At 63.5% G+C, this 57,671-nt stretch carries 45 protein-coding genes and 1 riboswitch (1 of these 46 only partly in view); of the genes, 16 read left to right on the plus strand and 29 right to left on the minus strand.

All coding sequences use genetic code 11. The annotated features are described in order from the left end of the window. Window positions 1-55: 55 nt before the first annotated feature. Window positions 56-1,435 (plus strand): ATP-dependent RNA helicase DbpA, encoded by a 1,380-nt coding sequence (gene dbpA, locus KCX70_RS20105; protein WP_212618606.1) that lies wholly within the window; start codon window positions 56-58, stop codon window positions 1,433-1,435. A 212-nt stretch (window positions 1,436-1,647) separates the two neighbouring features. Here the strand turns inward: dbpA and KCX70_RS20110 are convergent, their stop codons facing one another. Further along, the gene (locus KCX70_RS20110; protein WP_102846899.1) at window positions 1,648-3,126 is read right to left on the minus strand and encodes a PhoX family protein; all 1,479 of its coding nucleotides are present in this window, start codon (window positions 3,124-3,126) and stop codon (window positions 1,648-1,650) included. Window positions 3,127-3,315: 189 nt separating this feature from the next. Between KCX70_RS20110 and yccS the strand changes: the two genes are divergently transcribed. Further along, window positions 3,316-5,502 (plus strand): YccS family putative transporter, encoded by a 2,187-nt coding sequence (gene yccS / locus KCX70_RS20115; RefSeq protein ID WP_212618607.1) that lies wholly within the window; start codon window positions 3,316-3,318, stop codon window positions 5,500-5,502. A 92-nt stretch (window positions 5,503-5,594) separates the two neighbouring features. Next, on the plus strand, window positions 5,595-6,779 hold the full coding sequence (locus tag KCX70_RS20120) for an NAD(P)/FAD-dependent oxidoreductase (RefSeq protein ID WP_212618608.1): 1,185 nt from the start codon (window positions 5,595-5,597) through the stop codon (window positions 6,777-6,779). Window positions 6,780-6,816: 37 nt separating this feature from the next. Here the strand turns inward: KCX70_RS20120 and KCX70_RS20125 are convergent, their stop codons facing one another. From KCX70_RS20125 to KCX70_RS20150, 6 genes are all read right to left on the minus strand, one after another. Next, on the minus strand, window positions 6,817-7,005 hold the full coding sequence (locus KCX70_RS20125) for a hypothetical protein (RefSeq protein ID WP_212618609.1): 189 nt from the start codon (window positions 7,003-7,005) through the stop codon (window positions 6,817-6,819). A 61-nt stretch (window positions 7,006-7,066) separates the two neighbouring features. Beyond that, window positions 7,067-7,435 carry a hypothetical protein gene (locus tag KCX70_RS20130; protein ID WP_212618610.1) on the minus strand — a complete coding sequence of 123 codons (369 nt, stop codon included), beginning with the start codon at window positions 7,433-7,435 and terminating at the stop codon, window positions 7,067-7,069. 130 nt (window positions 7,436-7,565) lie between these two features. Beyond that, window positions 7,566-9,803 (minus strand): putative bifunctional diguanylate cyclase/phosphodiesterase, encoded by a 2,238-nt coding sequence (locus KCX70_RS20135; protein ID WP_212618611.1) that lies wholly within the window; start codon window positions 9,801-9,803, stop codon window positions 7,566-7,568. 807 nt (window positions 9,804-10,610) lie between these two features. After that, window positions 10,611-11,084 (minus strand): hemerythrin domain-containing protein, encoded by a 474-nt coding sequence (locus KCX70_RS20140; RefSeq protein ID WP_102852431.1) that lies wholly within the window; start codon window positions 11,082-11,084, stop codon window positions 10,611-10,613. A 125-nt stretch (window positions 11,085-11,209) separates the two neighbouring features. Further along, entirely contained in the window at window positions 11,210-11,488 is a 279-nt protein-coding gene (locus KCX70_RS20145; RefSeq protein ID WP_021205983.1) for a DUF3509 domain-containing protein, read from the minus strand. A 199-nt stretch (window positions 11,489-11,687) separates the two neighbouring features. After that, window positions 11,688-12,308 carry a class I SAM-dependent methyltransferase gene (locus tag KCX70_RS20150; RefSeq protein ID WP_102852432.1) on the minus strand — a complete coding sequence of 207 codons (621 nt, stop codon included), beginning with the start codon at window positions 12,306-12,308 and terminating at the stop codon, window positions 11,688-11,690. Between the two features lie 218 nt (window positions 12,309-12,526). Between KCX70_RS20150 and KCX70_RS20155 the strand changes: the two genes are divergently transcribed. Then, on the plus strand, window positions 12,527-12,904 hold the full coding sequence (locus KCX70_RS20155; RefSeq protein WP_212618612.1) for a response regulator: 378 nt from the start codon (window positions 12,527-12,529) through the stop codon (window positions 12,902-12,904). A gap of 80 nt (window positions 12,905-12,984) precedes the next feature. On the opposite strand, the gene fba is transcribed toward KCX70_RS20155, so the two are convergent. From fba to KCX70_RS20190, 7 genes are all read right to left on the minus strand, one after another. After that, a complete protein-coding gene (fba, locus tag KCX70_RS20160; protein WP_212618613.1) occupies window positions 12,985-14,049 on the minus strand; it encodes a class II fructose-bisphosphate aldolase in 1,065 nt (354 codons plus the stop codon). A gap of 163 nt (window positions 14,050-14,212) precedes the next feature. Continuing rightward, on the minus strand, window positions 14,213-14,545 hold the full coding sequence (locus tag KCX70_RS20165) for an MliC family protein (protein WP_021205987.1): 333 nt from the start codon (window positions 14,543-14,545) through the stop codon (window positions 14,213-14,215). A gap of 27 nt (window positions 14,546-14,572) precedes the next feature. Continuing rightward, the gene (locus KCX70_RS20170) at window positions 14,573-14,767 is read right to left on the minus strand and encodes a hypothetical protein (protein ID WP_021205988.1); all 195 of its coding nucleotides are present in this window, start codon (window positions 14,765-14,767) and stop codon (window positions 14,573-14,575) included. Window positions 14,768-14,877: 110 nt separating this feature from the next. After that, entirely contained in the window at window positions 14,878-16,038 is a 1,161-nt protein-coding gene (locus KCX70_RS20175; RefSeq protein ID WP_102846891.1) for a phosphoglycerate kinase, read from the minus strand. A gap of 60 nt (window positions 16,039-16,098) precedes the next feature. Further along, window positions 16,099-17,151, minus strand: a complete 1,053-nt coding sequence (gene epd / locus KCX70_RS20180; RefSeq protein ID WP_212618614.1) for an erythrose-4-phosphate dehydrogenase — start codon at window positions 17,149-17,151, stop codon at window positions 16,099-16,101. 110 nt (window positions 17,152-17,261) lie between these two features. Next, window positions 17,262-19,259: a transketolase gene (gene tkt / locus KCX70_RS20185; RefSeq protein WP_102846889.1), complete on the minus strand. Its 1,998-nt coding sequence runs from the start codon at window positions 19,257-19,259 to the stop codon at window positions 17,262-17,264. A gap of 105 nt (window positions 19,260-19,364) precedes the next feature. Beyond that, entirely contained in the window at window positions 19,365-20,285 is a 921-nt protein-coding gene (locus KCX70_RS20190; RefSeq protein WP_272876422.1) for a LysR substrate-binding domain-containing protein, read from the minus strand. 164 nt (window positions 20,286-20,449) lie between these two features. Between KCX70_RS20190 and KCX70_RS20195 the strand changes: the two genes are divergently transcribed. The 4 genes from KCX70_RS20195 (at window position 20,450) to metK (ending at window position 24,230) form a co-directional block, all read left to right on the plus strand. Further along, the gene (locus tag KCX70_RS20195; protein ID WP_212618616.1) at window positions 20,450-21,346 is read left to right on the plus strand and encodes a TauD/TfdA family dioxygenase; all 897 of its coding nucleotides are present in this window, start codon (window positions 20,450-20,452) and stop codon (window positions 21,344-21,346) included. Beyond that, entirely contained in the window at window positions 21,343-21,945 is a 603-nt protein-coding gene (locus tag KCX70_RS20200; protein WP_212618617.1) for a LysE family translocator, read from the plus strand. Before KCX70_RS20195 ends, KCX70_RS20200 begins: the two co-directional genes overlap by 4 nt. Window positions 21,946-22,023: 78 nt before the next feature. Continuing rightward, window positions 22,024-23,025, plus strand: coding sequence for an ArsR/SmtB family transcription factor (locus KCX70_RS20205; RefSeq protein WP_102852440.1), 1,002 nt, complete (start codon window positions 22,024-22,026; stop codon window positions 23,023-23,025). 14 nt (window positions 23,026-23,039) lie between these two features. Further along, the gene (gene metK / locus KCX70_RS20210; protein ID WP_102852441.1) at window positions 23,040-24,230 is read left to right on the plus strand and encodes a methionine adenosyltransferase; all 1,191 of its coding nucleotides are present in this window, start codon (window positions 23,040-23,042) and stop codon (window positions 24,228-24,230) included. Window positions 24,231-24,359: 129 nt separating this feature from the next. On the opposite strand, the gene KCX70_RS20215 is transcribed toward metK, so the two are convergent. The 3 genes from KCX70_RS20215 to KCX70_RS20225 all read right to left on the minus strand — a co-directional run bounded on the left by KCX70_RS20215 (window position 24,360) and on the right by KCX70_RS20225 (window position 26,682). Next, window positions 24,360-24,929 carry a DUF2780 domain-containing protein gene (locus tag KCX70_RS20215; RefSeq protein WP_212618618.1) on the minus strand — a complete coding sequence of 190 codons (570 nt, stop codon included), beginning with the start codon at window positions 24,927-24,929 and terminating at the stop codon, window positions 24,360-24,362. 65 nt (window positions 24,930-24,994) lie between these two features. Continuing rightward, a complete protein-coding gene (locus KCX70_RS20220) occupies window positions 24,995-25,756 on the minus strand; it encodes an ABC transporter permease (protein WP_102846884.1) in 762 nt (253 codons plus the stop codon). Further along, complete coding sequence (locus KCX70_RS20225) at window positions 25,753-26,682, minus strand: ABC transporter ATP-binding protein (RefSeq protein ID WP_021205999.1); 930 nt, start codon at window positions 26,680-26,682, stop codon at window positions 25,753-25,755. The genes KCX70_RS20220 and KCX70_RS20225 overlap by 4 nt, the downstream gene beginning before the upstream one ends. A 361-nt stretch (window positions 26,683-27,043) precedes the next feature. Here KCX70_RS20225 and ligB point away from each other — a divergent pair, with 361 nt between their 5' ends. Next, complete coding sequence (gene ligB, locus KCX70_RS20230) at window positions 27,044-28,714, plus strand: NAD-dependent DNA ligase LigB (protein ID WP_212618619.1); 1,671 nt, start codon at window positions 27,044-27,046, stop codon at window positions 28,712-28,714. 59 nt (window positions 28,715-28,773) lie between these two features. Next, the gene (locus KCX70_RS20235) at window positions 28,774-29,151 is read left to right on the plus strand and encodes a DUF1090 family protein (RefSeq protein WP_212618620.1); all 378 of its coding nucleotides are present in this window, start codon (window positions 28,774-28,776) and stop codon (window positions 29,149-29,151) included. A gap of 21 nt (window positions 29,152-29,172) precedes the next feature. Here KCX70_RS20235 and KCX70_RS20240 read toward each other — a convergent pair whose 3' ends face one another. Continuing rightward, on the minus strand, window positions 29,173-29,619 hold the full coding sequence (locus tag KCX70_RS20240) for a c-type cytochrome (protein WP_021206002.1): 447 nt from the start codon (window positions 29,617-29,619) through the stop codon (window positions 29,173-29,175). Window positions 29,620-29,689: 70 nt separating this feature from the next. Continuing rightward, window positions 29,690-30,124: a hypothetical protein gene (locus tag KCX70_RS20245; RefSeq protein WP_021206003.1), complete on the minus strand. Its 435-nt coding sequence runs from the start codon at window positions 30,122-30,124 to the stop codon at window positions 29,690-29,692. 252 nt (window positions 30,125-30,376) lie between these two features. Between KCX70_RS20245 and KCX70_RS20250 the strand changes: the two genes are divergently transcribed. From KCX70_RS20250 to KCX70_RS20265, 4 genes are all read left to right on the plus strand, one after another. After that, complete coding sequence (locus KCX70_RS20250; protein WP_212618621.1) at window positions 30,377-31,627, plus strand: cation:proton antiporter; 1,251 nt, start codon at window positions 30,377-30,379, stop codon at window positions 31,625-31,627. A 90-nt stretch (window positions 31,628-31,717) separates the two neighbouring features. Next, window positions 31,718-31,810: riboswitch (S-adenosyl-L-homocysteine riboswitch) on the plus strand. Window positions 31,811-31,833: 23 nt separating this feature from the next. After that, complete coding sequence (gene ahcY, locus KCX70_RS20255; protein WP_102846881.1) at window positions 31,834-33,243, plus strand: adenosylhomocysteinase; 1,410 nt, start codon at window positions 31,834-31,836, stop codon at window positions 33,241-33,243. A 137-nt stretch (window positions 33,244-33,380) separates the two neighbouring features. Then, a complete protein-coding gene (metF, locus tag KCX70_RS20260; protein WP_212618622.1) occupies window positions 33,381-34,235 on the plus strand; it encodes a methylenetetrahydrofolate reductase [NAD(P)H] in 855 nt (284 codons plus the stop codon). Window positions 34,236-34,469: 234 nt separating this feature from the next. Continuing rightward, window positions 34,470-36,284 (plus strand): DEAD/DEAH box helicase, encoded by a 1,815-nt coding sequence (locus KCX70_RS20265; protein ID WP_021206007.1) that lies wholly within the window; start codon window positions 34,470-34,472, stop codon window positions 36,282-36,284. Window positions 36,285-36,383: 99 nt separating this feature from the next. Here the strand turns inward: KCX70_RS20265 and adeC are convergent, their stop codons facing one another. The 5 genes from adeC to KCX70_RS20290 form a co-directional block, all read right to left on the minus strand. Then, on the minus strand, window positions 36,384-37,811 hold the full coding sequence (adeC, locus tag KCX70_RS20270) for an AdeC/AdeK/OprM family multidrug efflux complex outer membrane factor (protein ID WP_212618623.1): 1,428 nt from the start codon (window positions 37,809-37,811) through the stop codon (window positions 36,384-36,386). Then, window positions 37,808-40,942: an efflux RND transporter permease subunit gene (locus KCX70_RS20275; protein ID WP_021206009.1), complete on the minus strand. Its 3,135-nt coding sequence runs from the start codon at window positions 40,940-40,942 to the stop codon at window positions 37,808-37,810. Before KCX70_RS20275 ends, adeC begins: the two co-directional genes overlap by 4 nt. Window positions 40,943-40,948: 6 nt before the next feature. Beyond that, window positions 40,949-42,133 carry an efflux RND transporter periplasmic adaptor subunit gene (locus tag KCX70_RS20280; RefSeq protein ID WP_212618624.1) on the minus strand — a complete coding sequence of 395 codons (1,185 nt, stop codon included), beginning with the start codon at window positions 42,131-42,133 and terminating at the stop codon, window positions 40,949-40,951. 232 nt (window positions 42,134-42,365) lie between these two features. Beyond that, window positions 42,366-42,941, minus strand: a complete 576-nt coding sequence (locus KCX70_RS20285) for a YceI family protein (RefSeq protein ID WP_102846876.1) — start codon at window positions 42,939-42,941, stop codon at window positions 42,366-42,368. A gap of 23 nt (window positions 42,942-42,964) precedes the next feature. Then, window positions 42,965-43,519 carry a cytochrome b gene (locus KCX70_RS20290; RefSeq protein WP_212618625.1) on the minus strand — a complete coding sequence of 185 codons (555 nt, stop codon included), beginning with the start codon at window positions 43,517-43,519 and terminating at the stop codon, window positions 42,965-42,967. Window positions 43,520-43,682: 163 nt separating this feature from the next. Here KCX70_RS20290 and KCX70_RS20295 point away from each other — a divergent pair, with 163 nt between their 5' ends. Continuing rightward, window positions 43,683-45,089 (plus strand): adenosylmethionine--8-amino-7-oxononanoate transaminase, encoded by a 1,407-nt coding sequence (locus KCX70_RS20295; RefSeq protein WP_212618626.1) that lies wholly within the window; start codon window positions 43,683-43,685, stop codon window positions 45,087-45,089. 81 nt (window positions 45,090-45,170) lie between these two features. Further along, a complete protein-coding gene (locus KCX70_RS20300; protein WP_212618627.1) occupies window positions 45,171-45,899 on the plus strand; it encodes a 16S rRNA (uracil(1498)-N(3))-methyltransferase in 729 nt (242 codons plus the stop codon). Between the two features lie 49 nt (window positions 45,900-45,948). Here the strand turns inward: KCX70_RS20300 and KCX70_RS20305 are convergent, their stop codons facing one another. The 5 genes in view from KCX70_RS20305 to KCX70_RS20325 are tightly spaced (at most 57 nt apart) and all read right to left on the minus strand, a layout consistent with a single transcriptional unit that may run on beyond the window. Next, window positions 45,949-46,419, minus strand: coding sequence for a chemotaxis protein CheW (locus KCX70_RS20305; protein ID WP_021206015.1), 471 nt, complete (start codon window positions 46,417-46,419; stop codon window positions 45,949-45,951). Beyond that, window positions 46,416-47,468 (minus strand): chemotaxis protein CheB, encoded by a 1,053-nt coding sequence (locus KCX70_RS20310; RefSeq protein WP_212618628.1) that lies wholly within the window; start codon window positions 47,466-47,468, stop codon window positions 46,416-46,418. Before KCX70_RS20310 ends, KCX70_RS20305 begins: the two co-directional genes overlap by 4 nt. After that, a complete protein-coding gene (locus KCX70_RS20315) occupies window positions 47,461-54,696 on the minus strand; it encodes an Hpt domain-containing protein (protein WP_212620397.1) in 7,236 nt (2,411 codons plus the stop codon). Before KCX70_RS20315 ends, KCX70_RS20310 begins: the two co-directional genes overlap by 8 nt. Before the next feature lie 11 nt (window positions 54,697-54,707). After that, window positions 54,708-55,577 carry a protein-glutamate O-methyltransferase gene (locus KCX70_RS20320; RefSeq protein WP_212618629.1) on the minus strand — a complete coding sequence of 290 codons (870 nt, stop codon included), beginning with the start codon at window positions 55,575-55,577 and terminating at the stop codon, window positions 54,708-54,710. A gap of 57 nt (window positions 55,578-55,634) precedes the next feature. Then, window positions 55,635-57,671 carry the 3' portion of a methyl-accepting chemotaxis protein gene (locus tag KCX70_RS20325; RefSeq protein WP_021206019.1) on the minus strand. It continues 12 nt past the right edge of the window, so 2,037 of the gene's 2,049 nt are visible here — the last part of the coding sequence; its start codon lies off the right edge, out of view — the gene reads right to left on this strand; its stop codon occupies window positions 55,635-55,637.

Raw genomic sequence — 57,671 nt, forward strand, 5'->3', positions numbered from 1 at the left:
ACGACCCCGTCAGCCTGTTAGACTGCGCGCCATTTCCCCCTTGCAGATGATTACCGTGCCCAGTTCAGCCTTCGCCACCCTGCCCCTCAGCGCCGCGACGCTGGCCAACCTCGACGCGCTCGGCTACACCGAGATGACGCCGATCCAGGCCCAGAGCCTGCCCGTGATGCTCAAGGGCAAGGACCTCATCGCACAGGCCAAGACCGGTAGCGGCAAGACCGCAGCCTTCGGCATCGCCCTGCTCGAACGGCTCAATCCGCGCTATTTCGGCTGTCAGGCGCTGGTGCTCTGCCCGACCCGCGAGCTGGCCGATCAGGTCGCCAAGGAGCTGCGCCGGCTGGCGCGTTCGGCCGACAACATCAAGATTCTCACCCTTTGCGGCGGCGTCTCCATCGGCCCGCAAATCGGCTCGCTGGAGCACGGCGCGCATGTCATCGTCGGCACGCCCGGACGCATCCAGGAGCACTTGAAAAAGGGCTCGCTGAAACTCGATGGCCTCAACACGCTGGTGCTCGATGAAGCCGACCGAATGCTCGACATGGGCTTTTACGACGCCATCGCCGAAATCATCGGCCAGACCCCGAGCAAGCGCCAGACGCTATTGTTCTCGGCGACCTACCCTGCCGGCATCAAGCAGCTTTCAGCGACCTTCATGCGCGACCCACAACAGGTCATGGCCGAGGCGCTGCATGACGACACGCAGATCGAACAGCGCTTCTACGAGATCGATTCGGAGGATCGCATGGAAGCCGTGGTTCGCATCCTCGCCAGCTTCCGCCCCGAAACCTGTGTCGCCTTCTGCTTCACCAAACAGCAATGCCAGGAATTGGTCGATCGGCTGAGCGCCCAAGGCATCTCCGCCATGGCACTCAATGGCGACCTGGAACAGCGCGACCGCGACCAAGTCCTGGCGATGTTCGCCAATCGCAGCCTGTCCGTCCTGGTTGCCACCGATGTCGCCGCGCGCGGCCTGGATATCGATGCGCTGGACATGGTGATCAACGTCGAGCTGGCGCGTGATTCGGAGATACATATTCACCGCGTCGGACGTACCGGACGCGCTGGTAAGAAAGGCATCGCCATCAGCCTGGTCGCTCCCGCCGAAGCCCATCGTGCCCGGGCCATCGAGGAGCGCCAGAAGGCGCCACTCAACTGGCAGCCGCTGAGCGAGCTGAAAGCGCAGCCCGGCGGGGCACTGCAACCGCCGATGGTCACCCTCTGCATCGGCGCCGGACGCAAGGACAAGTTGCGCCCCGGCGACATTCTCGGGGCGCTGACCGGCGATGCGGGGATTCCGGGCAGCCAGGTCGGCAAGATCGCGATCTTCGACTTCCAAGCCTTCGTCGCGGTCGAGCGCGGTGTCGCCAAACAGGCGCTCAATCGCCTGAACGCCGGAAAGATCAAGGGGCGGTCGTTGAAGGTGAGACAGCTATAAGCTGGAAGCCGACGCCGAAAACCCGCGCATGCGCGGGTTCTATAGCGACGCCGTCACCAGGTTGGAGGCCTTTGCGGCGGATTCGATGGGTTTCACCCATCCCACGAAAACCAACCTGCCGTAGGATGGGTGCAACCCATCGATCATCCTAATCGCCAAGGACTGCGGCCGGGCGCCGGGCGCGTCCAGCCTCCAGCCTCCAGCCGCTTCTCTTACAACGACCCGCGGGCCCACGGACCCCAGATGGCGAAGGTAATGCCCGGGGTCTGGATGTTGACGAAGAGGAAGTGCCCGCTCGGGTCGAAACAGGCGCCGCAGAACTCGCGGTTGCGGTAATCGCCGCCGGACACGCGCTTGCCGGCCGCCGCGGCCTGGACATCATCGAACACCACGTTGTTCTTCGCGAAGATATAGGCCTCGCCGGCAGTCGTCAGACCCAGCAGGCGCTCACCGAAGCCGTACGTATCCTGCACGCCGCCACCGTCCTCGCAGAGCAACAGGCCACCGCGCGGGCTGACGGTGATGTTGTCCGGGTTGTTGGCGATCTCGGCATCGGTGGAGGCGAAGATGCAGGTCAGCCGATCGGTCGCCAGGTCATGCATCCAGACCGCGCCGCGACCGTAGCCCGCACGCCCCTGGGCGTCTGTGCCGGCGCTGGTGTCGACGATGAACAGTTTGCCTTCGCTGTACCAGATGCCCTCGCCACGGCTCATGCTCAGGCCCCCGGCCTGACGCGCCTGGGCAAAGGGACCACTGCCTTCGGGCTGCGGATCGAGATCCGGATTCGGCACTTCAACCCATTCCAGCTGATAGCTGTCGCCCTGGTTCGGCGCGTGCAGGTCGACCAGCGCACGGTTGCGCACCCGTGCCGCCTGGAGAATCCCGCCCACGGCAAGCGAGCCCGGCTGCTGGCTGGCGTCGGTGGGGATGTAACGGTAGTAGCCGGCGCGGTTACGCGCATCTTCGGTCAGGTAGACGTAGCTGTTGCGCGGGTCCACGGCAACCGCTTCATGGGCGAAGCGACCCATCTGCACGATTGGCTGGCCGGTGGTGAGCGCCGGGTCGGCGGTCACTTCGAAGACGTAACCGTGGGCACGGCCGCCGACGTCGCGGTAGTCGGCGGTGGTCTCCTCACAGGACAGCCAGGTACCCCACGGCGTCACGCCGCCGGCGCAGTTGGTGCGCGTACCACCCAGGCTCGGCACGGTGCGCACCGGCTGGTCGATACCGCGGGAGACGTACAGGTTGGTGGTGCCACCGGCTGGCCGCTGACCGTTGGCCAGGGTGACGTCGTCATAGATGCCACCAGCCTCGATCAGGCTGCCGGTACCGACTTCGTGGTTGCGCACCAGCACGATTTCAGGGCCATTCGGACCGCGACGCACATCGATAACGCCCATGCCATCGTGAGAGGTGGGCACCGGCTGGCCGTTTTCCATCAGGTCACCAGTCCAGGAAAAGCTCTTGTACTGGAAGCCGTCAGGCAGCTGCAGCAGTTCCAGTCCGGTGCTCAGATCCTTGGTTGGACGCAGCGGGCCGTAGCTGCTGCGCACCAGGCCGGCGCCACGTCCTTGGGCATTGCGTGCCGCGAACGCTTGCAACGTGCCGAGAAAGGGAGTGGTGGCGACCACCGCGGCGATGGCACCGCCTTTGAGCAGGTTGCGGCGGCTGGCGTCGTGTTCACGGTTCATGCGTTGTCCTCTGTTATCGGAATGGGAGGGGCGCATGAATGAAGCCAGCCAAATACGGCAGAACGATGACCACGAGATGGCGTTCCGCTAATACGCGACGGAAGGTCGGTATAAGCTTTGCAAAAGCGATCGGTGACGCCAGCCCGCCTCGCACGTCCAATCTCCTCAATCACCAGGTCCGAGCCTACTATGCGTTCACCCTCGCTCAGCCATTCCCTGCGCCGCCTCTGGGCCCTGGAGAAATTCGGCTACAGCCTGCGCGTGCTGATCGCGCTGGCTGGCAGCATGGGCTTGAGCTGGTACCTCGGGGAGCCGAGGATGGCCATCCCGTTGTTCCTCGGCGTGATCGCCAGTGCTCTGGCGGAAACCGACGACAGCTGGCTCGGCCGGCTCACGGCTTTGCTGGTCACGCTGCTGTGCTTCAGCGTGGCCGCCGCTTCGGTGCAACTGCTGTTTCCCTACCCCCTGCTGTTCGTTGCCGGCATGGCCGCGGCGGCGTTTGCACTGGTCATGCTCGGCGCGCTGGGCGAGCGCTACGCCGCGATCGCCCAGGCCACGCTGATCCTCTCCATTTACAGCATGATCGCCGCCGACCAGCGTGCCGCCGACGCCGTGCAACCCTGGCGCGACCCGCTGCTGCTACTTGCCGGGGCGGCCTGCTACGGCTTGCTGTCAGTGCTCTGGAATGCACTGTTCGCGCACCAGCCGGTGCAGCAGAGCCTGGCCAGGCTGTACCGTGAGCTGGGGAGATACTTCAAGCTCAAGGCCTCGTTGTTCGAGCCGGTGCGCCAGCTCGATGTGGAGGACCGTCGGCTGCAACTGGCGCAGCAGAACGGACGCGTGGTCAGCGCCCTGAACGCCACCAAGGAAACCTTGCTGCATCGCCTCGGCAATGGCCGGCCAGGCGCCAAGATCAGCCACTACCTCAAGCTCTACTTCCTCGCTCAGGATCTGCACGAGCGCGTCAGCTCCTCGCACTACCCCTACCAGGCACTGGCCGAGGCGTTCTTCCACAGCGATGTGCTGTTTCGCTGCGCCCGGCTGCTGCGTTTGCAGGGCACCGCCTGCGCCGAGCTGGCCAGTGCCATCCAGCTGCGCCAGCCGTTTCGCTACCACGACGACAACGCCCAGGCACTGGCCGACCTGGAGTCGTCGCTGGCGCACCTGCGTCTGCAGAGCAATCCTGCCTGGCGCGGACTGTTGCGCTCGCTACGCGCGCTGTCGAACAACCTGGCGACCATGCAGCGCCAGCTCGCCAGCGCGAGCAACCCGGATGCGCTGGCCGGCGAGCAGGACAGCAGCTTGCTGGACCGCGACCCGCAGTCGATCCGCGACGCGCTCGCACGCATCCGCCTGCAACTGACGCCGACCTCCTTGCTGTTCCGCCACGCATTGCGCATGAGCCTGGCGTTGGTATGCGGTTACGCGGTGCTACACGCGATCCATCCGGAACAGGGTTACTGGGTGCTGCTGACCACGGTGTTCGTTTGCCAGCCGAACTATGGCGCCACACGCATCAAGCTGGTGCAGCGGGTGACCGGCACCGTGCTTGGCCTGGTGGCCGGCTGGGCGCTGTTCGACCTGTTTCCCAGCCAGCAGATTCAGGCGCTGTTCGCGGTGGTCGCCGGCGTGGTGTTCTTCGCCACCCGTAGCAACCGCTACACGCTGGCCACCGCGGCGATCACGCTGCTGGTGCTGTTCTGTTTCAATCAGGTCGGCGACGGTTACGGGCTGATCTGGCCGCGGCTGATCGACACCCTGCTCGGCAGCCTGATTGCCGCTGCCGCGGTCTTCCTGGTATTGCCGGACTGGCAGGGCCGCCGCCTCAACCTGATGGTCGCCAACACCCTCAGCCGCAGCGCGGACTATCTGCGCCAGATCATGGCCCAGTACGAAAGCGGCAAGCGTGACGACCTCGCCTACCGCCTGGCCCGGCGCAACGCGCATAACGCCGACGCCGCGCTGTCGACCACCTTGTCCAACATGCTGCTCGAACCCGGTCACTTTCGAAAGGACGCCGAAACCGGCTTTCGCTTCCTGATCCTCTCGCACACCTTGCTCAACTACCTCTCGGGCCTGGGCGCGCACCGCGAGGGCCTGCCGGACGATGCTCGCGATGAACTGCTGGAGCATGCCGCACAACGATTGGCCAGCAGCCTCGACGAACTGGCGATGGCCCTGCAGCGCGGCCAGCCAGTGGCCGTCTACAGTGAAGACGAACAGGCCTTGGCCCAGCAATTGGAACAGACATCCGAAGACATGGACGACGCTCACCGCCTGGTGCAGACCCAGCTGGCGCTGATCTGCCGTCAACTGGCCCCGCTGCGCAGCATGGCCAGCCACCTGATCCGCCAGTTGCCCGCCCCGCCGAACTAATCCGCGCGCCGCCCAATGGCTGCGAACAGCGCTGCAGCCGCTGAGCCGGCGGAGTACCATGCCGCCTTTTCCAGAGCTGACCGAGGTGCGTGGTGTTGCAAACGGATGTGGTGATAATCGGTGCCGGCGCCGCCGGGCTGATGTGCGCGTTCACGGCAGCGACACGCGGCCGTCGCGTGCTGTTGCTCGACCACACCAACAAAGCCGGCAAGAAGATCCTCATGTCCGGTGGCGGGCGCTGCAATTTCACCAACCTGTACACCGAGCCGGCGAACTTCGTCTCCGGCAACCCGCACTTCTGCAAATCGGCGCTGGCCCGTTACACCCAGTGGGACTTCATCGAGATGGTCGTTCGCCATGGCGTGCCCTATCACGAGAAGAAGCTGGGCCAGTTGTTCTGTGACCATAAATCCAGCGACATCCTCGGCATGCTGCTCGACGAATGCCGGCAGGCCGGCGTCGACATGCGCCTGGACACCGCCGTGCAGAGCATCGAAAAGACCGACGGTGGTTATCGACTGCAAAGCAGTCTCGGCGAGATCAGCTGCCAGTCGCTGGTGATCGCCACGGGGGGCTTGTCGATCCCGACCCTCGGTGCCAGCGGCTTCGGCTATCAGGTTGCGCGTCAGTTCGGGCATCAGGTTCTGCCGACGCGCGCCGGCCTGGTACCGTTCACCATTACCGAGCCGCAGCTCAAGGGGATGTGCGAGGCACTGTCCGGCACATCGGTCGAAGACTGCCTGGTGAGCTGCAACGGCCAGAGCTTTCGCGAAAACATTCTGTTCACCCACCGTGGCCTGTCGGGCCCGGCGATTCTCCAGGTCTCCTCTTACTGGCAGCCCGGCGATACGGTTGAAATCAACCTGCTGCCGCACCTCGATCTACCCCAGTGGCTGGACGAGCAACGGCTCGAACGGCCCAACACCGAACTCAAGACGCTTCTCGGGGAACTGTTCACCCGCAAGATGGCGGGACTGCTCGCCGAGCACTGGTTCGTCTCCAGGCCGTTGAAGCAATACAGTCAGGCGGAGCTGAACGAGGTGGCACAGCGGCTCGGCAGCTGGCAGCTGGTACCCGCCGGCACCGAAGGTTACCGCACCGCGGAAGTGACGCTGGGCGGCGTCGACACGCGTGAGGTGTCGTCCAAGACCATGGAATCGCAGAAGGCCGCCGGCCTTTATTTCATCGGTGAAGTGCTCGACGTCACCGGACACCTGGGTGGCTTCAATTTCCAGTGGGCCTGGGCGTCGGGCTACGCGGCAGCCCAGTACGTCTGACGCCGCGTGGCGGTGACCGGCCCGGACGGGCGCGGTGTCACTCGTTGGCCATATTCGAGGGGGGCGAGACTTCGCGCGGCCCGGCCGGGTCGGTCGCGGTGTTTTGATATTCCTGCTGATTCCGGCTGTTGTTGTCCATGGCCGAGCGCTCGTCATCCGGCGAGCAGGCACCGAGCAGCAGCGAAAACGGCACGGCGACCAGGGCTACGATGCATCTGGATTTCATGCGGGTCTCCTGATGGAGGGGGAGCCCGACGCATGGACGCGGCTCCCCGATGAGACAGTGCCTACTGCGACGCGCCAGACGCGTTGCCGGTGGTATTGGGCGCGGTGCCAGCGCCGGACTCGGTGCCCAGACCGCTGCCGTTGTCGGCCGGTGCCGTGTTCATGTCACCCGTGGCGCCGGTGCCCATGCCGGTACCCGTGCCCGTCTCGACGCCCGCACCGGTACCGGTGCCCGTGGTGCCAGCGCCAGTGCCGGTGCCAGTCCCCGTACCGGTGTCGGCTGGTGGCGTAGTGGCTGGTGGCGTAGTGGCTGGTGGCGTCGCCGGTTGCTCGGTGGCTGGCGGCGGCGCCTGCTCACGGTCTGGCTCGTCGGGGCCGCAGCCCGCCAGCAACAGGCCCAGGATGGGGGCGGAAAGATATACGAGTCGCATGGGTCACCTCCTTCAGAAAAGAACCGGCGGACCGCCGGTGACCGCTTGAATGATCAATAGTCAGAGAAGTGGACCCCGGCTGTCGCCAAGAGTGCCTGGCCCGCCCTGGCCGGGCGCCGGACGGCTCGATTCAGTGAGCCAGCGCCGTGCGCTCGGGGCTGGAATGCGGGAGCAGCCGCCAGAGCCCCTCGAAACGCTGCTCACCGCTGAATAGGTCCTGCAACTCGGCGGCAGGCCGCGGGGCGCTGAACCAGAATCCCTGGGCATTTTCGCAGTGTTGCTGGATAAGGAATTGCAGCTGTTCGGGACGCTCGACGCCTTCGGCGACCACCGCCAGGCCGAGGCTGTGGCCAAGGCCGATGATTGCCCGGCTGATGGCCACCGAGTCGGGGTCTTCCGGTGCGGCGGCGATGAAGCTGCGGTCCACCTTGAGAATATCCAGCGGGAAGCGCTTCAAATAGCCGAGCGAGCAATAGCCGGTACCGAAATCATCCAGCGCCAGCCGCACACCGAGCGCTGCGATCTCGTGCAGGCTGCGCAGCACCAGCTCGCTGTCGTGCATCAGCAGCGTCTCGGTTATCTCCAGGACCAGGCTGGCGGGAGGCAGTCCGGTTTCACCCAGCACCAGCTCCAGCAGTGCGGTAAAGCCAGGCTCCTGCAGCTGGCGAATCGACAGGTTCACCGTGCAGTAAAGCCGCGACTGCCCGGCCTGCTGCCAGGCTCGCACCTGCCGGCATGCCTCGCGCAGTACCCACTCACCGACACGGACGATCTCGCCGGACTCCTCCAGCACCGGGATGAACTCGTTCGGTGCCACCAGCGCGTCATGCTGATGCCAGCGCAGCAACGCCTCGACGCCCGCCATGTAGGGCCGCCCTCGGTCGATCCGGCAGATCGGTTGAAAGTGCAGGACGAATTCATCACGCGTCAGCGCCTGCGCCAACGCGCTTTCCAGTTCCAGCTGGCGTGCCGCGGTGGTGTGCAGGCTTTCGCAGAACAGCGCGAACTGGTTCTTGCCGGCAGCCTTGGCGCGGTACAACGCCAGATCCGCCGCCTGCAGCGCATCCAGCGGCTGCCCGTCACGGTGCAGCGGCGCGATACCAATGCTGGCACTGACCGTCAGAGTGCGCTCGCCGAGCTGCAGCGGCTGACGCAAGGCGTCCAGCATCCGCTGCGCCACCCGTTCGGCGTCGGCTTCGCAGGCCAGATCACCGAGCAGCGCGACGAACTCGTCGCCACCGAAGCGCGCCAGATGATCACCAGGCCGCAGGCAGCGCGCCAACCGTCGTGCAACCTCGACCAGCACCAGATCGCCAACGCTGTGACCGAGGCTGTCGTTGATCAACTTGAAGCGATCAAGATCGATGAACAGCAGCGCCGAGGCGCGGCCATGGTTACGCCGCTGGGTTTCATGGAGCAACTCGTCGAGATGCAAGCGGTTGACAAGGCCGGTCAGCGAATCGTGCCGGGCAGCATGGCGCAGGCGGGCCTCTGCGGCCTTGCGCGCACTGATATCCGTCTGCGAGCCCGCCATGCGCAGGGCGCCCTGCTCGCAGCGCTCGACCACCCCGCGCACCAGCACCCAGAGGTACTCGCCGAGGCGGGTCCGGATCCGGTATTCATGCGCCAACGACGGGCTGCCGCCCTTGAGGTGCGCACTGATCGCCTCGCGCAGCCCCGGCAAATCGTCCGGATGCACCCGCTCGAACCAGTCACGGCTGCAGAAGCTCGGCTCGGCCTGCATCCCCAGCATGGCGGTCCAGCGCTCGGAGAGATGCAGACGATCGTGTTCGATGTCCCATTCCCAGATACCGTCCTCGGAACCACGCAGCGCACGCGCCAGGCGGGCCTCGCTATCCTCCAGCGCTTGCCGCTGGGCCGCGCTGTAGGTATCGATCGCCAGGGTCATATCGAAGAAGACGATCTTCAGCAGGCTGTCATATGTGGCGCAGCGCTCACTGTCACCCAACAGCAGCCCGAGCATTTCGGAGAGGTACAACCGATAGGCGCCCAGGTACCACTCCAAGCCAACGCCCACTCGCTGGTGCACGAGGCCGACCAGCAGGCGGTCCTTCACGTAATCGCGGTCGTATGGACCGTTCCACAGGCGCCGGTAATAGTCGAGCTGACTGTGCTTGAGACGAACGACGCCGGCCGGGTCGTCGAGAATGGCAGTCGGCGGGCCGAAGTGACCCAGGTGCTCGTAAAGCCGATCGATGAAACAGCGATGCGCAGCGTCGACGTCGGCTGCCGCGTGATTCAGACGCTGCGCGTCGGCGGACCGCCACTGCAGGAAACGTTTACGGGTGCGAATCTCCCCGATGCCCAACCCGACCCGCTGCAACAGCACCTTCAACTCGTCTTCCATTCCCGCCCCTGTCCGACTATGCCCGTATTTGCCGTTTCCTCGTCGGCAGGAAAATCAGGCAAGCGACATCAACCTTGATGCCGTAAGGCCATCAGGTTCGCAGTGCTTTGCGGGGCGAACATTGATGCAGGTCAGCGAAGCCGACGAGCCAGGCGGGCGTAGAAGGAGCCGCACCTCATGACAACCGAGCAGCGACGAAGGCAAGCCGTGGTAGAACGTATTAAGCCGCGCCTCGATGAGCACAAACCTCTGTAGGAGCAAGCTCTGCTTGCGATCCGCAGCAACGCGGAGCCCCGGGTCGCGACCAGAGGCCGCTCCTACATGAACCGCAGAAGCCACCTAGAACCCATTAAGCCGCGCTTCGATGAGCACAAGCCCTGTAGGAGCAAGCTCTGCTTGCGATCCGCACCCGCGCGGAGCCCCGGGTCGCGACCAGAGGCCGCTCCTACATGAACTGCAGAAGCTACCTAGAACCCATTAAGCCGCGCTTCGATGAGCACAAACCCCTGTAGGAGCAAGCTCTGCTTGCGATCCGCAGCCGCGCGGTGGCATCGGTCGCGACCAGAAGTCGCTCCTACATGAACCGCAGAAGCCACCTGGAACCCATCAGCCGCGCCTCGATGAGCACAAACCCCTGTAGGAGCAAGCTCTGCTTGCGATCCGCAGCCACGCGGAGCCCCGGGTCGCGACCAGAGGCCGCTCCTACATGAACAGCAGAAGCTACCTAGAACCCATCAGCCGCGCCTCGATGAGCACAACCCCTGTAGGAGCCCGTCCCACACGAGCAATCCGCCCGCTTGGTCCGTCTCAGGCGGCCTGGCTGGCCAGGAATTCCTTCTTCAGACGCTCCTTCAGCTCGGCCATCTGCTGGCCCATTTCCTCCAGTCGTGCCTGGTCGAACAGTTCACGCGCCTTGGGAAACATTTCCGACTCCTCTTCCTCGATGTGGTGTTCGAGCAGCTCCTTGCAGACTTTCGCGCGCCCGGAAAACTGGACACTCGCAGGATCGGTCGATTTGAGATCAGGCAACACCAGCGAATCCACGGCGCGGTGCTCCTCCTTGGCCTCGTGGAACATCTTCAGCTCTTCCTTGCCGCCGGCTTCCTTGAAGGCAGGGTAGAGAATCTGTTCTTCCAGCTGGGTATGGATGGAAACTTCCATTTCGAGTTTCTGCAGCAGCTCGGCACGGGTCTTGACGGCACGTTCGGTGCTCTCGGTCATACGCGTCAGGATGTCCTTCACTTTTTCGTGGTCGTCGATCAGCAGGTCGATGGCGTTCATAGGGTTTCCTCATCGCTTATCAGGTTTGCGAAGCACGCCAGCTCTGATGGCCGGTCGGATCGCCTGCGCTCGAGCGCAGCGGTATACAAGCGGCCGAACCGCAGGAGCGCGGTTCGGCCACATGTTCAGGCGTATTCGTAGGTCGGCAGGCCGGTGCGGCTCTGGCTCTGCAAGCGAGCGATGGCAGGCGACATGCCAGCCTCCAACGCCAGGTCGCGGCGTATCGAGCTGATGACCCATTCCAGCTGAATATTGGTCTGGGTCTGCCCCTTGGAAAGGGCACGCTTGATGATGTCGCGATCATCGTTACGCAGCGTCAGTAGCAACCCACCATCCGGACGCGGGCAGGTGAGCACTTCGAACTCGGGGAACGCGGCAGAGAGAACTTTTTCAGCGGCAATCATTATTGTGTACTCCAGTTATGGTCCAGCCCCATAGCCAGAGCAGCGTTCGTGCCAACCGCGGCAGATCAACAAACCAAGTAATTTCAGTGACTTGCGTCACATAATAGCGTTTTGCACGCATGCAAAACGCATGACCCGCGGGGATACGGCATGCATTCTGCTGTGTCAGATAGCCGATTACAGAAGGCTATGAACCGCGCTAGGCCTTGCGCCAGACGCTCGCGAGCCAGGGTTGCTGCTCGCGCGGCAGGCCTGCGGGCCGGTAATAGTGCTCGAGTTCGATGAAGCCCGCCGACAGCAGCAGCTCGCGCCAGGTCGGCCAGTCGTACCAGGTACCGTAGCGCGGCCCGCTCCAGCCCTCCTGATTGCTGCCACGTGGATTGGAGCTGAACAACACGCCGCCACTGCGAAGCGTTGCGTGCAGCTTCGACAGCACCCCGTTGATCTCCCGGCTGGGCAGATGGAACAGCACGGCATTGGCGAAAACGCCATCGAAGGTCTCGGCCGGAAGGTCAAGACGCAAGAAATCCTGATGCAGCACTTCGCAACCGGATTCGCGGCGCGCCATGTGGACGAAGGGCTCGGCACCGTCCAGGCCCACAGCGATATGTCCCCGCGCGGTGAATGCCTTGAGGTCCCGGCCGGGTCCACAGCCCAGATCGAGGATTCGAAACGGCGGCTCGCCTTGAATGTGTCGCAGCAGCGCGTCGATATTCTGGCTGACATCGTGGTCGCGAGTGCCCTCACGAAACGCCTCGGCATTGGCTCGATAGTCGTCCAGGGTCTTTTCGGTTATGGCAGCGGCTTGCTCATCAGGCATGATGGCGACTCCAGTAAGGGACATGAGCCGAGCCTAGCGATGACGGAGCCGATTGCCAACGCGCACCGAGCATGGGCATCTGAGCGAGCAAAAGCGCTACGAATGACGATTCGTCCTGAACTTGCAGAATGCCGCAAGGCTCCAACATGCTCGCCCCGAGCTGGATTAGTGACCGGTCTGAAGCAATGTGCCCCGCGAAAACCTCGAGAAACGCTCCAATGAGCAACCCGTCCAGCAAAGTTGTCCTGCTCGTCGAGGACGAACCCCACATTCTTTGCCTGCTATCCGATTATCTGGCGGACGAAGGCTACGAGGTCCTGGAAGCTTCGGATGCCACCGAAGCGTTCGAGATACTGGCAACCAAGCCGCAGCTGGATCTGCTGGTGACCGACTACAGGCTGCCCGGCGGAATTTCCGGGGTGATGATCGCCGAGCCGGCGCTGAAGCTGCGGCCGGAGCTGAAGGTCATCTTCATCAGCGGTTATCCGATCGAAATTCACGAATCGGGTAGCCCTATCGCACGCTCGGCGCCGATCATCGCCAAACCCTTCTCGCTGGATACGCTACGGAGCCAGATCCAACGACTGCTCGCCTGATATCCGCCGCACCCTGCCGGAGCGGCGCCATAACGCAACGAGCCCGCACAGGGCGGGCTCGTCGTCGTTGAGGCGGTGAATCAGCGGATCTTGGGATCCAGCTCACCGCTGGCATAGCGCTGGAACATGCCTTCCAGGGAGATCGGCCTGATCTTCGAGGCATTGCCGGCGGTGCCGAAGGCCTCGTAACGCGCAATGCAGATGTCGCGCATGGCGCTCACGGTCTTGGCCAGATACTTGCGCGGGTCGAACTCGCTGGGGTTCTTCGCCATGAACTCGCGGATCGCGCCAGTGGAGGCCAGCCGCAGATCGGTGTCGATGTTGACCTTGCGCACGCCGTACTTGATGCCTTCGACGATCTCCTCGACCGGCACACCGTAGGTTTCCTTGATGTCGCCGCCGTACTCGTTGATGATTTTCAGCCACTCCTGCGGCACCGAGGAGGAGCCGTGCATCACCAGATGGGTATCCGGGATGCGCTGGTGGATTTCCTTGATGCGCTGGATCGACAGGGTGTCACCGGTCGGCGGCTTGGTGAACTTGTAGGCGCCGTGGCTGGTGCCGATGGCGATGGCCAGGGCGTCGACCTTGGTCTTGGCGACGAAGTCCGCAGCCTCTTCCGGATCGGTCAGCAGCTGGCTGTGATCCAGGGTGCCTTCGGCGCCGACGCCGTCTTCCTCACCGGCCATGCCGGTTTCCAGCGAGCCCAGGCAACCCAGCTCCCCTTCCACCGACACACCACAGGCGTGGGCGAAGGCGACGGTCTGCTGGGTCACGCGGACGTTGTATTCGTAATCGGACGGGGTCTTGCCGTCTTCCTTCAGCGAGCCATCCATCATCACCGAGCTGAAGCCCAGCTGGATCGAGCGCTGGCAAATGTCCGGGCTGGTGCCGTGATCCTGGTGCATGACCACCGGGATGTGCGGAAATTCTTCCACCGCTGCGAGGATCAGGTGGCGCAGGAACGGCGCGCCGGCGTATTTGCGAGCGCCGGCCGAAGCCTGGACGATCACCGGGGAGTCGGTCTTGTCGGCCGCTTCCATGATGGCTCGCATCTGCTCGAGGTTGTTCACGTTGAAGGCCGGCACGCCGTAGCCGAATTCGGCGGCGTGGTCGAGCATCTGGCGCATGCTGATGAGTGCCATGGTTTCCTTTCTCCCGGTTAGGGTCGATTAATCGTGTAGAGCCTGCCCCAGGGGCTGGCGGTGTTCAAGCACCACGCTATGGCGCGGCATTGTAGTGGCGGACGAGCCAAAAGCCATCAGCTCGGACAAAAACACAGGTTTACGGTGGGCCGATCCGCCTCATTCAGAGATTGATCAGCGAAGCGCTGCAGCCATGGGCCAGCAGCTTGTCGTCGGCGACCCGGTAGACCAGCGCTTCGTTCCCCTTGTCGTGAAAGGCCACTACGCCATCGCTATAGAAAGCGCCGCGCGTGACCGGTTCCTTGCGCAGGGTATGAACCTGTTCGCTGTCGCCGATTTTCAGGTCGATGGCCTGATGGCCTTCGTCGGCGTAGCGCCAGGCGATGTCCTGTGGGCTCTTGCAGTTCCAGCGGATGAACGGGGCATCGGGACCGGATTGCCAGTGGCCGCAACCGCCCAGCAGCAGTGCGGCGATCGGGATGAACAGGCCTTTCATCGCTTCTCCTTGCTCATGCGGGTTGGCTCAGGGGCAATCCTGAACGTCCGCGGCGGTACCGGCTGTGGGATCACCGGTGCTCTGCATCTGTACACGCTGGTCGTTCTGCGCGGTCGGGCTCTCCAGCGGCGGCGGATCAAATACCTCACAGGCCGAATCCGGACCGTTCCCGGCGCACCCGGCCAGGCCCAAGCAGCAAACAGCAATTGCGGTGTAGCGCATGATGAGTCTCCATTCCTCGTCTGGACAGAACAGAGACAGCAGCACGCCCACAGGGTTGCCTTTTACCGTTGCGCCTGTTGCGCCTGTTGCGCCGGGACCACGCGCGGCGATCAGCCGGCGCGCTGTTCGAGCACTTCGACCGCCGGCAGTACCTTGCCCTCGACGAACTCGAGGAAGGCGCCACCACCGGTGGAGATGTAGGAGATCTGCTCGCCGACGCCGTACTTGTCGATCGCCGCCAGGGTATCGCCGCCACCGGCAATCGAGAACGCCGGGCTCTCGGCAATCGCCTGGGCCAGCACCTTGGTGCCGTTGCCGAACTGATCGAACTCGAACACACCGACCGGTCCGTTCCACAGAATGGTCTTGGACGACTTCAGCAGCTCGGCGAAGTTGGCCGCGGTCTGCGGGCCGATATCCAGGATCATGTCGTCTTCGGCGACATCGGCCACGGCCTTGACGGTGGCTTCGGCATCTTCGGCGAAGGCCTTCGCCACCACCACATCGACCGGCAGCGGCACGCTGACCTTGGCCGCAATGGACTTGGCGGTGTCGACCAGATCGGCCTCATACAGCGATTTGCCTACCGGGAAGCCGGCCGCCGCGAGAAAGGTATTGGCGATGCCGCCACCCACGATCAACTGGTCACAGACCTGGCTCAGGCTATTGAGCACGTCCAGCTTGGTCGAGACCTTGGAGCCGGCCACGATGGCGGCCATCGGCTTGGCCGGGCTTTTCAGCGCCTTGCCCAGGGCATCGAGTTCGGCGGCCAGCAGCGGGCCGGCACAGGCGACCTTGGCGAACTTGGCAACACCGTGGGTCGAGCCCTGGGCGCGGTGCGCCGTGCCGAAGGCGTCCATGACGAAGACGTCGCACAGCGCCGCATACTGCTGCGCCAGTTCGTCGGTGTTCTTCTTTTCGCCTTTGTTGAAGCGCACGTTTTCCAGCAGCACCAACTCACCCGCCTGCACCTGGACGCCGTTCAGGTAGTCCTTGACCAGCGGCACCTCACGATTCAACGCCTTGCTCAGGTAGTCAGCGACCGGCTTGAGACTGTCTTCCTCGCTGTAGACGCCCTCTTCCGGACGGCCCAGGTGCGAGCAGACCAGCACCGCCGCGCCCTTTTCCAGCGCCAGCTTGATGGTCGGCAAGGACGCCAGGATGCGCGCATCGCTTTTCACCGCGCCATCCTTAACCGGCACATTGAGGTCCTCGCGGATCAGCACGCGCTTACCCTGGAGGTCGAGGTCGGTCATCTTCAAAACGGTCATGTGATCTTCCTTAAGTTCAAGAACGGCGATGTTGTCGAGCGTTGCTGATGTCGCAGCTGGCTACGGGCGATGAGCAACGCGCAAATAATGATCGGCCACGTCAAGCATGCGATTGGCGAACCCCCACTCGTTGTCGAACCACGCCAGCAGGTTCACCAGCCGTGGCCCGGAGGCGCGCGTCAGGCTGCCATCGACGATCGCCGAGTGCGGGTCGTGGTTGAAATCACAGCTGGCATGGGGCAGCTCGGTATACGCGAGCAGGCCTTTCAACGGCCCGGTCTGCGCGGCTTCACGCAGGATCCGGTTGATCTCCGACGCATCGGTATCGCGGGACGTCTGCACGGTGATGTCCAGGCAGGATACGTTCACCGTCGGCACCCGCACCGCTTTGGCCTGAATCCGCCCCGAGAGTTCCGGCAACAGGCGTTCGATCCCTCGCGCCAGGCCGGTGGAGACCGGAATCACCGACTGGAACGCCGACCGCGTCCGGCGCAGGTCGGCGTGATGGTAGGCGTCGATCACTGGCTGATCATTCATTGCAGAATGAATCGTGGTAATCGAAATGTAGTCGAGGCCGATCGCATCATTGAGCAGCTTGAGCAGCGGCACGCCACAATTGGTGGTGCAGGAGGCGTTGGAGACGAGCCGCTCACCACCGGTCAGCTGCCCTTGGTTGATGCCCATCACCACGGTGGCGTCGACATCCGCGGCGCCGCTCATGGGCTGCGAAAACAGCACCCGTGGCGCGCCCGCATCGATGAATCGCTGAGCTTCGCCGCGGGAGTTGTAGGCCCCGGAGCATTCCAGCACCAGGTCGACATCGAGCCCGCGCCAGTCCACCGCTTCCGGTGTCGGTTCGCGCAGCACCTTCACGCAATTGCCATTCAGGTGCAGGCAATCACCGTCCACGGTCACTTCGCCAGGAAAGCGGCCATGGGTCGAGTCGAAACGGGTGAGGTATTCCACGCTCGCCATGTCGGCAAGGTCGTTGAGCGCGACGATCTGGAAATCGAAGGCCGCATTGCGCTCATAGAAGGCGCGCAGCACGCAACGACCGATGCGGCCGTAGCCGTTCAGAGCGATGCGGTAAGGGCGGGAAGGGTTTTCCGGCATTCGGCTTGACCTGCTGACAAGCCGCTCGAGGGCCGGAGGCTGGAGGCCGGACGAACAAGCAATTCGGTGTGCTTGTCGTCCAGCCCCAGCCTTTCAGCCTCCAGCGTCTTTTAGTCTTCGAGAAGCTCTTCGGCGACCGCGAGCACGTTATCGACCGTAAAGCCGAACGCCTCGAACAGCTGGCCGGCCGGGGCCGATTCACCGTAGGTGGTCATGCCGATGATGCGGCCGTCGAGCCCGACGTACTTGTACCAGTAGTCCGCATGCGCCGCCTCAATGGCGATGCGCGCGCCGACTTCGACCGGCAGCACGTGCTGCTTCCAATCCGCGTCCTGCGCATCGAAGACACTGGTGCACGGCATCGACACGACGCGCACGTTGCGACCCTGCTCGGTCAGCTTGTCGTAGGCCTGCACGGCCAGGCCGACTTCCGAACCGGTGGCGATGAGGATCAGCTCCGGCTCGCCAACGCAGTTCTTCAGGATGTAACCACCCTTGGAAATGGCCGATTCGGTTTCGTTGTCGCGGATGTGGTACGGCAGGTTCTGGCGCGAGAAGATCAGCGCGCTCGGGCCATCCTTGCGCTCGACGGCATGCTTCCAGGCCACCGCGGATTCGACCGTGTCGGCCGGACGCCAGGTGTCCAGGTTCGGCGTGGTGCGCAGGCTGGTCAGCTGTTCGATCGGCTGGTGGGTCGGGCCGTCTTCGCCGAGACCGATGGAGTCGTGGGTGAACACGTAGAGCACCCGCTGCTTCATCAGTGCGGACATGCGCACCGCGTTACGGGCGTATTCCATGAACATCAGGAAGGTCGCGCCGTAGGGGATCAGGCCGCCGTGCAGGGCGACGCCGTTCATGATCGCGGCCATGCCGAACTCGCGCACGCCGTAGTACATGTAGTTGCCCGAGGCATCCTCGGCCACCACCGGCTTGCAGCCTTTCCACAGGGTCAGGTTGGAGCCGGCGAGGTCCGCCGAGCCGCCCAGCAGCTCCGGCAGCAGCGGGCCGAAGGCATTCAGGCAGTTCTGGCTGGCCTTGCGGCTGGCGATGGTCTCGCCCTTGGTGGCGACTTCACGGATGAACTCGCTGGCCTTCTCGGCAAAATCTTCCGGCAGCTCGCCGGCCATGCGGCGCTTGAACTCGGACGCCAGGGCCGGGAATTCGGCTTCATAGGCAGCGAAGCGCTTGTTCCACTCGTTTTCGGCGTCGGCGCCCTTCTGCTTGGCATCCCACTCGGCATAGATGTCGGCCGGAATCTCGAACGGGCCATGCTTCCAGCCCAGCGCCTCGCGAGTCAGGGCGATCTCCGCATCCCCCAGAGCTGCGCCATGGCACTCTTCCTTGCCCTGCTTGTTCGGCGAGCCGAAACCGATGATGGTCTTGCAGCAGATCAGGGTCGGCCGGTCGCTCTTGCGCGCAGTGTCGATAGCCATCTGGATTTCTTCGGCGTCATGACCGTCGACGTTGCGGATCACCTGCCAGCCATAGGCCTCGAAACGGCGCGGCGTGTCGTCGGTGAACCAGCCATGGACTTCGCCGTCGATGGAGATACCGTTGTCGTCGTAGAACGCGATCAGCTTGTTCAGCGCCAGGGTGCCGGCCAGCGAGCACACCTCGTGGGAGATGCCTTCCATCAGGCAGCCATCGCCCATGAAGACATAGGTGTGGTGATCGACGATGTCATGACCGGGACGGTTGAACTGCGCGGCCATGACCTTCTCCGCCAGGGCGAAGCCAACGGCATTGGCCAGCCCCTGGCCCAGCGGGCCGGTGGTGGTCTCGACGCCGGCGGTGTAGCCGAACTCGGGATGCCCCGGAGTCTTGCTGTGTAGCTGGCGGAAATTCTTCAGATCGTCGATGGACAGGTCGTAGCCGGTCAGGTGCAGCAGCGAATAGATCAGCATCGAGCCGTGGCCGTTGGACAGCACGAAGCGGTCGCGGTCGGCCCACTGCGGGTTGGTCGGGCTGTGCTTGAGGTGGTCACGCCAGAGCACCTCGGCGATGTCCGCCATGCCCATGGGGGCACCCGGGTGGCCGCTGTTGGCTTTCTGCACAGCATCCATGCTGAGGGCGCGGATGGCATTGGCTCGCTCACGACGGCTGGGCATCGCTGAATCTCCTGCGGGGGTGTACGTAGAAAAAGGCGGCCATTTTCCCCTACCCGGGGTGGCGGGGCAATGACTGAATCAGCTCGCACGCCTCGTCCGCGGTGCTCAGTCGAGCAGACGAACCCCGCGGCTGTCGGTATTGGGCAGATGCTGCAGCAGGTAGCCCTTCATCCGGGTCAGGGTTGCCGGGGTTTCGCCAGTCGCAGGCCAGACCAGGTAGTAGCTGTCGCCGGAGCGCACAGCCTGATCGAACGGCAGTGTCAGCGCGCCCTTTTGCAATTCCGTCGCCACCAGTGCCAGATCGCCGATGGACACGCCGTGGCCTTGCGCCGCGGCGGAAATCCCCAACTCCAGCGTGTCGAACAGTTTGCCCTGCTGCCAGGCGACGACATCGATCAGCCCGACCCGCTGCAGCCAGCGGCGCCAGTCACGGCAGTCGCGCGAAGGATGGATCAGTTCGGCCTGGGCCAGCCGCTCGGCCGACCAGGTCGACCCGCCCTGGACCTCTGGGGAGCACACGGGCACCAGCCACTCGTCGAACAGCTTGACCCGGTTCCAGTCGGCCGGAAAACCACCGTTCCCGAGCAGGATGGCGCAGTCGAAGGGTTCGTTGTGGAAGTCCACGGCGTCCAGGTCCATCCAGGCGCTGGTGAGCTGCACGCGATGCTGCGGGTGGCTGAGATGGAAATCGTCGAGCGCCCCGAGCAACCAACGCATGGTCAGGGTCGAAGGCGCCTTCAACCTGAGCGCGTCACGCTGACGATTCACCGCCACGCAGGCATTTTCGATGGTGCGAAAGCCGACCTTGAGCTCCTGCGCCAGTAGCCGTCCGGTGTCGGTCAATGCCAGCCGGGAACCCCGCCGCTCGAACAATTGGCAACCGAGGCTCTCTTCGAGCGTCTTCACGTGCCGGCTGACGGCGCTTTGCGTGATGCACAGGCTCTCGGCCGCCTGGGTGAAGGAGCCGAAGCGCGCCGCCACCTCGAAAGCGCGCAGCGCGTAGAGCGGAGGGATGCGCAGCGTCATGCGGTCAGCCGCCGGCATGAGTAAAACTCATTCGAGATGCTCGTTTTTTCCATTTTGCAACCCTCCAGCCCCCACCAATACTCGCCGTCCATGGGGCCAGCATTGCAGTGGCACCCGGACCGACCAGAGGCCTCCGCCTTTGTATAACCCTAGGGAAGGATGACATGCCCAGTCTCGAGTTCGACCAACTTTTATCTGCCAGCATTCACCACGGGGGGCTCAGCTCGGCGCAAATAGCGCAGATCCTCGAATTCAAGCTGTTCGGCAACGCCAAGGGTTTCCTGCTGCTCGAGGACACCAACATCGGTGAAATCCCGCCGACTCCGGCCTCGCGCACCGAGATACACAAACCAGACGACTGCAGCGAGCGCCTGCTGCTGCAGGCCACCGCCCTGCTCGGCGAACCGATCGGCTATGTACAGGAGTCCGGCGGCTGCATCGTCAACAACTTCTTCCCCCAGCAGACCCAATCACGCGCCGCCACCTCGGACAGCTTCGACACCGAACTCGACCTGCATACCGAGAACGCTTTCCACGCGATCCAGCCCGATTACCTGCTGCTGCTTTGCCTGCGCCAGGATCCGGCCGCCGAGGCTATCACCTACATCGCCTCGATCGAGCGCATTCTCGAGCACCTGAGTTACGAACAGCAGGCCTTCCTGCTCAACGAGCCGTACAACTTTCTCTCCGATTACGGCCCGAACGAGAAGAACCAGCGCATCGACATCAACAAGCACCAGACCGTGCTCTATGGCGATCCCGACGCGCCATTCTTCCGCTTAGACCCGCAGTTCATGGTTGCCTACAGCGACCGCGCCCAGCAATCGCTGGACAACCTGCGCAACATCGCCTGGGAAGTCGTCGAGCCCGTGCGGCTCGGCCCCGGTGACCTGCTGATCATCGACAATCGCCGCACCGCCCATGCACGCAGCCCCTTCACCGCCCGTTTCGACGGCAGCGATCGCTGGATGCAGCGCACCTTCGCCAGCTGCAACCTGCCGCTGTACACCGAAAAGCTGGGCAAACAATCACGCATCTTCGAATTGGTGACCGAGCTATGAACGCCACCTACCTGGCCTTTGCTGCCGCCATCACTCTGCTGATCGCCTCACCCGGCCCCGTGGTAGCCCTGGTCATCGCCGATGCGCGGCGCAGCTGGCCGGCCTGGACCATCCTCGGCGGCGTGCTATCCGCCCAAATCCTGCTGGTCGCGGCCCTGGTGCTGATCTATCTGGCGCTGGATCTGGAGCCAGTGATCCTCGAATGGGGCCAGGTGATCGGTGGTCTTTACCTGATCTGGCTCGGCGCGGACGGGCTATGCGGCGGCAATGACGAAAAGCCGCACCTGCCACGCTCCCACGTTCACTACTTCTGGCGCGCCATGGCCGTGGGCCTGTCGAACCCCAAAGACATCCTCTTCTTCCTCGCGTTTCTGCCCGGTTTCATCCTGCCAGCACAGCCGTTCGCGCCGCAGGCCGCGACATTGATCGCCATCTGGGCATTGGTCGATGTGTCCATTCTGATTACCTACAGCCTGGCGGCGCGGCGTCTGGCCAGTCATCCGCAGCTGCAGCAGGTGCTCGACCTACTGCCGAGCTTCTTCCTGCTGGCCCTCGGCCTGGTGTCCTGCGGCATGGGAGTCAACAGCCTGGTGAATTGAACGAACGCTTGTTCAATATCAAAACTTTTTGATACAGCCATTGCTGTACGAAAAACGACCGACTAGACTGCGCGGCCTATGAGCCTGCGCATTCCCCAGATCTCCTTCGATGACAGCGATCAGCTCGCCGCCCTGTGCAAGGCCGGCGGCGACTCGCTGCGTCTGAATGTGCTGCGGGCGCTGGCCAGCGACTCGTTCGGCGTGCTCGAGCTGGCGCAGATCTTCGCCACGGGCCAGTCGGGCATCAGCCACCACCTCAAGGTGCTGACCCAGGCCGGGTTGCTGGCAACACGCCGAGAAGGCAACGCCATTTTCTATCGCCGCGCCCTGCCGCACGCTGACAGCCTCGGCGGCAGACTGCACGCTGCCTTGCTCGAAGAGGTCGATCAGCTGAGCCTGCCGCTCGAGGTGCAGGCACGCATTGCCGCCGTGCATGCACAGCGCAGTGCCGCCAGCGAGGATTTCTTCATGCGCATGGCCGGCAGCTTCCAGGCGCGCCAGGACATGATCGCGGGACTGCCACAGTATCGTGACAGTGTGGTGGCGCTGCTCGACGCGCTGGATTTCGCGCCGACCGCGACCGCGCTCGAGGTTGGCCCCGGCGACGGCAGCTTTCTGCCCGAGCTGGCCCACCGCTTCGCACAGGTGGTGGCGGTGGACAACAGCCCGGCCATGCTCGAACTGGCGCGTGCGCGCTGTGAACAGGCCGCACTGGACAACGTCGAGCTGAAACTGGCCGACGCCTTGCAGGACGACTGTCCGTCGGCCGACTGCGTCGTGCTGAACATGGTTTTGCATCATCTGGCGGCGCCGGGTGAAGCGCTCAAGCAACTGGCACGGCTGGTGAACCCGGGCGGAAGCCTGCTGGTCACCGAGCTGTGCAGCCACAACCAGAGTTGGGCCAGGGAGGCCTGCGGCGATCTATGGTTGGGCTTCGAACAGGACGATCTGGCCCGTTGGGCCGATGCCGCGGGGCTCACGCCCGGCGAGAGCCTCTACATTGGCTTGAAGAACGGTTTTCAGATCCAGGCCCGGTACTTTTCCCGGCCCACCCCTGACAGCCGACTCACCCACCGGTAATAGGAAACCGATAGATGAGCGAATACTCGATTTTCACCTCCGAGTCCGTGTCCGAAGGGCATCCGGACAAGATCGCCGACCAGATCTCCGATGCGGTGCTGGACGCCATCATCGCCGAGGACAAGCACGCCCGCGTGGCCTGTGAAACCCTGGTCAAGACCGGCGTCGCCATCGTCGCCGGCGAAGTCACCACCAGCGCCTGGGTCGATCTCGAGCAACTGGTGCGCGACGTCATCATCGACATTGGTTACAACAGCTCGGACGTTGGTTTCGATGGCGCCACCTGCGGCATCATCAACATCATCGGCAAGCAGTCGGTGGACATCGCCCAGGGCGTCGACCGCTCCAAGCCGGAAGACCAGGGCGCCGGCGACCAGGGTCTGATGTTCGGCTACGCCAGCAACGAAACCGACGTGCTGATGCCCGCACCGATCCGTTTCTCCCACGCCCTGGTCGAGCGCCAGGCCGAAGCGCGCAAGAACGGCCTGCTGCCGTGGCTGCGTCCGGATGCCAAGAGCCAGGTCACCTGCCGTTATGAAGGCGGCAAGGTGGTCGGCATCGACGCCATCGTGCTGTCCACCCAGCACAACCCGGAGGTCAAGCATTCCGACCTCAAGGAAGCGGTGATGGAGCTGATCGTCAAGCACGTGATCCCGGCCGAACTGCTGCACAAGGACACCCAGTTCCACATCAACCCGACCGGCCAGTTCATCATCGGCGGCCCGGTGGGCGACTGTGGCCTGACCGGACGCAAGATCATCGTCGACACCTACGGCGGCATGGCCCGTCACGGCGGCGGCGCCTTCTCCGGCAAGGACCCGTCCAAGGTCGACCGTTCGGCTGCCTACGCCGGTCGCTACGTGGCCAAGAACATCGTCGCCGCAGGCCTGGCCGAGCGTTGTGAGATCCAGGTGTCCTACGCCATCGGCGTCGCCCAACCGACTTCGATCTCGATCAACACCTTCGGCACCGGCAAGCTGAGCGACGAGAAGATCGTCGCCCTGGTGCGCGAGCATTTCGATCTGCGTCCCTACGCGATCACCACCATGCTCGACCTGCTGCACCCAATGTACAAGGCCACCGCGGCCTACGGCCACTTCGGTCGCGATCCCTATGAAATGACGGTCGGTGGCGACACCTTCACTGCCTTCACCTGGGAAAAGACCGACAAGGCCGACGCCCTGCGCGCGGCTGCGGGTCTGTAAGACCGAGCCGGGCAGAAAAAAGCCCCGCCAGCGTGAGCTGAGCGGGGCTTTTTTGCATCTGTCGACAAACTCAATGCGGGCTTAACCGCCGCATTTACAACATTGCATGAGCCTCACTCGATCGAGCCCTCAAGCCCCACCAACATCCCAGATTCCACCCAGGCTCTGCAATAGCTGGCCGCCTACACCCTGGTTCCCTAAGTACCGCAGCAGGATCGGCGCAAATTGGCCGACCAACCCCGCATCCATGCCCAGCGCGGAAAACGCCCGGCTGACGTCAGGCAGGCTCTGTACGTTATCGACCGCGGCGGCCGTCTGAGCGTTGACAGACGTATCCGCTTTGCCGAGCAAGCCGCTCAGCGCACCCAGTTGGCCGAGTTGATTCAGCCCGCTATCGCCGGTGAGCTTGTCGATCCCCGGTACTGACTTGGCGAGCTGAGCGTAATCGGTGCTGCTCAGCTGCTGCTTGGCCAACTGCAACAGGGCGCCGCTGCCCCCTACGGCCTGCACGGGAGTGACACCCAATTCGTCGAGCTGACCAATCAGACCGAGCGCTTGCGTCTGAGCATTGTTTTGCGGGGTGCCGCTGCCAGTCACCCCCGACACGGCACGGGCGGCCTCGCCGAGGCTGAAGGCGCTGGCAGCACCAGTCGTCAGGCTGAGAAGAACCAGAACAGCGATGGAAGGAACGTGTTTCATGCTTGCCTCGAAATAGAAGTGCGCCACGATGCTACATGCAGAGCGGAAGGAAGACCGAGCCCCTGTCAGTTCTTCAGCCGGTAGCCCGTCCGGAATATCCACCACACCGCTGTCAAACAGGCGACCAGGAACACCAGAATCATCGCCAGACTGATACCGACGCCGATATCCGAGACGCCGTAGAAGCTCCAACGGAATCCGCTGATCAGGTATACCACCGGATTGAACAGCGTGACGTTCTGCCAGAACGGCGGCAGCATCTCGATGGAATAGAAGCTGCCCCCGAGAAAGGCCAGCGGCATGACGATGAGCGACGGGACGATCTGCAGCTTCTCCCAGCCATCGGCCCAGATGCCGATGATGAAACCGAACAGGCAGAAGGTCACCGCGGTGAGCACCAGGAACAGCGTCATCATCAGCGGATGCTGAATCTCGTAGTCGACGAACAATCGCGCCGTCAGCAGTATCACCACGCCGAGCACCAGTGACTTGGTTGCGGCGGCGCCGACATAGCCGATGACGATCTCCAGGTACGACACCGGGGCGGACAACACCTCGTAGATGGTCCCGGAATAGCGCGGCATATAGATGCCGAACGAAGCGTTGGAAATGCTCTCGGTGAGCAGCGCCATCATGATCAGGCCGGGAATGATGAACGCGCCGTAAGGGATGCCGTGCATCGCTTCCATGCGCGAGCCGATGGCCGAGCCGAAAACCACGAAATACAGCGAGGTGGAAATCACCGGCGTAGCGATGCTCTGCAGCAGCGTGCGCCAGGTTCGCGCCAGCTCGAACAGGTAGATGGCGCGGATTGCGTAGAAATTCATGTGCGGCTGCCTTTTACCAGACTGACGAAAATCTCCTCCAGCGAACTCTGGCTCGACTGCAGATCCTTGAAGTCGATGCCATGCTCACCGAGGCGCTTGAGCAACTCGGCGATACCCGTGTCCTCCTGCTGGGCATCGAAGGTGAACACCAGCTGGTTGCCGGCATCGACCAGCTCCAGCGGATAAGCGGCCAGTTCGTTCGGGATCTGTGCCAACGGACGCTGCAGATGCAGGGTCAGCTGCTTCTTGCCGAGCTTGTGCATCAGCACCTGCTTGTTCTCCACCAGGATGATCTCGCCCTTGCTGATCACCCCGATGCGGTCGGCCATTTCCTCGGCCTCTTCGATGTAGTGAGTGGTCAGAATGATGGTCACGCCGCGTTCGCGCAGGCCCCGCACCATCTCCCACATATCCCGGCGCAACTCGACGTCGACGCCGGCGGTGGGCTCGTCGAGGAACAGGATGCTCGGCTCGTGGGACAACGCTTTGGCGATCATCACGCGGCGCTTCATGCCGCCGGAGAGCTCGATGATTCGTGCGTTCTTCTTGTCCCACAGCGACAGGTCGCGGAGCAGCTTCTCCAGGTAGGCATCATCTGGCGCCTTGCCAAACAGCCCGCGGGAAAAGCGCACCGTGGCCCAGACGCTTTCGAAGCCCTCGTTGACCAGCTCCTGCGGCACCAGGCCGATCTTCGAACGGGCCTGGCGGTAGTCGCCGATGATGTCGTGACCGTCCACCAGGACCCGGCCGCCCCCTGGATTGACGATGCCGCAGACGATGCTGATCAACGTGGTCTTGCCCGCCCCGTTCGGGCCGAGCAACGCGAAGATTTCGCCTTTGCGGATCTGCAGATCGATCTGTTTCAACGCCGGATGGCCGGACGCATAGGTCTTGCTCAGCTGTTCGATGGAAATCACGGGCTGCACTGATGAATCACTCCGCAAGGATTGGCTGACGATTGTACGACGCAGGTGGTTAGCTCACTAATCGATGACGTTGATAACGATCATGCCGTCGACACTGGCTCAAGACCGGACGCGCAGCCTGACGAACTGGCCGTATCACGACTCTTCGGAATGGGCTCTTCAGTTAATGTGACCGGGTCACTCGGATTCTGGCCGCGATGTGCGGACATGGTTCATTCCATCGCCCCGCTCTCATCGCCGCGACAAGTGCGGCGCCGGACGGATGGGTTTGCGACCGGGAGCGGCTCAATATGCGCCAGCGCACGGTCCCGTGGTGGCCCGCTTGGCAGAATGCAGGCCCCCAACGAGCAAGGATGCTCCGATGCGCCCCATCATCACGCTATTGCTGTGTCTCGCCCCAGTCCTGTCCTCGGCCCAATGTCCCGACTGGCCAGCCGAACGCGCCGAATTGGAAAGCCGTGCGCTGCAGCGACAACTCGCCGAATGGGACGATGCCTACCACCGTCAAGGGATCGCCCTGGTCGACGATGAAGTCTATGACCAGGCACTCAGCCGCCTGCGCCACTGGAATGAGTGTTTCGCGCATGGCTCCATCGCCCCGGCAGACGCGCTGGCGACCGTGGCGGGCGACGTGCCGCACCCGGTGGCCCAGACCGGACTAGCGAAACTCGCCGACCGCGCAGCCGTAGCCGACTGGATGGATCGCCGCACCGACCTTTGGCTCCAGCCGAAGGTCGACGGCGTCGCCGTGACGCTGCGCTACCGCAACGGCTCGCTGGTACAGGCCGTCAGCCGCGGCAACGGCAGCCGCGGTCAGGACTGGACGGCCCGTGCGCGTCAGCTACCGGCCATACCGGTCCAGCTGGCATCCGCTGGAGACATCGTCCTGCAGGGCGAACTCTATTGGCGGCTCGACCACCACGTTCAGGCCACAGCCGGCAGTGCCGGGGCGCGCGGTCAGGTCGCCGGGGCAATGGCGCGGCAGACGCTCGACCAGGCGACCGCCGGACAGATCGGCCTGTTCGTCTGGGATTGGCCCAACGGGCCGTCCGATATGCAGGCACGCCTGAACGGGCTGAAAGCTATGGGTTTCGAGCAAAGCGCCGCGCTGACCGTGCCCATCGACACGATCGCCGACGCCGCGCACTGGCGGGACCACTGGTTCCATCAGCCTCTGCCGTTCGCCAGCGATGGCATCGTGTTGCGCCAGGGCAAGCGGCCTGACAGCGATTCCTGGCAAGCCCAGCCGCCGAACTGGGCGGCTGCATGGAAATACCCGGTGCGCACGGCTGTCGCCCGCGTACGCCAAGTGCAGTTCAGCATCGGTCGCACGGGCAAGATCACGCCGGTGCTGGAGCTGGAGCCGTTGCAGCTCGACGACCGACGTATCAGCCGCGTCAGTCTTGGCTCCCTGGCGCGTTGGCACGAGGCGGACATCCGCCCCGACGATCAGGTCGCGATCGCCCTGGCCGGGCTGACCATCCCTCGCTACGACGGCGTAATCTGGCGCGCACAGCGCCGCCTGCCCATCGAGATTCCTGCCGCCGATGCCTATCACCCACTCAGCTGTTGGCAGGCCAAACCTGGCTGCGAGCAGCAATTCATGGCGCGTCTGGCCTGGCTCAGTGGCAAGCACGGCCTGGATCTGCCGCAGCTCGGCCCGGGTACTTGGCAGGCGTTGGTGGACTCCGGTCTGGTCACAGGTCTGCTCGACTGGTTGCAACTCGATCAGCGCCAGCTCGAATCGATCCCCGGTATTGGCCAAGCCAGCGCAAATACGCTGGCTGCCAGTTTTCAATTGGCTCGAGGGCGCTCCTTCGCAACCTGGATGCAGGCGTTGGGCATGCCGCCCAGCGGCGGCAGCGAACTGCCAGCCGACTGGGATAGCCTGGCGGCCACCAGCCTGGAGCAATGGCAAGCCAGGCCCGGTATCGGTGCGACAAGGGCTCGGCAGTTGCGCGCGTTCTTCACCGCGCCGGATGTCACGGAGTTGCGACGGCAGCTCCAGGCCACCGGGATAGCCGGCTTCTGACGGCACTTCGCTGGCCGAACCCAGTCATACGACATCGAGAATAAGAAAAAGGATCAGGCATGGCCGATCGACGAATCCTCTTCATGCTGTTGTTCAGTCTGTGCGGCGCGCAGGCCGTTGTTGCAGCGCCCGAGGCCGACAGCAGCTGCAGCGAGACCCGCGAGTACATCAGCCAGCAGATCAAGCAGGCGCGCCTGAACGGCGACACCAGCCAGCGTGCGGCATTGGAGGCGCGCCTGCATGGGCTCGCCGAACGCTGTCGCGGCGTCGTTGCGCTGCAATCCAATCACGACGAAATAGAGCGCGCGGAACAGTTGGTGACCACTCGCGAAGCACAGCTGCGCGGCGCGCTGAGCACGGGCAACCCGCAGGTCGTCGAGGTCAGCAAAAGGCGCCTGGACCAAGCCCGCCGCGCCCTGGAAAAGGCCAAGCGCTGACGGCGGGCGCGCCGCAGATGGTCAGAAGTTGCGGAACTTCTTGTGGCAGGCCTCGCAGGTGTCTTCGACACGCTGGAAGGCAGCCCCGACGCTCTCAGCGGTCACCGGCCCCTGGGTCGTCACCGTAACCAGCTCCGCGGTACGCGCTTCCAGCTCACGAGCCAACTCCTTGAAGCGCTCCTGCTGTTGCCAGACATCGTCCCGGGCCTCGCTCTGCTCTTCCTTGACCTCCGGGTAGTACTGCCAGGGCTGACGCGACAGCTCATCCAGCTTTGCCGCACCGGCGACGAAGCCATTGGAATCGAAAGCCAACCGGCCCCGCAGCATGCCACCGAGATCTTCCTTGGTATCGAGCATCTGTTGATAAATCGCCTTGCGCTTGCCCAGCGGCGAATTGGGATCGATGCGGTTGCAACCGACCAGAGCAAGGACGGCGACAAGCGACACACACAACGGCATCAGTTTCATGGCTCAACCACTCGGCTTACGAAGCCGGCGATTATCTACCCATGCGGCCGATTCACCAAACGCATCGCGCCTACTGCGACCATTCACCACCCGCACTCTCGCAGTCGATCTTGGCCTGGGCGCGGTCGGTCGCCTGGTAGTGGTACGTGACGATCCGGGCCTCCTTGGGCACGGTGGTCGGCAGGGTGCCGTTGTCCGCCTGGGTGCCGGTGGCGCGCTCGTTGGCCAGGGTTTCCGGTGTCAGCGCGGCGGTACAGACGCCGAAATGCCCCGCGGGACAGCTGTCGCGGATCTCCCGCTGGGAGTTCTTGATCGCCTCGTTGTCCTGGCACACCCAATCGATGGAATTGTCTTCCAAGCCTCGGTATTCGAAGCATTTTTCTGTCACAACTGGCGGTGGTACGGCGCCCGAGGTTTCGGCACTGACGTAGCAGGAGTTGGCGGCGGCCGGTAGGCTGAACGCGGCAAGCAGGGCAAACGGAACGGAACGAAACAAGAGGTTCATGCTGGTGCTCCTGTGGTTTCGCCCGGCGAGATTCACCAGAGCTCCCCGTTTGACCGCCCACCCACGAGCGCGTTCGGGCCAAGTCGCCTCCTGGGCGCTGCGTCCTGGCCGCGCGGGTTCGCCAGCACCGGAAGCCCTAGCGTCGCTGGCTCGCCTGGCCACGCAGCGCCAATCCGTAGCGGTGCCCGGCACCAATCGCTCCGATACCCGGTCCATTGCCTAACCCACCTGCGAAAGGTATCCGAGGAACCCATGCTCGAACTGTCGGCCATCTTCATCAGCCTCACGGCCCTGCTCGCCTATCTCAACTACCGTTTCATCGGCCTGCCACCGACCATCGGAGTCATGGCGACGGCGCTGGTATTTTCCGTGCTGCTGCATGCGCTGGCACTGCTGGGGCTACCTTCGATCGAGGAGCAGATCGAAACCCTGGTCGGGCGCATCGACTTCAACCATCTATTGATGGACGGCATGTTGTCCTTTCTGCTGTTCGCCGGCGCCCTGCACATCAACCTCGCCGACCTGCGCGCCCGGCGCTGGGCGATCGGCCTCCTGGCAACCCTCGGTGTGCTGTTTTCCACCGCCGTGATCGGCTTGGGCACCTGGTACATCCTCGGTCTGTTCGAGCAGCAGCCGCCGCTGATCTACTGCCTGCTATTCGGCGCGCTTATCTCGCCGACCGACCCCATCGCCGTGCTGGGCATCATGCGCTCGGCAGGAGCGCCGAAGGCGCTGGAAACCACGATCGTCGGCGAGTCGCTGTTCAACGACGGGGTCGCCGTGGTGGTGTTCACGGTGCTGTTGGGTGTGCTCGCGCGTGGTGAAGCGCCGGGTGCGGGAGAAGCCGTCTGGCTGTTCGTCGAGGAAGCCGGCGGCGGCATGTTGCTCGGTGGTCTGCTCGGCGCGCTGACCTTCGCCTTGCTGAAAAGCATCGATCAGTATCAGGTCGAGGTGCTGCTGACGCTCGCCCTGGTTCTCGGCGGCTATACCCTGGCGACGCACCTGCACGTATCGGGTCCGATCGCCATGGTGGTCGCGGGCCTGATCATCGGTAATCAGGGCCGCCGTCACGCGATGTCCGAGCACACCCGGGAAAACCTCGACAACTTCTGGGAATTGCTCGACGAAATCCTCAACGCCGTGCTCTTCGTGCTGATCGGCATGGAGCTGGTCTTGCTGCCCTTCAGCGCGCAGTACCTGCTGATCGCGCTGTGCGTGGCGCTGCTGATTCTCGGCACCCGCCTGATTGCCGTCGGCCCACCGGCACTGCTGCTACGCAAACTCGGCCGCGCCCTGCCGGACGGAACGGTACGCATCCTGACCTGGGGCGGACTGCGCGGCGGCATCTCGGTGGCCCTGGTCCTGGCGCTGCCGGCCAGCGACGAGCGCAATCTGCTGCTCAATATCACCTACCTGGTCGTGCTGTTCTCGATTCTCATCCAGGGCCTGACCATCGGCCGACTGGTACGGCGGATCTGCGGCGCCAGCCACAATGACCACTGACAGGCACAGCGCCGGGCTTGGGATTGCCTGGCGTCGCGGATATAATCGCCGGGTTTGACTCGGCCGACACCGTTCGGCCGTGCCCGCCACCTGTCCGAGGGGCGCTGCAGCAGACTTACCTTTCAGGGGTCTGTCAGGCTCGGATGGGGCGTTAACCATACGCATCAACGGCGCCCATTCGCACAAAACGAATGGAGAACTCTTCAATGAGTGCTGTCATGACGCCTGCCGGTTTCAACGATTTCAAAGTCGCCGACATTTCCCTGGCTGACTGGGGTCGCCGCGAGATCATCATCGCCGAATCGGAAATGCCCGCCCTGATGGGCCTGCGCCACAAGTACGCTGGCGAACAACCGCTCAAAGGCGCGAAGATCCTCGGCTGCATCCACATGACCATCCAGACCGCCGTACTGATCGAGACGCTGACCGCCCTCGGCGCCGAAGTCCGCTGGTCCAGCTGCAACATCTTCTCGACGCAGGACCAGGCCGCCGCCGCCATCGCCGCTGCCGGCATCCCGGTATTCGCCTGGAAGGGCGAAACCGAAGAAGAATACGAATGGTGCATCGAGCAGACCATCCTCAAGGACGGCCAGCCGTGGGACGCCAACATGATCCTCGACGACGGCGGCGATCTGACCCAGATCCTGCATGACAAGTACCCGCAGGTGCTCGAGCGCGTGCACGGCGTCACCGAAGAGACCACCACTGGCGTGCATCGCCTGCAGGACATGCTGAAGAAAGGAACCCTGAAGATCCCGGCGATCAACGTCAACGACTCGGTCACCAAGAGCAAGAACGACAACAAATACGGCTGCCGTCACAGCCTCAACGACGCCATCAAGCGCGCCACCGACCACCTGCTGTCCGGCAAGCAGGCACTGGTCATCGGCTACGGCGACGTGGGCAAGGGTTCGGCGCAATCGCTGCGTCAGGAAGGCATGATCGTCAAGGTCTCGGAAGTCGACCCGATCTGCGCCATGCAGGCCTGCATGGACGGCTTCGAGCTGGTCTCCCCGTACAAGGACGGCCTCAACGACGGCACCGACGCCAGCATCGACGCCGCGTTGTTGGGCAAGATCGACCTGATCGTCACCACCACCGGCAATGCCAACGTCTGTGACGCCGGCATGCTCAAGGCGCTGAAGAAGCGCGCCGTGGTATGCAACATCGGTCACTTCGACAACGAGATCGACACCGCCTTCATGCGCAAGAACTGGGCATGGGAAGAGGTCAAGCCGCAGGTGCACAAGATCCACCGTACCGGCCCGGGCAGCTTCGATGCGCAGAACGACGACTACCTGATCCTGCTGGCCGAAGGTCGCCTGGTTAACCTGGGCAATGCCACCGGCCACCCGAGCCGGATCATGGACGGCTCCTTCGCCAACCAGGTGCTGGCGCAGATCCACCTGTTCAACGAGAAGTTCGCCGACCTGCCGGTTGCCGAGAAGACCCAGAACGTCACCGTCATGGTCCTGCCGAAAAAGCTCGACGAGGAAGTCGCCGCCGAGATGGTCAAGGGCTTCGGTGGCGTCATCACCCGCCTGACCCCGAGCCAGGCCGAGTACATCGGTGTCCAGGTCGAAGGGCCGTTCAAGCCGGACTCTTACCGCTACTAAGAACCGCTGGAGGCCGGAAGGCTGGAGGCTGGACGAATAGCCGCATCGTATCGCTCTCTCGTCCAGCTTCTAGCCTCCAGCCTTTGTCGATAAGGAAGTTTCGGGCAGCGTGCTGTCCGACAGCCCCTGGATTTGTCATGAACGAACCCCAATCGAAACCCTCCATCAGCTTCGAGTTCTTCCCCACCAAGACCGATGCCGGGCACGAGAAACTGATGACCACCGCGCGCCGGCTGGCCGAGTGCAAGCCGGACTTTTTCTCCTGCACCTACGGCGCGGGCGGCTCGACGCGCGATCGCACCCTGAACACCGTGTTGCAACTCGATGGCGATGTGAAGGTGCCTACCGCGCCACACCTTTCCTGTGTCGGCGACAGCAAGCAGGAACTGCGCGAGCTGCTGAACCTGTACAAGAACGCCGGCATCAAGCGCATCGTTGCGCTGCGCGGCGATCTGCCGTCGGGCATGGGCATGGCCAGCGGCGAGCTGCGCTACGCCAATGAACTGGTCGAATTCATTCGCGCCGAAACGGGCGACCATTTTCATATCGAGATCGCGGCTTATCCGGAGATGCATCCGCAGGCGCGCAATTTCGAGGCGGATCTGGCCAACTTCGTACGCAAGGCCAAAGCCGGCGCCAACAGCGCCATCACTCAGTATTTCTTCAACGCCGACTGCTACTTCTACTTCGTCGATCGCGTTCGCAAGCTGGGCGTGGATACACCGATCGTGCCAGGCATCATGCCGATCACCAACTACAGCAAGCTGGCGCGCTTCTCCGACGCGTGCGGCGCCGAGATCCCGCGCTGGGTACGCAAGCAGCTGGAGGCGTACGGCGATGACGCCGAGAGCATCCAGGCTTTCGGCGAGCAGGTGATCAGCGAGATGTGCGAGAAGCTCATGGCGGGTGGTGCACCGGGCCTGCACTTCTACACCCTGAACCAGGCCGAACCCTGCCTGGCGATATGGGACAACCTCAAGCTGGCCAGCTGATCGTTGAATCAGCTCCCTGCAAAACAGGGAGCTGGTCAATGAACCTGCGAACTGCCACACTGTCCTAGCAATGCGGTGTTAACAGGCTCTGTTATACTCCGCACTTCCGCCAGGCTTACGCCCGGATGTCAGCATCTTTCAATGCGGCAGGACCGGACGGGATCGCACGCCAGTCGCGATTCGAGCCAGGCATGACCATCCCAGGGCATCGCCCTACACAAGACAGGATTACTCATGTCCTTTGCTTCCCTCGGTCTCTCCGAGGCTTTGGCCGGTGCCGTCGAGGCTGCCGGTTATACCCAGCCTACACCGGTGCAACAGCGGGCCATTCCCGCCGTGTTGCAAGGACGCGACCTGATGGTCGCCGCACAGACGGGAACCGGCAAGACCGGTGGCTTTGCCCTCCCCGTACTGGAAATTCTGTTCCCGGGCGGACACCCCGACCGTGAACACCGCCACGGCCCGCGCCAGCCGCGCGTGCTGGTGCTGACTCCGACGCGCGAACTCGCTGCTCAGGTCCATGACAGTTTCAAGGTCTATGCCCGCGACCTGCCGTTCAAGAGCGCCTGCATTTTCGGCGGCGTCGGCATGAACCCGCAGATCCAGGCCATCGCCAAGGGCCTCGACGTACTCGTCGCCTGCCCAGGCCGCCTGCTCGACCTGGCTAACCAGAAGGCTGTGGACCTGTCGCATGTGGAGATACTGGTCCTCGACGAAGCCGACCGCATGCTCGACATGGGCTTCATCCATGACGTCAAGAAGGTCCTCGCCAAGCTGCCGGCCAAGCGTCAGAACCTGCTGTTCTCGGCCACCTTTTCCAAGGACATCACCGATCTCGCCAGCAAGCTGCTGCACGAGCCGGAGCGCATCGAGGTCACGCCGCCGAACACCACGGTCGAGCGCATCGAGCAGCGCGTGTTCCGCCTGCCCGCCAGCCACAAGCGCGCCTTGCTGGCTCACCTGATCACCCAGGGTGCCTGGGAACAGGTACTGGTCTTCACTCGCACCAAGCATGGCGCCAACCGTCTCGCCGAGTATCTCGACAAGCATGGCCTGCCAGCCGTGGCGATTCACGGTAACAAGAGCCAGAACGCCCGCACCAAAGCGCTGGCGGACTTCAAGGCCAACGCCGTACGCATCCTGGTGGCGACCGATATCGCGGCACGCGGCCTGGATATCGATCAGCTGCCCCATGTGGTCAACTTCGAACTGCCTAACGTCGAGGAAGATTACGTCCACCGTATCGGCCGGACCGGCCGTGCCGGTCGCAGCGGCGAGGCGATCTCCCTGGTCGCCCCCGACGAGGAGAAGCTGCTCAAGGGCATCGAGCGGATGACCAAGCAGCGCATTCCCGACGGCGACCTGATGGGCTTCGACGCCAGCGCCGTCGAAGCGGAAAAGCCTGAAGTACGCGAACCCCGTCAACCGCGCCCGCCACGCAATGGCGAGCGCAAGCCCCGCGCGGCCAAGGCGGAAAGCCCCAGCGGCGAGCCGAAAGAACGCAATCGCCGCGGTCGGAACAAGTCGCGCAGCGCCGGCGCAGCCTCGAGCGCATCGACAGGCGCTGCTGCGGCCCCCGTCAGCCGCCCGCCACGCCTGCCCAGCGATCGCGATCCGGAAGTTTTTCTTGATGACGAAGTGGACAACTTCGGCAATCGCGTCGACTACGTCAGCCCGTACCAGAACAAGCAGGGTCGCGGCCGTCGTCCGGGCGCTCCCGCTCAGCCTGGCACGGGCCAGCCACGCGCTGCGGCGGGTCCACGCGGTGCAGGGGCCTCGACAGGGGCCGGCGCAGGCCAGGGCAAGGGCAAGCGTCAAGGCCAGGGCCAGTCGCGCGGCGGCCAGCCACGACGCAAGAACGAAGGCCGGCGCATCGACAACGAGCGCGGCGGACGTCAGGACGAAGTCGCAGCCAAGCCCAAGGAGAAGCAGCCGCTGATCATCCACAAGGAGTCGAAGCTCGACCGACTGCCCAGCGCCGAGCAGCTGGATCAGCTACCGACCAGACCTCGCGGTGAAAAGCCGGCGTTGCTGACGCGCAACCGCTGAACCGCTGAGACAAAAAAACGCCGCCCTTCGGGGCGGCGTTTTCATTTGCGCCTTGATCGCCCAGCAGTGACGCTCAGAGCCCTGCCGAGGGAAAGGTCGTCAGCCTTCGTCGGGCATCGTTTGCGCCGGCGCTTCCCAGCCGCCACCCAGCGCCTTGAACAGATTGACCTCGCTGATCATCTGGGCCAGGCGATCGGTGATGTACTGCTGTTGCACGTCGAATAGCTGGCGCTGGGCGTCAAGCAGCGTCAGGTAGCTGTCCACACCGGTCCGGTAGCGCCGTTCCGCCAGGCGGAAGTAGTCTTCGCTGGTGTCCAGCAGGTCGCGCTGTGCCTGCACTTGCCGCGTATAGGTGGACTGGGCAGCCAGGCCGTCGGCCACCTCGCGAAAGGCGGTCTGGATAGCCGTTTCGTACTGTGCCACCTGGATGTTGCGGCTGATTTCGGCGTAGTCGAGGTTGGCTCGAAGTTGGCCGGCATTGAAGATCGGCACGCTGATGCTCGGCGAAAAACTCCAGTAGCTCGAACCGCCATCGAACAAGCCGGACAACTCGCTGCTTGCCGTACCCGCAGCACCCGTCAGGCTGATGCGCGGGAAGAACGCCGCGCGCGCCGCGCCGATATTGGCGTTGGCCGCCTTGAGCTGATACTCCGCCTGGATGATGTCTGGACGCTTTTGCAGCAGATCGGATGGCAGACCGACAGGCAACGCGGCCAGTTGATCGCGCTCCAGTTGGCCGGGTGCCGGCAGGTTGCCGGGGATGTTCTGGCCAAGCAGCAGGGTCAGCGCATTGCGATCCTGCGCGACCTGGCGTGTGTACTGTTCGATGCGGACCCGCGCCGTATCCACGGCACTGCGTGCCTGACTCAGATCGAGCGCCGAGGCAACGCCGACGTCGAAGCTATGCTGCGTCAAACCGAGGCTTTGCTCGTAGGTCTTGAGAGTGTCGCGACTGACCTGCAACAGGGCCTGATCGGCCTGTAACGTCAGCCAGGCGTTGGCAACGCTGGCAATCAGGCTGATCTGCGTGCTGCGCTGCGCCGCTTCGGTGGCAAAATACTCCTGCAGCGCCTGCTCTCGCAGACTGCCGAGGCGACCGAACAAATCCAGCTCCCAGGACACGCCGAGCGTTGCGCTGTATTGGCTGCTGATCGCGCTCTGCCCGGTCTGGTTGAGGTCGCCAGGCGTCCGCGTGCGACTGCCGGTACCGTCAGCGCTCACGGCAGGTAGCAGGTCGGCTCTCTGAATGCGGTACAGCGCACGATAGGCATCGACGTTGAGCGCCGCGACACGCAGGTCGCGGTTATTTTCCAGTGCCACACCGATCAGTTGGCGCAGTGCCGGGTCACGGAAAAAGGTTTGCCAGTCGAGATTCTCCTGCCCCAGAGCCGCGCTGGAAGCGCCGTCATAGGCCTCGCCTTCCGGCCAGTTGGCCGCCGTAGGCGCATCGGGAGGCTGATACTCGGGGATCAGGGAGCAACCGCTCAGCGCAGCCATCAGCGCCACGGCCATTACCGACTTGTTCATTGCGCATCTCCCTTCGGTTCTTCAGCGACCTTTTTTCTGCGCTCACTCAGCGAAGACACCACGACATAAAACAGCGGCACCCAGAATATCGCCAACAACAGGGCGCTGAGCATGCCGCCTATCACGCCCGTACCAATCGCATGCTTGCTGCCCGCGCCCGCCCCGCTGGAAATCGCCAGCGGAAGCACGCCGAGCATGAACGCCAGCGAGGTCATCACGATAGGCCGCAGACGTATGCGGCACGCTTCGATCGCCGCGTCGACCAGCGTCATGCCCTGCTCGTGCAGCGTCTTGGCAAACTCGACGATCAGGATCGCGTTACGCGCCGACAAGCCAATGGTGGTCAGCAGCCCCACCTGGAAGAAGACGTCATTGGACAACCCACGCCCCATGGTGAACGCCAGCGCGCCGACGATACCCAGCGGCACGACCAACATGACCGAGAAGGGAATCGCCCAGCTCTCGTACAGCGCCGCGAGCGCGAGGAACACCACCAGCAGCGACAGGGCATACAGTGCTGGGGCCTGCGAACCGGACAGGCGCTCCTCGTAGGATTGCCCCGTCCAGGAGTAGCCGATACCGGCGGGCAATTGCTCCGCGATCCGCTCGACCGCGGCCATGGCCTCACCGGAGCTGTAGCCCGGTGCGGCCGAGCCGAGAATCTCCATTGCCGGCACGCCATTGAAACGCGTCAGTTTGGGCGGCCCATAGGTCCATTCGCCAGAGGCGAAGGCAGTGAACGGCACCATCTCGCCCGCATCGTTACGCACATACCACTTGCCGAGATCCTCCGGATTCATCCGTGAGCTGGGCTCGCCCTGCATGTAGACGCGCTTGACGCGCCCGCGGTCGATGAAGTCGTTGACGTAGCTCGAACCCCAGGCGATGGACAGCGAGTCGTTGATCGCTGCGAGCGAAACCCCGTGGGCACGCGCCTTTTCATCGTCGATGATCAGGTGGTACTGCGGCTCGTCCCGCAGGCCGTTGAAGCGAACCCCGGTCAATACCGGATCCTGCCCCGCCAGCTCCATGAACTTGTCGCGCGCCTGGGTCAGGGCCTCGTGACCGAGCCCGGCCTGATCCTGCAGATAGACGTCGAAACCGGTGGCGTTGCCCAACTCCATCACCGCAGGCGGTGCGAAGGCGAACACCATGGCGTCGCGCAGGCTGAAGAAATAGCCCTGGGCACGCTGGGCCAGATCGAACACGCCCTGCCCGGACTCGGTGCGCTCTTCCCAGGGCTTGAGCATGATGAAGGCCATGCCGGAGCTCTGACCGCGACCGGCGAAGTTGAAGCCGGTGATGGTGAAGACCGAACGGACCGTCTCGCTTTCCTCGTTCAGCAAATAGTCGCGCATCTGCTCGACCACTTCCTGGGTGCGGTTGGCGGTCGAACCGGCAGGCGTCTGCACCTGGGCGAACAGCACGCCCTGGTCTTCCTCGGGCAGGAACGCGGTGGGAATGCGGGTGAACATCCAGATCATCACGCCGACGATCAGCAGATACATCAGCAGGTAGGGCACCTTGCGCCGCAGCAGACCTGCAACACCGCGCTCGTAGCGCTGGGTACCGCGATCGAACGTGCGGTTGAACCAGCCGAAGAAGCCACGCTTGCCTTCATGCTCGCCGTCATGCGGCTTGAGGATGGTCGCGCACAGCGCCGGCGTGAAGATCAGCGCGACCAGCACCGACAGCACCATGGCCGAGACGATGGTGATGGAGAACTGGCGGTAGATTACTCCTGTGGATCCGCCGAAGAAGGCCATCGGCAGCAATACGGCCGACAGCACCACGCCGATACCCACCAGCGCGCTCTGGATCTGGCCCATGGATTTGCGCGTCGCTTCCCTGGCCGAGAGCCCTTCCTCGCGCATCACCCGTTCGACGTTCTCCACCACCACGATGGCGTCGTCCACCAGCAATCCGATCGCCAGGATCATGGCGAACATGGTGAGCGTGTTAATGCTGTATCCGAACGTCAGCAGGATCGCGAAGGTGCCGAGGATGACCACCGGTACGGCCAGCGTCGGGATCAGCGTCGCCCGGAGGTTCTGCAGGAACAGGAACATCACCAGGAAAACCAGGACGAAGGCTTCGAGGAGCGTATGCACCACGCCCTCGATCGACGCCGAGATCACCGGCGTGGTGTCGTAGGGATAGACCACCTCGACGCCCGGCGGAAAGAAGGGTTCCAGCTCGGAGATGGTCTGGCGCACCGCATTGGCGGTGTCCAGCGCGTTGCCGCCCGCGGCCAGGCGAATACCCAGACCCGCAGCCGGCTGGCCGTTGTACTGAGCGTTGATCGCATAGTTCTCGGCGCCGAGCTCGACCTTGGCGACGTCGCTCAGGCGCACCTGCGAGCCGTCGGCATTGACCTTCAACAGGATCTTGCGGAACTGCTCGGGCGTCTCCAGGCGCGTCTTGCCGATGATCGTGGCGTTCAGTTGCTGGGTCTCGATGGCAGGCAGGCCGCCAAGCTGACCGGACGACACCTGGACGTTCTGCTCCTGGATGGCCGAACGAACGTCGACAGCGGTCAGCTGATACTGCTGCAGCTTGGCCGGATCGAGCCAGATACGCATCGCGTATTGGGCACCGAACACCTGGAAGTCACCGACACCCTGGGTGCGCGAGATTGGATCCTGGATATTGGCCACGATGTAGTTGGCCAGATCGAAGTTGCTCTGCCGACCATCCTTGGACACCAGCGCCACCACCATCAGGAAGTTGCGCGCCGACTTGGAAACGCGGATGCCCTGCTGCTGGACCTGCTGCGGCAGCAGCGGCGTCGCCAGCTGCAGCTTGTTCTGTACCTGGACCTGAGCGATGTCGGGGTTGGTGCCCTGCTCGAAGGTCACGTTGATGGTCATGCTGCCGTCGGAGTTGCTCTCCGAGAAGATATAGCGCAGCCCATCGAGACCATTGAGCTGCTGCTCGATGACCTGGACGACCGTGTCCTGGACGGTTTGCGCCGAAGCGCCCGGGTAGTTGACCGAGATCGCCACGTTGGGCGGTGCGATGCTGGGATATTGATTGACCGGCAGATTGAGAATCGCCAGCGTGCCGGCAAGCATCAGCACCAGGGCGATGACCCAGGCGAAGATCGGCCGATCGATGAAGAACTTGGACATATCGGGTTATTCCCCCTGGCCGGCAGCGGGTGCCGCAGCGGCCTGCTCAGCGGGCTGCCCGGCAGCCGGGCCGGCCTGTTGAACGTTGCCGGCCGGATGTGGATCGACCTCGACACCGGGGCGAATGAACTGCAGGCCTTCGGTGATGACCCGGTCGCCAGGTTGCAGGCCTTCGCTGATCAGCCAGCGGTTGCCCACCGCACGTTCGGTCTTGATCTGGCGCAGCTCGACCTTGTTGTCCGTGCCAACCACCATCGCGGTCGGCTCGCCGCGAGCATTACGGGTCACGCCCTGCTGCGGCACCAGCAAGGCCTGCTCGCGCACGCCGGCTAGCAGCCGCGCGTGGACGAACATACCGGGCAGCAGGTTTTTCTCCGGATTCGGGAACACGGCGCGCAGGGTGACCGAACCGGTGCCTTCATCCACCGCCACCTCAGAGACTTCCAGGGTACCGTCACGCGAATACTCGGAGCCGTTCGGCAGGATCAGCCGGGCTTTGGCCGCGCTGTCACTGGCCTGCTGCAGCCGACCGCTTTCAAGGTCGTTGCGCAGGGCGATCAGGTCCTGCACCGGCTGGGTTACGTCGACGTAGATCGGATCGAGCTGCTGGATGGTCGCCAACTGCTGCGCCTGACCGTTGCTGACCAGGGCGCCTTCGGTCACTGCCGAGCGGCCGATGCGGCCGGAGATGGGTGCGAGCACTTTGGTGTAGCGAAGATCGATCTTCGCTCGCTCGAGCTCGGCCTGCGCCTGCAGCGACGCCGCACGGGCCTCGTCATAGGCCTGTTGGCTCACCGCCTGCTCCTTGACCAGCAAGCCATAGCGATCGGACAGCGACTTGGCCGAAGCCAGCCGTGCCTCGGCACTTTTCAGCGTGGCCTCGTAAACGGACGGATCGATCTGATACAGCTGTTGCCCTTGCTTCACCTCACTGCCTTCGGTGAACAAGCGCTTCTGAATGATCCCGCTGACCTGCGGCCGGACCTCGGCCACCCGGTAGGCGGTGGTGCGACCCGGCAGCTCGGTAGTCTGGGCGAACGGCTCGGCCTCCAGGGTCACGATACCCACCTGCGGCTTTGGCTGGGGCTTGCCCCCGCCGGCGTGCTCGGCCTGGTCATCGCGGCAACCGCCGAGCAGGATCGCAGCGGCAAGAAAGGGGATCAGAGCAGCACTGGCTTGCTTGATTGACATCGAACGCGACCTCATTGAACAGACAGTCCCAGAGCTAGATGGCTCGGACAGACTCGAATGGCAGAATGTGAGGAATATACTTACATTCAAGACTGTCTGTAAACAGATGATCGTGTCTGTGACGCGCCACCGGGACGACTAGCGCAGTTCTTTTGAACGAGTGGCAACCAGGTTTCGGTGCCATAGAAAGCAGAACGCCGGCTTACGCCGGCGCTGGAAAACCCATCTCGGTTTACTGGCGAACGCCTTCCACCGAAATGATCAGATCGACCGTCTGGGACGCCGGGCCCAGATCCATCTTGATATCGAAATCTTTCAGTTTCAGCGTCGTGGTGCCTTCGAAGCCAGCGCGATAGCCGCCCCAAGGGTCCTTGCCTTCGCCGATGAACTTACCGGCGATCACCACCGGCTTGGTTACGCCGTTAAGCGTCAGGTTGCCGGTGATATCGGCGGTACCGTCGCCAGTCGACTTGACCGACGTGGATTCGAACGTGGCGGTCGGATGCTCGGAAACGTTGAGGAAGTCATCGCTGCGCAGATGCTTGTCGCGCTCGGCATGGTTCGTGTCGACACTTGCGGTCTGCAGAGTCACCTTGACCTTGCTCGCTTCTGGCTGGCTGGCGTCGAAGCTGAAGTTGCCATCGAACTCCTTGAAGCTACCCCAGACCCAGCTGTAGCCCAGATGGCTGATCTTGAAATTGACGAAGGCATGCTGGCCTTGGGTGTCGATCGCATAGTCCGCAGCGAAGACCTGGCTGGCGAGAAGCGACGAGCCCAGGGCCAATGCAGCAATGGTTTTCTTCAACATGATGTCTCCTTGAGTGATGGATATCAGGCTTCGGCACGGCCGAGCATTCGGTTGAGCGTCGCATCGCGATCGATGAAATGGTGTTTCAGCGCCGCCAATGCATGCACGCCGGAAAAAATCACCAGGCCCCAGGCGAGGTACTGGTGGACCAGGCCGGCGACGTCTTCCTGCTTGGGTATCGAGGTGATCGTTGCCGGCACCTCGAACCAACCAAACACGCTGATCGCACGTCCATCGGCAGTGGATATCAGGTAGCCGGAGATCATCACCGCGAACAGGCCGATGTAGAGAAGGCCGTGCCCCGCCTTGGTGGCCGAACGCGTGAACCGCCCGTGGTTCGCCAGCGGCGCCGGACCGGGGCTCAGGAATCGCCAGGCGACCCGGCATACCATCACTGCCAGAAGCAGCAGGCCAATGCTCCTGTGGATCTCGGGGGCGGTACGGTACCAGCTGCTGTAGTAGGTCAAGCCCACCATCCAGTAACCCAGCGTGAACAGCCCCACCACGCCGATCGCCACGAGCCAGTGCATCAGAATACTGACCAAGCCATAGTTACTGGATGAGTTTCGCCAATGCATGAAGATGCCTCGAAAATGAATGAGCCAAGCCTAACGACTAACAGATCGGAATGAATCTCGTTTTTTGTTTCAATTTATCGACCAGGCAGATAGATGGACGCTAGCTAAGCGCCATGGATGACTTCTGCTAGGCTGCGACGATTTTACGTGCAAAGGAGCGACCATGAGCCTGAACGACAGCTGGATGCAGCGTGACCTCTCCGTGCTCTGGCACCCCTGTACCCAGATGAAGGATCACGAGCAGTTGCCCTTGATTCCCATACGGCGTGGAGAGGGCGTCTGGCTGGAAGACTTCGACGGCAAACGCTATCTCGATGCGGTCAGCTCCTGGTGGGTCAACGTGTTCGGTCACGCCAACCCGTACATCAATCAGCGCATCAAGGACCAGCTCGATCAGCTCGAGCATGTAATGCTCGCCGGGTTCAGCCACCAGCCGGTTGTGGAACTGTCGGAGCGCCTGGTCAAGATTACCCCGGCCGGTCTCGATCGGGTGTTCTTCACCGATAACGGTTCGGCGGGCATCGAGGTCGCGCTGAAGATGAGCTTCCACTACTGGCGCAACTGCGGGCGGCCGGAGAAGCAGCGCTTCGTCACCTTGACCAACAGTTATCACGGCGAGACCGTGGCGGCCATGTCGGTGGGCGACGTTGCGCTGTTCACCGATACGTACAAGCCGTTATTGCTCGATACCTTCAAGGTACCCAGCCCGGATTGCTATCTGCGCCCCGACGGCGTGAGCTGGGAGGAACACTCGCGCCAGATGTTCGCGCACATGGAACAGACCCTGGCCGAGCACCATGATCAAATCGCTGCGGTGATCGTCGAGCCATTGATCCAGGGCGCTGGCGGCATGCGCATGTATCACCCGGTCTATCTCAAGCTGCTGCGCGAGGCCTGCGATCGCTACGACGTACACCTGATCCACGACGAAATCGCGGTCGGCTTCGGCCGCACCGGCACCCTGTTCGCCTGCGAGCAGGCGGGCATCACGCCCGATTTCCTGTGTCTGTCCAAGGCGCTCACCGGCGGTTACCTGCCGATGGCCGCGGTGCTGACGACCGACAGGATGTACCAGGCGTTCTACGACGACTACGCGACCTTGCGCGCCTTCCTGCATTCGCATACCTACACCGGCAACCCGTTGGCCTGCGCCGCGGCCCTGGCGACGCTGGACCTGTTCGAGCGCGACAACGTGATCGAAGCCAACAAAGGCCTGGCTGCTCGCATGGCCAGCGCCACAGCTCACCTGGCCGATCACCCCCATGTGGCCGAGGTTCGGCAGACCGGCATGGCCGTCGCGATCGAAATGGTGCAGGACAAGGCCAGCAAGACCGCCTATCCCTGGCAGGAGCGCCGCGGGCTCAAGGTCTATCAACATGCGCTGCAGCGTGGTGCCCTATTACGCCCGCTGGGCAGCGTGGTGTATTTCCTGCCCCCATATACCATCACGGAGGAAGAGATCGACTTCCTGGCCGAGGTCGCCAGCGAAGGCATCGATATCGCTACCCGCGCAGCGGTCAGCGTCTCCATCGCCGCGGGCGCGCCCGACGAGTTTCGCGATCCTGGTTAGTGTCACCGCGGGCCGCAGGCTTCAGGGTTTGCGGCTTAGGCGATAGACTGCCGCTCCTTTCTTTCGACCGTAGCATGCCCGATGCGCATATCCCGATTCTTCATCGACGCCCCACTCTCGCTTGGCCCGCAGGATCTGCCAGAGACCGCCGCGCACTACATCGGCCGGGTCCTGCGCCTGACGACTGGCGCCGCGGTCCAGCTGTTCGACGGCAGCGGGCATGAGTACCGCGGCGAGCTGGTCGAAGTCGGCAAGAAGCGAGTCACGGTCGATCTGCACGACAGGCTGCCCGGCCTGCCCGAGTCGAATCTACGTATACACCTCGGCCAGAGCCTGTCGCGGGGCGAGCGCATGGATTGGGCCATCCAGAAAGCCACGGAACTGGGCGCGGCCGAGATCACGCCAGTCATCAGCGAGCGCTGCGAAGTACGTCTGAATGAGGAGCGCGCGGACAAACGTCTGGCCCACTGGCGCCAGATCGCCATAAGCGCTTGCGAGCAGTGCGGCCGCTCGATCATCCCGATCATTCACCCGCCGATGCCCCTGAACAAGTGGCTGGCGGTAGAGGCGGCGCTCAAGCTGGTCCTGCACCCAGTGGCCGAACCGCTAACCGCGCATCAACGCCCCGCCACCCTGGCTGTCCTGATCGGTCCCGAAGGCGGCTTGAACGATACCGAAGTGGCCCAGGCACGTACCGCGGGATTCCAGCCCGCCCGCCTTGGCCCTCGGATCCTGCGCACCGAGACCGCCCCGGTGGTGGCGCTGAGCGTGGCGCAGCAGCTATGGGGTGATTTCCCACCCGAGCACTGAGTTTGCCGACACGCCACGGACGATCGCCGGGGCGTGCTGACCAGCTCGGTCAGATCAGCCCGGCGTCCGCCAGTTTCTGCTCCAGCGCCACCAGGTCCGGGATACGCGCTTGGGCGTCCCCAAAATTGACCGCATCCAACTCCAGCGGCGCCAATGCCACATCCGAACGTGCCAGGCTGGGGTCGACCTTGACCGATCGCGGAATACCCTGCACCAGCAGGGCGATGAACTTCACATGGTCGCGCCCACCCAGCGCGTTGAGTACCGCCACTCGCGCCTGCGGACCGATTTCGGGTTGCCCGCCTGACGCCGCCTCGAATGACAGCAACGGCAATCGCAGGTCGCGCCAGGGGACCTGACCCAGAAACCAGGATGGAGCCCCCTCGGTGGCGTGCGGTGCGCGATACGGGATCAATTCGGCGACAGCCACGTTGGGCAGCAGCAGCGTGCGATCGGCCAGCGGCACCAGTAGCCCGGTGATGCTGGTGGCAGTGTCCTGGGTAGTGACGGATTGACTCATGGGTTTTCCAAATGCAGAGCCGCAACGGGCGGTTTGGCCTGCTGGGCGAGATGAGTGACCAGCGCCTGGGCCAGTTCGCGCGGATCGCCACTGAACGAACTGTAGCCGCCCTCGCGAAGGCTGTCGGGCATACTCGAGCAGACGCAGGAGTCGGCACGCTGGGTCCAGACGCGCCCGCCCTGGCGCAACACGTAAGCTGCGGCGGCATTGCCGTCGCTGCCCATGCCACTGAATGCGATAACGCCGCAACGGCTGCCGAACTGCTGGGCCAGATTAAGCATCATCTGATCGATGGACGGGCTGTAGGGCTCCGGCCAGCTGCGCCCGCTGAGCAGCATGGCGCCATCCTTGCCGAAGCTCATTTCCTGAGCGACGGGTGCGATCACGACTTCGCCGCAGCGAACCGGGTCGTGCGCGCGACTCTGATTGACGCGCCACTGGCTATGGCGCCCTACGGCTTGCGACAGTGCCGATTCGAAGCTGGCCTCGATGTGCTGGGCGTAGACGAAGCCAATCGGCAAGCCCTCGGGCAATGCATCGAGAAACGCCTTCACCGCCTCGGGACCGCCCAGCGATGCCGCCAGCAACCAGACTTCGGCAGCCGGCTCGCCTGCGACCGACTCAGCGGCCAGTAACGCGCTGGGCAGCTCTAGAGGCTTCGGCCGCTCTGCTTCCTCGCGCAGCCCTTCAAGACGCGGGCCCACGACCCGGGACGGATCCCCCACCAGGCGTTTCAACTTACCGAACAAGCGGCGCTCCCAACGTGGATAGTGCTCGGAATGACGCTCGGGCGCGTGCCCTTCACCGAACAGAACCGGGCAGCTGTCCCGCTCTAGCAGTGCGTTGACAAGCGGGGAGTCTTCTGTCTGGGCCAGATCGACCAACCAAAGATCGGCCTCCACCGCCAGCAGATCCGCCTCCTGCAACCGGGCCGGATCGCTATTTAGAACCACCTTGTAGCCGTTGCCGCTCAGCGCTTGCTGCAGCACGTGCCGCTGCAGCGAGGTGTCGGCGATCACGCCGATGCGTGCGGTCGACAATTCAGTCATGGCGCTTGACCAGTTGCTGGATCGCCTCGAGCAGCAGCGACTCCTGGTATGGCTTGCCGAGGTATTCGTTGACGCCGATGGCCATTGCGCGGTCCCTGTGCTTTTCCCCGGTTCGCGAGGTGATCATGATGATTGGCAGGTCCTTCAGGTGCTCATCGTGACGCACCAGCGTGGCCACTTCGAAACCGTCCATACGTGGCATCTCGATGTCCAGCAGCATGATGTCCGGTTTGCGCTCCTGCAGTTGGGTGATCGCGTCGACGCCATCCTTGGCCGTCAGAACATTCATACCGTTGCGTTCGAGCAGCCGGCTGGTGACCTTGCGCACGGTCACCGAGTCGTCCACGACCATGACCAGCGTTGGCCGATCGACCTCGATCTCGGCCGGCTCGTCTTCGCCGAGCAGACGCAACGGCTGCTGCTGCGTGAGCAGATGTGCATGCAGTACGCGGATGGTCGCGAGCAGGTCGAGAATCACCACCACGCGGCCATCACCGAGAATAGTCGCGCCGGAAATACCCGGCACCGTAGCGAACTGTGGCCCCAGGCTTTTCACCACGATCTCGCGGGAGCCGGCCAGGCTATCGACCTGCACCGCCACGCTGTGCTCGTTGGAGCGCACCAGAATCACCGGCAGCGGCAGGCTCTGGCCAACCAGCTTGGGCCGTTGGCCGTTGTTCAGCAGCTCACCGAGATAACGCAGCTCATAGGTTTGCCCCGCGTACTCGAAGCGCGACGCGCCCGGCTGATAGTAGGCTTCCAGCTCATAGGGGGAGACCCGCACGATGCCTTCGATGGTGTTGAGCGGAATCGCATAGAGATCCTCGCCGGAATAGACCATCAGCGCCCGGTTGACCGACACGGTGAACGGCAGGCGGATCAGGAAGCGCGTACCGCTGCCGAGCTTGGACTCGATACTCATCGAGCCGCCGAGCTGCTTGACCTCCGAGTGCACCACGTCCATGCCTACACCGCGGCCGGAAATCTGTGTGACCTGCTCGGCCGTGGAGAACCCCGCCTCGAGAATGAACTGCAGCACTTCATGGTCCGACAGGTCGCTGCCGGGCAACATCAGGCCACGCTCGATCGCCTTGCGGCGAACGGCTTCAAGATTGATACCGGCGCCGTCGTCGCTCAGCGACAGGACGATGTCGCCGCCCTCGCGGCTCAGATCCAGGCGAATATTGCCCTGCTCCGGCTTGCCCGCCGCCACGCGCTTGGCCGCGTGCTCGACGCCATGATCCACGGCGTTGCGGAGCATGTGCTCCAACGGCGCGACGATGCGCTCGAGCACGCTGCGGTCCATTTCCCCTGTCGCGTTGCCCACATGGAATTCGACTTGCTTGCCCAGCTCGCTGGCGACTTGCCGCACGATCCGCCGCAGACGCGGCACGAGGCGGTCGAACGGCACCATGCGGGTGCGCATCAGCCCTTCCTGGAGCTCGGTGTTGACCCGCGCCTGCTGCAACAGCAAGGTTTCGGCGTCACGATTGCGCGCAGCCAGGGTTTCCTTCAGGTCCAGCAAGTCGGAAGCGGATTCGAACAGCGCGCGCGAAAGCTGCTGGAGCTGGGAGTGACGGTCCATTTCCAGCGGGTCGAAGTCATCATAGCCGGCACGCTCGGCCTCGGCCTGATAGCGGCTGAGGATCTGCGCCTGCGTTTCGGTATCCAGCCGTCGCAACTGGTCGCGCACACGTTCGATGGTCGCTTCCATTTCGCCCAGGGTGAAGCCGACGTCACTGACCTGCTGCTCGACTCGACCACGAAAGATCGAGGTTTCGCCAGCCAGGTTGACCAAGCCCTCGAGCAGGTCGGCAGGAACTTTCACCAGTTCCTGCGGCGCGCGGCGGGATGCGGCGTCCAGAGCAGCCTGTTCGGCACGACGGATGAAAGGCAGGACTTTGGCCGGCGCCGCGACGTTCTGCCGTTGCGCGCTGGCCGCCAGGATAGGAGTTTCCAGGACGACCACCGAGGCGTCGGGACCAGGCGCCTGGGGACTTTCCGGCGGTTGCTCGGGCGCCGCGATGACTGCGTCGCTGGCGAGCCGCGAACGCATCGCTTCCACTTCCTTGAGCAGCGCGTCGTAACCGCCCTGCACGTCCAAAAACAGGCTGTCCGTCCAGGGGCCACCCTGCAGTTGCGCTTCGCTCAGGCGCTGTTCCAGATCGTGGGCCATGTCGCCCAGGTGACCCTGGCCGGCCAAGCGTGCACCACCCTTGAGCGTATGCAGCACCCGCATCATGTCGGTGATCGGCGCAGCGCTATCGCGCGAGGCCTCCCAGCGCCCGAGCGACGTCTCCATCTCCTCGAGCAGGTCATCGGCCTCCTCGATGAAAATGTCGAGAATTTCAGCCTCGGCCGTATCCTGAGCGGCGGTCAGCGCAACACTGCTGGGGATGCTCAGCTGCTCGTCAGGATTGGCCCGGAACTGACCGATGGTTTCGATCAGGTCCTGCCCGCTGGGCAGCGCCCGATAAGCACGCACCGCGTCGAGCATCGCAGCCAGCCGGTCATGGCAGCTCTGCAACAGGACGAACAAAGCAGGACTCGCACGGTAATTGCCGGCGCACAGCCCCTCATAGAGGTACTCGAGTTCATGCGCCAGATCGCCGATCTCGCGTATGTCGGCCATCCGCGCGCCGCCTTTGAGCGTATGCAGGTCACGCTGTAGCGCTTCGATCTCAAAGCTGTTGTCGACGTCGTCCATCCAGCGCTGCAATGAGGCCCCGGCACGCTCGATGATGTCGAAGCCTTCCTCGAGGAAGATTTCTACCAGCTCGGGATCCCGGTTGTCCCAATCGGTGGCTTCGGGCGCGCCGGACTCCATTGCAGGATGCGCAGCTTCGGAACCGGCAGACTCGATCGCCGCAGGTTCCAGCGGTGCTGACGGGTCCTCCGCCGAATCCTCCAGGGCGATACCATTGGCCTCCGTCGGCGCGCACTCGGCCTGCTCGAACTCAGCGTCGGTCGGGGCGTCATCGGGAACATCACTCGCACCGGGTACGAGAGAGATCTCATCATCCATGTCGGCCAATGCCGAGGGCTCAGCGTCGCCGACTTCAAGTTCCGCAGCGGAAATAGCCTCGGCCGCACCCACCTCGCTCGGCCCGAAGGCATCGCCGCCCAAGCTCGGCCGAATGCCCTGGCGATAGGCGCGAATCTCTTCGATCAGCGTCGCGGCGGCATCCATCGGCTTATGTGCCTGAAGTTGCTCCAGCTGCACCGCCAACTGGTCGTGGCTGCGCTGAAGCAGCCTGGCGAGATCCTCCGTGTGGACATAGCGGCCGTCGGAAAGCCCCTCGTAGAGGGTTTCGAGCTCATGGGCCAGATCGCCGATCGGGCGGACTTCCGCCATCCGCGCGCCACCCTTGAGCGTGTGCAGATCGCGCAGCAGTGCCGAGAGCGCTAGCTGATTGGCAGGGTCACCAAGCCAGCGCTCCAGCGCGGCGCCGGCGCTTTCAAGCAGATCGACGGCTTCGTCGAGAAAAATATCGACCATTTCCTCGTCGAGTGCGTTGTGCTCCGCATGAGGCTCCGCAGGCCAGGCTTCGGCTTCGGCTTCGGCTTCGGCTTCGGCTTCGGCTTCGGCTTCGGCTTCGGTTGTATGCTCGGTGACGTCATCGATCGCAACGCTATCGGCAAGGGCATAAGGCTGCAGGTCTTCGCCTGGCAGTTCATAGACCTGCGGGTCGATCGCCTCGCTGAGTAACGCTTCGAGGCGAGCCACCAACTCGGGCTGACCGGTGACCTGCAGACCGGCCGCAACCTGATCCATCATGCCGACCAGCGCCTCATGGCCTTGTTCGACGCCATCAAAGAAGCGTGCACTGACCGCGAGACGGCCGTCCTGCACCACCGCGTAGAGATCGAGCAGAACCTGACAAAGCGCATCGATCTGCGGCAGATCGGCCATCTGCGCACCGAGGCCGAGCGTCGTCAGCTCCTCCAGCAGCGCCGACAACTCCTGGCGCTCGGCTGGGTGCTCGCGCCAGCTATGCAGCAAGTCCTCGGCGTCCAGCAGGATGTTCATGCCTTCGGAGAGAAACAGCGCAATCATCCCCGGGTCGCGCGGCTCGCCCTGTTCGCTGTTGGCACGCTCACTGACGTCCGCCAACCGAGCTTGATGCAGGACATGAACCCGGGCGATGAACGCTTCGGCACCTTCTATCGGCGCCAGCGGATCGTGCTCGAGATTCTCGAGTCCGCGACGCAGCAGCTGCTCGGCAGCCTGAATCAGCTCGGCCTCGGCCAGATCCATCGGAATAAGGTTGGCCTTGAACTCCTTGACCATTTTCTCCAGCGGCGTGGCAATCTCCGCCACCGGCAGGATGCCTGCCATATGCGCGCTGCCCTTGAGGGTGTGCAGCGCCCGTTGCAAGGCATCAGTCACCGGTTGCGGCAGGCGTTGCGCACAGTCGGCGAGGTAGTCGACCAAGGTGGTGAGATGGGCTTCAGCCTCGTTGCGGAAGATCTCCAGCAGCTGCGGATCCAGGGGATCCTCGACCGCCGGTGCCGCCGCTGGCTCGTCAACCGTGACACCGCCCGACGGCTCCGGATCGGTCGGCAGCCCTTTCGCCAGAGCGTGCGCGTTCGCGGCGAGCCGGTCGACATCATCGCGCTGACGCTGCGCCTTGGCGGCAAATTCCTCGACCAGCACGGGCATCAGGGCAACCACATCGGTGACCAGCTTGCGTACCGGCTCGCTCGGTTCGATGCTGCGATCGAGCACGCGGTTGAGCAGATTTTCGACCGACCAGGCCAGTTCGCCGATGATCAATGCGCGCACCATGCGCCCACTGCCCTTGAGGGTATGGAAGGCTCGCCGCACCTCGCCGAGCGCGTCCTTGTCGGCAGTGTCGGCGCACCAGCGCGGCAGGTACTCGCCGATGGTCTCGAGCACCTCGGCGGCCTCCTCGATGAACACTTCGAGCAGGTCGTCATCGACCGGTTCCTCGCCCTCGGGTGGTGGTAGCAAACTCGGCGGGACGTGCTGCGCAGGCGGGTTGATCGAACTGACCGGCGCGGCCATCACATCTTCCATGGTCAGCGCCGGTTCGGCGGCAACCGATTGCTCCACCCGCTCAGGCAACTCAACCTCGGGCATGTCGAGTTCGGCCATTTCGGCCTCGCTCCATTCCAAGGTAAGGCCCTGCAGCGGCTCGTCGGCAGGCGACTCGTCGATATCGATATCCGGCGATGACGCATCAGCCTCTTCAGGTGCAGGCATTTCGGTTACGGGCTCTTCGGTGAGTTCGAGCCACTCCGCCGATACGGCTGACGATGCGGACTCGGCGTCATCGCCGTCTGCCGTACCTTGCTCGTCAGCCATCCACTCAAGGACGAGGTCCGGCTCGTCCAGGTCCGGCTCGTCGAGCGTCGCCTCGTCGGCGCTGAGTTCGTCAGATTCTTCCGGCCGCTGCGCAGGCGCGGAATCCGACGCAGGCTCCGGCAGCAGGACTTCGATCTCATCCAGCGGATCGTGCAGCTCCAGGCTCGCCTCGGTACCTATCTGATCGGCCTGATCGGCGGCCGTCGGGGCCGGCTCACGTAGCGGGTACCCCAGCGCCTGCAAGCTTTCTTCGGCAACGTCGAGAATTAGATCGCCTTGCGAGCCGCAGTCTTCGCTGAGGCGCTCGAGGTAGTACTCGACGCTGGTGATGGCATCGGCGAGGGTATCCAGGCTCTGCCAGTCCGGAATCGCCTGCTGCGCAAGCAATTGTTCCTGAATATAGCGGTTGCAGGCGTCCAGCAATGCGGCGGCACGTGCCAGCGGAACCATGGCCAACCCACCGCGTGACTGGGTCAGAAGCTCGGGTACGCGCGCCAGGTGCTGATGGTTCCACTGGGAGGCGATGAATTCGATGATCGCGTCCTTGGCCTGCTCCAGGCCAGTCCTCGCCTCGCGAATCACCAGGCGATGAATCTGCGCCACGTCGGTGGTGGGCAGATGGCTCTCTTCGCCCCGCTCATCAGATGTACCGCCCACCATGCCGGCCAACGTCGCCTCGACATACAGCAATGCACCTGCGACATCCATCAGCGCCGCGTCGTCAGGCTGCCGCTGCCCTTGAGCCAGGGCTTCGATCACGCCGATCTGATCGAGCACGATCCGCCGGGGCTGACCGAAACCCAGCACGGCGAGCGTATCGGCGATCTGCTTGAGCGGCGGCTGCAACGCGCCAAGCTCGGCCAGCCCAAGGCGATCACTGCGCACGAACAGGTCCAGGCTGTCCTTGACTCGAACCAGCTCCTCGCACAGAGCGCCCACGACCGAGCGCATCGCTCCTCGGTCCGGACCCGACAGCTGGGCGCGCTCTTGATCGACCAGGGTACTGTCCGGCAACGCATCATCCAGGCTGTATTCGGCTTTCAGCGCCTTGATGCGTGGGGACTCGGTCGGTGCCTTGGCTATGTAGAAGAGCAGGTTCTTGATCAGCTCGTCAGGTGCAGGCTGGTTGATCCCGTCGGCGCCCTGGGCAACGAGGCGCTTGAGCTCCTTGTCGACCTGACGCAGCAGGTTCCGAACCGTGGTGCCGTTTGCGACTGCTCCGCTGGCGAGCCCCTCGACCACACCCGATGCGATCTGCCACAACGCGCCCAACGGCGCTTCCTTGCAGAGCATTTCCAAACGCGCGAAGACCCGCGCCATGTAACCCAGATTGGTCGGCAGATCCTGATTGCGGATGACGCCGACCAATGCGACCTGCAGCATCTGTCGCAGTTTGCGAAGCAGCCCCGGGAGTTCTTCGGTCTGTCTCTGAGCCAGAAATTCATGGGAAAGCGCGGGCGCGCGGGCAGACATGTCGGGTGAGAACAGGCTGGTTTCCGACAGCAGCTTCTCGCCCCGTGCGGCGCGTAGATCGTTGAGCAGGGGCAGCACGACCATGGGCAGATCGCGACGGGCGCTCTGGATACGATCCAGATACACCGGCATCTGCAGGATGGCCTGCATGAGCACTTCCAGCGCTTCGTTCTGATTGGCAACGGCCCCGTCCATCAAGGCACGGGCAAGTTGCTCCATTTCCTCGGCGAGCAGTGCTGCACCATAGAACTCGACCATCTGCAGGGTGCCATGCACCTGATGCACATAGGTCAGACAGAAGCGCATCCGCGTCGAGTCTTGCGGGTTTTCGACGAACGCTTCCAAGGCCTGCCGCGCCTGCTTCAGCGTTTCGGCAATTTCGCCTTTCACCCACTCCAGGGCGACATAATCGTGCCGATCACCCATAGCGACTCCGCTCATAAACTTTTCCGGATAAAGGCCAGAACCTGACTATCAGCCACGGGCGTCAGCTCCGGGTGCTGCCAGCCGACCACTTCACCTGCGCCGATTACCAACAAGCCCCCCGGCACCAGGCGTTCGACCAGGCGATTGAGGATTTCGCGGCGGCGCCAGCGACGGAAGTAGATCAACAGGTTCTGACAAAAAATGACGTCCATATCGGACATTGGCGCGCCAGCCAGCTCCAGGACATTAAGCCTGGCAAAGCAAACACGGGACGCCAGACTCGGTATTACCTGGAATCGGTCGTCCGCACACTGCTGGAAATATCGATTGCGCAGGTCGGGAACCACCTGTTCGAGGCGCCGCTGGCTGTACAAGCCCTCGCGCGAACGCGCCAAGGCGCTGAGGCTGATGTCGGTACCGATCACACCAAACGTCGCCTCGGCTTGCCCATGGTCCAGCGCCTCGGCGGCGCAGATCGCGAGCGAGTAGGTTTCCTCGCCGCTGGCACATCCCACGCTCCATAACGACCAGGGCCGCTCCGCGTGATCACGCGACTCGTGGCGCTGCCGCATATAGTCACTAAGCAGCGCGAACGACGGTGGGTGGCGAAAGAAGCGCGTTTCCTGAACTGTCAGGCGATCCATCAGGGTCGACCATTCCACCGCGCCCCGGGGACCGTCGGTCACCTGGCGATAGTAGCTGGCATAGTCAGTCACTCCGATTTCGCGCATGCGACTGCTCAGGTTCGCCTGGAGGAACGTTCGACGCTGCTCGGTAACCACGAGGCCCGAGCGCTCTTCGAGCAAGGCCTGCCAGTCGTTAAATTCGGCTGACGACATATCGGCCAAGGGTCTCAATGACCAGTCAACACTTGGCTGCATGCCCTGCCCCTTACTCGTGAACGTCTACGGCAGCCATGGCTGGCTGCCGTGCTCTCATCAGGCCTGGTCCTGCGTCGTCGGCAACGTGAAGCCGGATACCGAGTGACGCATTTCATTGGCCATCTTCGCGAGGTTACCAATGCTCTTCGCAGTGGCGGTGGTGCCTGACGATGTCTGCGACGTGATTTCCTGAATGACGTTCATGGTATTGGAGATATGGCCGGCCGACGAAGCCTGCTGCCGCGCGGCGTTGGAAATGTTCTGGATGAGTGCCGCCAGGCTCTTGGATACCTTCTCGATCTCTTCCAGCGCGACACCGGCGTCCTGAGCCAGACGCGCCCCACGTACCACTTCGGAGGTCGTCTGCTCCATCGAGATTACCGCTTCATTGGTATCCGTCTGAATCGTCTTGACCAGCGCCTCGATCTGCTTGGTCGCCGCAGACGAGCGTTCCGCAAGCCGCTGCACCTCGTCCGCAACCACGGCGAAGCCTCGGCCCGCATCGCCGGCCATAGAGGCCTGAATGGCCGCGTTCAACGCGAGGATGTTGGTCTGATCGGCAATGTCATTGATCAGGCTGACGATGTCACCGATCTCCTGGGACGATTCACCCAGACGCTTGATGCGCTTGGAGGTGTCCTGGATCTGTTCACGGATGTTATCCATGCCGGTGATGGTGTTGTGCACCACTTCGTTGCCCTTGTTGGCGATTGCTACCGAGCGCTCGGCTACCGCGGAGGATTCGGCGGCGTTGGCCGATACCTGGTCAATCGAAACGGCCATCTCGTTGATCGCCGCAGACGCCCCGGCGATTTCCTGGGCCTGGTGTTCGGAAGCCTCGGCCAGGTGCATGGCGGTCGCCTGGGTTTCCTGCGCAGCACCGGACACCTGTACGGCCGTCTGGTTGATCGTTTCGACCAGATCACGCAGCTGGTCGATGGAGTAGTTGATCGAGTCGGCGATGGCACCCGTGAAGTCTTCGGTCACGGTTGCCGCCACCGTCAGGTCACCGTCCGCCAGGTCGCCGATTTCGTCGAGCAGTCGTAGAATCGCCGTCTGGTTACGCTCGTTCTTTTCGGCCGTCTCGCTCAACCGACGGCGGGTTTCCTGAACCATGACCAGGCCGATCAACAGGATCGAGGCCAGCGCCAGCGCACCGAGCACATAACCGGCCAGCGCGTTGACGTATCGAGCGTCCGCACGGCTCTGAAGGCCCTGAGTCAGCGCCGATGTCTTGTCCAGCAGGGTCTGCGAGACCTCGAAAATGCTGTTCGACGACTCGCGCACCTGGAACAGTTCCGGTGAGGTTTCAAGAATCTCGTCCACCGAGCCGGATACGAACTGGAACAGCTCGGAAATCGCAGCCAGACGATCCAGCGCTTCGGCGTCGTTTACCCGGCTGATGCCCATGGCTTCGTTGCCCTCGAGCATCGCGCTGAGCACACGACCGAACAAACTCGCATCACGCCCGAACATGTCGGCAGCCTGCACGGAGTCCTGGTCACCGGAAAGCACCTTGTTCACAGAGCCCAGAATCCGCTCCGCCAGAAGCGACTGCCGCTGCGCCACGGACACCTGAGCGGCTGGTGCACCGCTTTCCAGCAGAATGTCCACTACTTCCTCGTACTCGACCTGCAGCTGAGGAATGGTTTCGGCCAGGGTTGCCGCGACCTGATGCAGCGACAGTACCGTTTGCTTACTGGCAAGAATCGCGTCGGTGTTCTGACGCAAGGTGTCCCAGTCTTGCTGCACCGCGGCGACTTCGGCCTGTAGCGACTGAGGAACCGCTGGCAAACCGATGCGCTCATCACCTTCGGAGAGGTAACCCCAACGCTCGCTGAAGTCGTTGCGTGCCTCTTTCAGCGAGTCGAACGCTTCCGCGGTACCGGCGGCCGCCTCTACGGCGTTCTTTGCGATGCGCTGAGACAGAACTCGCAGCTCGCCTGCGTGTCCGATGTATTCGTTGTCATAGTCGGCTTGAGTATTGATGTACGCGAAGTTCACGAACAGCAACACCATCGACACGATCAGAAGGATAAACAGCCCGGCGATCAACGTATTGCTACGTACCCCAGCCAGCAGTGCATTCGCGTT

The organism is Stutzerimonas stutzeri (genome assembly GCF_018138085.1).
Lineage (GTDB): Bacteria > Pseudomonadota > Gammaproteobacteria > Pseudomonadales > Pseudomonadaceae > Stutzerimonas > Stutzerimonas stutzeri_AI.

What these genes read in the sequence shown, in the direction of transcription:
- KCX70_RS20110 (WP_102846899.1), bottom strand. Translation starts at nt 3,126, where the DNA reads ATGAACCGTGAACACGACGCCAGCCGCCGCAACCTGCTCAAAGGCGGT.
- yccS (WP_212618607.1), top strand. Translation starts at nt 3,316, where the DNA reads ATGCGTTCACCCTCGCTCAGCCATTCCCTGCGCCGCCTCTGGGCCCTG.
- KCX70_RS20125 (WP_212618609.1), bottom strand. Translation starts at nt 7,005, where the DNA reads ATGAAATCCAGATGCATCGTAGCCCTGGTCGCCGTGCCGTTTTCGCTG.
- KCX70_RS20130 (WP_212618610.1), bottom strand. Translation starts at nt 7,435, where the DNA reads ATGCGACTCGTATATCTTTCCGCCCCCATCCTGGGCCTGTTGCTGGCG.
- KCX70_RS20135 (WP_212618611.1), bottom strand. Translation starts at nt 9,803, where the DNA reads ATGGAAGACGAGTTGAAGGTGCTGTTGCAGCGGGTCGGGTTGGGCATC.
- KCX70_RS20140 (WP_102852431.1), bottom strand. Translation starts at nt 11,084, where the DNA reads ATGAACGCCATCGACCTGCTGATCGACGACCACGAAAAAGTGAAGGAC.
- KCX70_RS20145 (WP_021205983.1), bottom strand. Translation starts at nt 11,488, where the DNA reads ATGATTGCCGCTGAAAAAGTTCTCTCTGCCGCGTTCCCCGAGTTCGAA.
- KCX70_RS20150 (WP_102852432.1), bottom strand. Translation starts at nt 12,308, where the DNA reads ATGCCTGATGAGCAAGCCGCTGCCATAACCGAAAAGACCCTGGACGAC.
- KCX70_RS20155 (WP_212618612.1), top strand. Translation starts at nt 12,527, where the DNA reads ATGAGCAACCCGTCCAGCAAAGTTGTCCTGCTCGTCGAGGACGAACCC.
- fba (WP_212618613.1), bottom strand. Translation starts at nt 14,049, where the DNA reads ATGGCACTCATCAGCATGCGCCAGATGCTCGACCACGCCGCCGAATTC.
- KCX70_RS20165 (WP_021205987.1), bottom strand. Translation starts at nt 14,545, where the DNA reads ATGAAAGGCCTGTTCATCCCGATCGCCGCACTGCTGCTGGGCGGTTGC.
- KCX70_RS20170 (WP_021205988.1), bottom strand. Translation starts at nt 14,767, where the DNA reads ATGCGCTACACCGCAATTGCTGTTTGCTGCTTGGGCCTGGCCGGGTGC.
- KCX70_RS20175 (WP_102846891.1), bottom strand. Translation starts at nt 16,038, where the DNA reads ATGACCGTTTTGAAGATGACCGACCTCGACCTCCAGGGTAAGCGCGTG.
- epd (WP_212618614.1), bottom strand. Translation starts at nt 17,151, where the DNA reads ATGCCGGAAAACCCTTCCCGCCCTTACCGCATCGCTCTGAACGGCTAC.
- tkt (WP_102846889.1), bottom strand. Translation starts at nt 19,259, where the DNA reads ATGCCCAGCCGTCGTGAGCGAGCCAATGCCATCCGCGCCCTCAGCATG.
- KCX70_RS20190 (WP_272876422.1), bottom strand. Translation starts at nt 20,285, where the DNA reads ATGACGCTGCGCATCCCTCCGCTCTACGCGCTGCGCGCTTTCGAGGTG.
- KCX70_RS20195 (WP_212618616.1), top strand. Translation starts at nt 20,450, where the DNA reads ATGCCCAGTCTCGAGTTCGACCAACTTTTATCTGCCAGCATTCACCAC.
- KCX70_RS20200 (WP_212618617.1), top strand. Translation starts at nt 21,343, where the DNA reads ATGAACGCCACCTACCTGGCCTTTGCTGCCGCCATCACTCTGCTGATC.
- KCX70_RS20205 (WP_102852440.1), top strand. Translation starts at nt 22,024, where the DNA reads ATGAGCCTGCGCATTCCCCAGATCTCCTTCGATGACAGCGATCAGCTC.
- metK (WP_102852441.1), top strand. Translation starts at nt 23,040, where the DNA reads ATGAGCGAATACTCGATTTTCACCTCCGAGTCCGTGTCCGAAGGGCAT.
- KCX70_RS20215 (WP_212618618.1), bottom strand. Translation starts at nt 24,929, where the DNA reads ATGAAACACGTTCCTTCCATCGCTGTTCTGGTTCTTCTCAGCCTGACG.
- KCX70_RS20220 (WP_102846884.1), bottom strand. Translation starts at nt 25,756, where the DNA reads ATGAATTTCTACGCAATCCGCGCCATCTACCTGTTCGAGCTGGCGCGA.
- ligB (WP_212618619.1), top strand. Translation starts at nt 27,044, where the DNA reads ATGCGCCCCATCATCACGCTATTGCTGTGTCTCGCCCCAGTCCTGTCC.
- KCX70_RS20235 (WP_212618620.1), top strand. Translation starts at nt 28,774, where the DNA reads ATGGCCGATCGACGAATCCTCTTCATGCTGTTGTTCAGTCTGTGCGGC.
- KCX70_RS20240 (WP_021206002.1), bottom strand. Translation starts at nt 29,619, where the DNA reads ATGAAACTGATGCCGTTGTGTGTGTCGCTTGTCGCCGTCCTTGCTCTG.
- KCX70_RS20245 (WP_021206003.1), bottom strand. Translation starts at nt 30,124, where the DNA reads ATGAACCTCTTGTTTCGTTCCGTTCCGTTTGCCCTGCTTGCCGCGTTC.
- KCX70_RS20250 (WP_212618621.1), top strand. Translation starts at nt 30,377, where the DNA reads ATGCTCGAACTGTCGGCCATCTTCATCAGCCTCACGGCCCTGCTCGCC.
- ahcY (WP_102846881.1), top strand. Translation starts at nt 31,834, where the DNA reads ATGAGTGCTGTCATGACGCCTGCCGGTTTCAACGATTTCAAAGTCGCC.
- metF (WP_212618622.1), top strand. Translation starts at nt 33,381, where the DNA reads ATGAACGAACCCCAATCGAAACCCTCCATCAGCTTCGAGTTCTTCCCC.
- KCX70_RS20265 (WP_021206007.1), top strand. Translation starts at nt 34,470, where the DNA reads ATGTCCTTTGCTTCCCTCGGTCTCTCCGAGGCTTTGGCCGGTGCCGTC.
- adeC (WP_212618623.1), bottom strand. Translation starts at nt 37,811, where the DNA reads ATGAACAAGTCGGTAATGGCCGTGGCGCTGATGGCTGCGCTGAGCGGT.
- KCX70_RS20275 (WP_021206009.1), bottom strand. Translation starts at nt 40,942, where the DNA reads ATGTCCAAGTTCTTCATCGATCGGCCGATCTTCGCCTGGGTCATCGCC.
- KCX70_RS20280 (WP_212618624.1), bottom strand. Translation starts at nt 42,133, where the DNA reads ATGTCAATCAAGCAAGCCAGTGCTGCTCTGATCCCCTTTCTTGCCGCT.
- KCX70_RS20285 (WP_102846876.1), bottom strand. Translation starts at nt 42,941, where the DNA reads ATGTTGAAGAAAACCATTGCTGCATTGGCCCTGGGCTCGTCGCTTCTC.
- KCX70_RS20290 (WP_212618625.1), bottom strand. Translation starts at nt 43,519, where the DNA reads ATGCATTGGCGAAACTCATCCAGTAACTATGGCTTGGTCAGTATTCTG.
- KCX70_RS20295 (WP_212618626.1), top strand. Translation starts at nt 43,683, where the DNA reads ATGAGCCTGAACGACAGCTGGATGCAGCGTGACCTCTCCGTGCTCTGG.
- KCX70_RS20300 (WP_212618627.1), top strand. Translation starts at nt 45,171, where the DNA reads ATGCGCATATCCCGATTCTTCATCGACGCCCCACTCTCGCTTGGCCCG.
- KCX70_RS20305 (WP_021206015.1), bottom strand. Translation starts at nt 46,419, where the DNA reads ATGAGTCAATCCGTCACTACCCAGGACACTGCCACCAGCATCACCGGG.
- KCX70_RS20310 (WP_212618628.1), bottom strand. Translation starts at nt 47,468, where the DNA reads ATGACTGAATTGTCGACCGCACGCATCGGCGTGATCGCCGACACCTCG.
- KCX70_RS20315 (WP_212620397.1), bottom strand. Translation starts at nt 54,696, where the DNA reads ATGGGTGATCGGCACGATTATGTCGCCCTGGAGTGGGTGAAAGGCGAA.
- KCX70_RS20320 (WP_212618629.1), bottom strand. Translation starts at nt 55,577, where the DNA reads ATGCAGCCAAGTGTTGACTGGTCATTGAGACCCTTGGCCGATATGTCG.